General features: G+C 38.8%; 57 protein-coding genes, 1 other RNA gene, 2 pseudogenes, 3 riboswitches and 1 other annotated feature (1 of these 64 running past the window's edge). Of the genes and pseudogenes, 54 read left to right on the forward strand and 6 right to left on the reverse strand.

Features of this window, described 5'->3' with window-relative positions:
* Window positions 1-386 precede the first annotated feature (386 nt).
* Entirely contained in the window at window positions 387-632 is a 246-nt protein-coding gene (locus tag CIL03_RS13865; RefSeq protein ID WP_094886478.1) for a CBS domain-containing protein, read from the forward strand.
* 96 nt (window positions 633-728) lie between these two features.
* Here the strand turns inward: CIL03_RS13865 and CIL03_RS13870 are convergent, their stop codons facing one another.
* Together CIL03_RS13870 and CIL03_RS13875 are read right to left on the reverse strand one after the other, a co-directional pair.
* Window positions 729-1,832: a 5-methyltetrahydropteroyltriglutamate--homocysteine S-methyltransferase gene (locus tag CIL03_RS13870; RefSeq protein WP_094886479.1), complete on the reverse strand. Its 1,104-nt coding sequence runs from the start codon at window positions 1,830-1,832 to the stop codon at window positions 729-731.
* A gap of 47 nt (window positions 1,833-1,879) precedes the next feature.
* Window positions 1,880-2,638: a cyclase family protein gene (locus CIL03_RS13875; RefSeq protein ID WP_094886480.1), complete on the reverse strand. Its 759-nt coding sequence runs from the start codon at window positions 2,636-2,638 to the stop codon at window positions 1,880-1,882.
* 81 nt (window positions 2,639-2,719) lie between these two features.
* Window positions 2,720-2,823: riboswitch (SAM riboswitch) on the reverse strand.
* A 198-nt stretch (window positions 2,824-3,021) separates the two neighbouring features.
* Between CIL03_RS13875 and CIL03_RS13880 the strand changes: the two genes are divergently transcribed.
* The 6 genes from CIL03_RS13880 (at window position 3,022) to CIL03_RS13905 (ending at window position 7,804) form a co-directional block, all read left to right on the forward strand.
* A complete protein-coding gene (locus tag CIL03_RS13880) occupies window positions 3,022-3,303 on the forward strand; it encodes a PepSY domain-containing protein (protein WP_094886481.1) in 282 nt (93 codons plus the stop codon).
* Window positions 3,304-3,470: 167 nt separating this feature from the next.
* The gene (locus CIL03_RS13885) at window positions 3,471-4,082 is read left to right on the forward strand and encodes a 3'-5' exonuclease (protein WP_094886482.1); all 612 of its coding nucleotides are present in this window, start codon (window positions 3,471-3,473) and stop codon (window positions 4,080-4,082) included.
* Between the two features lie 14 nt (window positions 4,083-4,096).
* Entirely contained in the window at window positions 4,097-4,315 is a 219-nt protein-coding gene (locus CIL03_RS13890; RefSeq protein ID WP_094886483.1) for a YdbC family protein, read from the forward strand.
* 119 nt (window positions 4,316-4,434) lie between these two features.
* The gene (gene sppA, locus CIL03_RS13895; RefSeq protein WP_094886484.1) at window positions 4,435-5,430 is read left to right on the forward strand and encodes a signal peptide peptidase SppA; all 996 of its coding nucleotides are present in this window, start codon (window positions 4,435-4,437) and stop codon (window positions 5,428-5,430) included.
* A 13-nt stretch (window positions 5,431-5,443) separates the two neighbouring features.
* Window positions 5,444-5,914 (forward strand): RDD family protein, encoded by a 471-nt coding sequence (locus tag CIL03_RS13900; protein WP_240508086.1) that lies wholly within the window; start codon window positions 5,444-5,446, stop codon window positions 5,912-5,914.
* Between the two features lie 150 nt (window positions 5,915-6,064).
* On the forward strand, window positions 6,065-7,804 hold the full coding sequence (locus CIL03_RS13905) for a methyl-accepting chemotaxis protein (RefSeq protein ID WP_206207707.1): 1,740 nt from the start codon (window positions 6,065-6,067) through the stop codon (window positions 7,802-7,804).
* Between the two features lie 38 nt (window positions 7,805-7,842).
* Here CIL03_RS13905 and CIL03_RS19870 read toward each other — a convergent pair whose 3' ends face one another.
* The gene (locus CIL03_RS19870) at window positions 7,843-8,007 is read right to left on the reverse strand and encodes a hypothetical protein (RefSeq protein ID WP_165767965.1); all 165 of its coding nucleotides are present in this window, start codon (window positions 8,005-8,007) and stop codon (window positions 7,843-7,845) included.
* Between the two features lie 140 nt (window positions 8,008-8,147).
* On the opposite strand from CIL03_RS19870, the gene CIL03_RS13910 reads away from it, so the two are divergent.
* From CIL03_RS13910 to ade (CIL03_RS14065), 32 genes and pseudogenes are all read left to right on the forward strand, one after another.
* Window positions 8,148-9,752 carry an acyl-CoA synthetase gene (locus CIL03_RS13910; RefSeq protein WP_240508087.1) on the forward strand — a complete coding sequence of 535 codons (1,605 nt, stop codon included), beginning with the start codon at window positions 8,148-8,150 and terminating at the stop codon, window positions 9,750-9,752.
* 128 nt (window positions 9,753-9,880) lie between these two features.
* Window positions 9,881-10,021, forward strand: a complete 141-nt coding sequence (sspL, locus tag CIL03_RS13915) for a small, acid-soluble spore protein L (protein WP_094886487.1) — start codon at window positions 9,881-9,883, stop codon at window positions 10,019-10,021.
* A 69-nt stretch (window positions 10,022-10,090) separates the two neighbouring features.
* Window positions 10,091-10,281 (forward strand): annotated as a pseudogene (locus CIL03_RS13920) (sporulation protein).
* A 53-nt stretch (window positions 10,282-10,334) separates the two neighbouring features.
* Window positions 10,335-10,521: non-coding RNA, 6S RNA (ssrS, locus tag CIL03_RS13925), on the forward strand.
* 168 nt (window positions 10,522-10,689) lie between these two features.
* Window positions 10,690-11,058 carry a VOC family protein gene (locus tag CIL03_RS13930; RefSeq protein ID WP_094886488.1) on the forward strand — a complete coding sequence of 123 codons (369 nt, stop codon included), beginning with the start codon at window positions 10,690-10,692 and terminating at the stop codon, window positions 11,056-11,058.
* Between the two features lie 89 nt (window positions 11,059-11,147).
* Window positions 11,148-11,249: riboswitch (purine riboswitch) on the forward strand.
* 154 nt (window positions 11,250-11,403) lie between these two features.
* Window positions 11,404-11,991 carry a xanthine phosphoribosyltransferase gene (locus CIL03_RS13935; RefSeq protein WP_094886489.1) on the forward strand — a complete coding sequence of 196 codons (588 nt, stop codon included), beginning with the start codon at window positions 11,404-11,406 and terminating at the stop codon, window positions 11,989-11,991.
* A complete protein-coding gene (locus CIL03_RS13940; RefSeq protein ID WP_094886490.1) occupies window positions 11,988-13,274 on the forward strand; it encodes a nucleobase:cation symporter-2 family protein in 1,287 nt (428 codons plus the stop codon). Before CIL03_RS13935 ends, CIL03_RS13940 begins: the two co-directional genes overlap by 4 nt.
* Window positions 13,275-13,540: 266 nt before the next feature.
* A complete protein-coding gene (locus CIL03_RS13945; RefSeq protein ID WP_094886491.1) occupies window positions 13,541-13,927 on the forward strand; it encodes a Na-translocating system protein MpsC family protein in 387 nt (128 codons plus the stop codon).
* 520 nt (window positions 13,928-14,447) lie between these two features.
* Entirely contained in the window at window positions 14,448-15,971 is a 1,524-nt protein-coding gene (locus CIL03_RS13950; protein WP_094886492.1) for a solute carrier family 23 protein, read from the forward strand.
* 476 nt (window positions 15,972-16,447) lie between these two features.
* Entirely contained in the window at window positions 16,448-17,929 is a 1,482-nt protein-coding gene (allB, locus tag CIL03_RS13955) for an allantoinase AllB (protein ID WP_094886493.1), read from the forward strand.
* Window positions 17,930-17,946: 17 nt separating this feature from the next.
* A complete protein-coding gene (locus CIL03_RS13960; RefSeq protein ID WP_094886494.1) occupies window positions 17,947-18,540 on the forward strand; it encodes a cysteine hydrolase family protein in 594 nt (197 codons plus the stop codon).
* 12 nt (window positions 18,541-18,552) lie between these two features.
* A complete protein-coding gene (locus CIL03_RS13965) occupies window positions 18,553-19,122 on the forward strand; it encodes a UbiX family flavin prenyltransferase (RefSeq protein WP_240508088.1) in 570 nt (189 codons plus the stop codon).
* Complete coding sequence (locus CIL03_RS13970; protein ID WP_094886495.1) at window positions 19,119-20,459, forward strand: UbiD family decarboxylase; 1,341 nt, start codon at window positions 19,119-19,121, stop codon at window positions 20,457-20,459. The genes CIL03_RS13965 and CIL03_RS13970 overlap by 4 nt, the downstream gene beginning before the upstream one ends.
* A 30-nt stretch (window positions 20,460-20,489) precedes the next feature.
* Window positions 20,490-20,753: a BMC domain-containing protein gene (locus tag CIL03_RS13975; protein ID WP_094886496.1), complete on the forward strand. Its 264-nt coding sequence runs from the start codon at window positions 20,490-20,492 to the stop codon at window positions 20,751-20,753.
* 15 nt (window positions 20,754-20,768) lie between these two features.
* Complete coding sequence (locus CIL03_RS13980) at window positions 20,769-21,722, forward strand: hypothetical protein (protein WP_094886497.1); 954 nt, start codon at window positions 20,769-20,771, stop codon at window positions 21,720-21,722.
* A gap of 22 nt (window positions 21,723-21,744) precedes the next feature.
* Window positions 21,745-22,197, forward strand: coding sequence for a BMC domain-containing protein (locus CIL03_RS20275; RefSeq protein ID WP_094886498.1), 453 nt, complete (start codon window positions 21,745-21,747; stop codon window positions 22,195-22,197).
* A gap of 30 nt (window positions 22,198-22,227) precedes the next feature.
* The gene (locus CIL03_RS13990; protein WP_094886499.1) at window positions 22,228-22,506 is read left to right on the forward strand and encodes a BMC domain-containing protein; all 279 of its coding nucleotides are present in this window, start codon (window positions 22,228-22,230) and stop codon (window positions 22,504-22,506) included.
* Window positions 22,507-22,508: 2 nt separating this feature from the next.
* Complete coding sequence (locus CIL03_RS13995) at window positions 22,509-23,264, forward strand: hypothetical protein (protein WP_094886500.1); 756 nt, start codon at window positions 22,509-22,511, stop codon at window positions 23,262-23,264.
* Window positions 23,265-23,268: 4 nt separating this feature from the next.
* Window positions 23,269-23,550, forward strand: coding sequence for a EutN/CcmL family microcompartment protein (locus tag CIL03_RS14000; RefSeq protein ID WP_094886501.1), 282 nt, complete (start codon window positions 23,269-23,271; stop codon window positions 23,548-23,550).
* Window positions 23,551-23,560: 10 nt separating this feature from the next.
* Entirely contained in the window at window positions 23,561-25,372 is a 1,812-nt protein-coding gene (ade, locus tag CIL03_RS14005) for an adenine deaminase (protein WP_094886502.1), read from the forward strand.
* 11 nt (window positions 25,373-25,383) lie between these two features.
* Window positions 25,384-26,067, forward strand: coding sequence for a cyclase family protein (locus CIL03_RS14010; protein ID WP_094886503.1), 684 nt, complete (start codon window positions 25,384-25,386; stop codon window positions 26,065-26,067).
* A 26-nt stretch (window positions 26,068-26,093) separates the two neighbouring features.
* Window positions 26,094-26,711: a DUF1989 domain-containing protein gene (locus tag CIL03_RS14015; RefSeq protein WP_094886504.1), complete on the forward strand. Its 618-nt coding sequence runs from the start codon at window positions 26,094-26,096 to the stop codon at window positions 26,709-26,711.
* A complete protein-coding gene (locus tag CIL03_RS14020) occupies window positions 26,712-27,836 on the forward strand; it encodes a M20 family metallopeptidase (protein WP_094886505.1) in 1,125 nt (374 codons plus the stop codon). It abuts the gene before it with no gap.
* An 83-nt stretch (window positions 27,837-27,919) separates the two neighbouring features.
* Window positions 27,920-29,260, forward strand: coding sequence for a 5'-deoxyadenosine deaminase (locus tag CIL03_RS14025; RefSeq protein ID WP_094886506.1), 1,341 nt, complete (start codon window positions 27,920-27,922; stop codon window positions 29,258-29,260).
* 115 nt (window positions 29,261-29,375) lie between these two features.
* Window positions 29,376-29,473: riboswitch (purine riboswitch) on the forward strand.
* 132 nt (window positions 29,474-29,605) lie between these two features.
* A complete protein-coding gene (locus tag CIL03_RS14030) occupies window positions 29,606-30,091 on the forward strand; it encodes a (2Fe-2S)-binding protein (RefSeq protein ID WP_094886507.1) in 486 nt (161 codons plus the stop codon).
* Entirely contained in the window at window positions 30,088-30,687 is a 600-nt protein-coding gene (locus tag CIL03_RS14035; protein WP_094886508.1) for a nucleotidyltransferase family protein, read from the forward strand. Before CIL03_RS14030 ends, CIL03_RS14035 begins: the two co-directional genes overlap by 4 nt.
* On the forward strand, window positions 30,687-31,565 hold the full coding sequence (locus CIL03_RS14040; protein WP_094886509.1) for an FAD binding domain-containing protein: 879 nt from the start codon (window positions 30,687-30,689) through the stop codon (window positions 31,563-31,565). The genes CIL03_RS14035 and CIL03_RS14040 overlap by 1 nt, the downstream gene beginning before the upstream one ends.
* The gene (locus CIL03_RS14045) at window positions 31,562-33,898 is read left to right on the forward strand and encodes a xanthine dehydrogenase family protein molybdopterin-binding subunit (RefSeq protein WP_094886510.1); all 2,337 of its coding nucleotides are present in this window, start codon (window positions 31,562-31,564) and stop codon (window positions 33,896-33,898) included. The genes CIL03_RS14040 and CIL03_RS14045 overlap by 4 nt, the downstream gene beginning before the upstream one ends.
* Before the next feature lie 9 nt (window positions 33,899-33,907).
* Complete coding sequence (locus CIL03_RS14050) at window positions 33,908-34,738, forward strand: XdhC family protein (RefSeq protein WP_094886511.1); 831 nt, start codon at window positions 33,908-33,910, stop codon at window positions 34,736-34,738.
* Complete coding sequence (locus tag CIL03_RS14055) at window positions 34,735-35,091, forward strand: XdhC family protein (protein WP_094886512.1); 357 nt, start codon at window positions 34,735-34,737, stop codon at window positions 35,089-35,091. The genes CIL03_RS14050 and CIL03_RS14055 overlap by 4 nt, the downstream gene beginning before the upstream one ends.
* 464 nt (window positions 35,092-35,555) lie before the next feature.
* The gene (locus CIL03_RS14060) at window positions 35,556-36,929 is read left to right on the forward strand and encodes an NCS2 family permease (RefSeq protein WP_094886513.1); all 1,374 of its coding nucleotides are present in this window, start codon (window positions 35,556-35,558) and stop codon (window positions 36,927-36,929) included.
* A 46-nt stretch (window positions 36,930-36,975) separates the two neighbouring features.
* Window positions 36,976-38,730, forward strand: coding sequence for an adenine deaminase (gene ade, locus CIL03_RS14065; RefSeq protein ID WP_094886514.1), 1,755 nt, complete (start codon window positions 36,976-36,978; stop codon window positions 38,728-38,730).
* A gap of 104 nt (window positions 38,731-38,834) precedes the next feature.
* On the opposite strand, the gene CIL03_RS14070 is transcribed toward ade (CIL03_RS14065), so the two are convergent.
* Window positions 38,835-39,398 (reverse strand): nucleotidyltransferase family protein, encoded by a 564-nt coding sequence (locus CIL03_RS14070; RefSeq protein WP_094886515.1) that lies wholly within the window; start codon window positions 39,396-39,398, stop codon window positions 38,835-38,837.
* A 107-nt stretch (window positions 39,399-39,505) separates the two neighbouring features.
* On the opposite strand from CIL03_RS14070, the pseudogene CIL03_RS14075 reads away from it, so the two are divergent.
* Window positions 39,506-40,936, forward strand: a pseudogene (locus CIL03_RS14075) (DHA2 family efflux MFS transporter permease subunit).
* A 39-nt stretch (window positions 40,937-40,975) separates the two neighbouring features.
* Here the strand turns inward: CIL03_RS14075 and CIL03_RS14080 are convergent.
* Window positions 40,976-41,932 carry a DMT family transporter gene (locus CIL03_RS14080; protein ID WP_094886516.1) on the reverse strand — a complete coding sequence of 319 codons (957 nt, stop codon included), beginning with the start codon at window positions 41,930-41,932 and terminating at the stop codon, window positions 40,976-40,978.
* 271 nt (window positions 41,933-42,203) lie between these two features.
* On the opposite strand from CIL03_RS14080, the gene CIL03_RS14085 reads away from it, so the two are divergent.
* The 3 genes from CIL03_RS14085 (at window position 42,204) to CIL03_RS14095 (ending at window position 43,831) form a co-directional block, all read left to right on the forward strand.
* Window positions 42,204-42,614: a hypothetical protein gene (locus CIL03_RS14085; RefSeq protein ID WP_094886517.1), complete on the forward strand. Its 411-nt coding sequence runs from the start codon at window positions 42,204-42,206 to the stop codon at window positions 42,612-42,614.
* Between the two features lie 122 nt (window positions 42,615-42,736).
* The gene (locus CIL03_RS14090) at window positions 42,737-43,297 is read left to right on the forward strand and encodes a sugar O-acetyltransferase (protein ID WP_094886518.1); all 561 of its coding nucleotides are present in this window, start codon (window positions 42,737-42,739) and stop codon (window positions 43,295-43,297) included.
* A 30-nt stretch (window positions 43,298-43,327) separates the two neighbouring features.
* On the forward strand, window positions 43,328-43,831 hold the full coding sequence (locus CIL03_RS14095) for a DNA-deoxyinosine glycosylase (protein WP_094886519.1): 504 nt from the start codon (window positions 43,328-43,330) through the stop codon (window positions 43,829-43,831).
* Between the two features lie 655 nt (window positions 43,832-44,486).
* On the opposite strand, the gene CIL03_RS14100 is transcribed toward CIL03_RS14095, so the two are convergent.
* Window positions 44,487-45,587, reverse strand: coding sequence for an SDR family oxidoreductase (locus CIL03_RS14100; protein WP_094886520.1), 1,101 nt, complete (start codon window positions 45,585-45,587; stop codon window positions 44,487-44,489).
* A gap of 235 nt (window positions 45,588-45,822) precedes the next feature.
* Window positions 45,823-46,099, forward strand: a binding site (T-box leader).
* 104 nt (window positions 46,100-46,203) lie between these two features.
* Here CIL03_RS14100 and CIL03_RS14105 point away from each other — a divergent pair.
* From CIL03_RS14105 to CIL03_RS14155, 11 genes are all read left to right on the forward strand, one after another.
* A complete protein-coding gene (locus CIL03_RS14105; RefSeq protein WP_094886521.1) occupies window positions 46,204-47,055 on the forward strand; it encodes an SAM hydrolase/SAM-dependent halogenase family protein in 852 nt (283 codons plus the stop codon).
* Between the two features lie 633 nt (window positions 47,056-47,688).
* Window positions 47,689-48,243: an ECF-type riboflavin transporter substrate-binding protein gene (locus tag CIL03_RS14110; protein WP_094886522.1), complete on the forward strand. Its 555-nt coding sequence runs from the start codon at window positions 47,689-47,691 to the stop codon at window positions 48,241-48,243.
* Window positions 48,244-48,267: 24 nt separating this feature from the next.
* Window positions 48,268-49,980: an ABC transporter ATP-binding protein gene (locus tag CIL03_RS14115; RefSeq protein WP_094886523.1), complete on the forward strand. Its 1,713-nt coding sequence runs from the start codon at window positions 48,268-48,270 to the stop codon at window positions 49,978-49,980.
* Window positions 49,971-50,801, forward strand: a complete 831-nt coding sequence (locus CIL03_RS14120; protein ID WP_094886524.1) for an energy-coupling factor transporter transmembrane component T family protein — start codon at window positions 49,971-49,973, stop codon at window positions 50,799-50,801. Before CIL03_RS14115 ends, CIL03_RS14120 begins: the two co-directional genes overlap by 10 nt.
* A gap of 79 nt (window positions 50,802-50,880) precedes the next feature.
* Entirely contained in the window at window positions 50,881-51,957 is a 1,077-nt protein-coding gene (locus CIL03_RS14125) for a sensor histidine kinase (protein ID WP_094886525.1), read from the forward strand.
* A gap of 11 nt (window positions 51,958-51,968) precedes the next feature.
* Window positions 51,969-52,604, forward strand: coding sequence for a response regulator transcription factor (locus CIL03_RS14130; protein WP_094886526.1), 636 nt, complete (start codon window positions 51,969-51,971; stop codon window positions 52,602-52,604).
* 141 nt (window positions 52,605-52,745) lie between these two features.
* Entirely contained in the window at window positions 52,746-53,552 is an 807-nt protein-coding gene (locus tag CIL03_RS14135) for a cytochrome c oxidase assembly protein (RefSeq protein ID WP_165767966.1), read from the forward strand.
* Window positions 53,553-53,705: 153 nt separating this feature from the next.
* On the forward strand, window positions 53,706-54,638 hold the full coding sequence (locus CIL03_RS14140; protein WP_094886528.1) for an ABC transporter ATP-binding protein: 933 nt from the start codon (window positions 53,706-53,708) through the stop codon (window positions 54,636-54,638).
* A gap of 15 nt (window positions 54,639-54,653) precedes the next feature.
* On the forward strand, window positions 54,654-55,916 hold the full coding sequence (locus tag CIL03_RS14145) for an ABC transporter permease (protein WP_094886529.1): 1,263 nt from the start codon (window positions 54,654-54,656) through the stop codon (window positions 55,914-55,916).
* Window positions 55,913-57,028, forward strand: a complete 1,116-nt coding sequence (locus CIL03_RS14150) for an ABC transporter permease (protein WP_094886530.1) — start codon at window positions 55,913-55,915, stop codon at window positions 57,026-57,028. Before CIL03_RS14145 ends, CIL03_RS14150 begins: the two co-directional genes overlap by 4 nt.
* A gap of 226 nt (window positions 57,029-57,254) precedes the next feature.
* Window positions 57,255-57,671 carry the 5' end (the start) of a heavy metal translocating P-type ATPase gene (locus CIL03_RS14155; RefSeq protein ID WP_094886531.1) on the forward strand. 1,482 nt of this gene lie beyond the right edge of the window, so the window shows 417 of its 1,899 coding nt (coding positions 1-417); it begins with the start codon at window positions 57,255-57,257; its stop codon lies beyond the right edge, outside the window.

Consider the following 57,671-nt stretch of genomic DNA (forward strand, 5'->3'; position numbering starts at 1 on the left):
AGTATTCAGAATATGCGTTTGCCACAATTCAGTAGATAATTTGAGTTCTAAGATAAAAGTAGGATTCTTTTCTTTCGCCAAGAAACACCATTCCTTCCGTAGAAACATGTATAAATTCACTATAGCACAAGGAACATGCGTTCGTCAATTGCGAAAAATTCCGTTCATCCCACCCTTGAAAGTGTGGGCTTTCTAGAACCAAATTCTGTAATTGCTGAACCTCATGATTCAGTTGTTGCAAGGATTATTAAAATTGAAAACGAACTTTTACAGCCAAAAAGAGTTATTCCGGAATTCGCCCGCAGTGTTTATCAAAGTTTCCAATCTATCATGGAACTGAATTCAAGGGTCTGATCACACAGAAGGGGATCACCAATTGGATCGCAATGAACATTGAAAATAACTATTCAGTTCCTGTGGAAACCTCATTGAAAAATGTGCTGCCATTTGAGGAAGGAGATAATTATAAATTCATAGGCAGCTCCACTTCGGTATATGAGGCTGTTGACATTTTTAAAAGGCATATTGGCAAAGGGAGACGTCTGGAGGCATTGCTTATAACCAGAAACGGCAATCCTTCCGAAAAACTGTTAGGAATCATTACAGCCTGGGATATTTTAGAAATACCATAAGTGAAGCGAACAGCTGTGCACTGTTCGCTTAAATGGTAGTACTGCTTCATCACTAGCAGACTGCCTGCTGTAGGTCCAATGGCATTAAATCTTTTATTATTTCCAAATTTCCTTTGCCACATCAACAATATATTTCAGTTTCCCCCATTGCTGCTCCTCTGTCAGCTTATTGCCATGGTGTGTTGATGCAAACCCGCATTGTGGGCTGATGCATAGCTGTTCAATTGGTACATATTGTGAAGCTTCTTTAATACGTGCTTTAATAGATTCTCTATCTTCCAGTTCACCCTTTTTTGAAGTGAAAACTCCTAGAACAACTTGAGGTCCCCCCTCTGGAATATGTTTTAATGGTTCGAAGCTTCCAGAGCGGTCATCATCATATTCTAAGAAAAATCCATCTACTTTTTCCTTTGCGAGCAGTGTTGGCGCGATTTGAGCATAGCTTCCCTCAAATGCCCAGGTAGATTGATAGTTTCCACGGCATAGATGTGTTGTTACAACTAAATCTTCCGGTTTATTTTCCAAAACTTCATTAATGATACGTAAAGCTAATTCGATTAATTGCTGCCTTGAATATCCGCCATCAATCAATTGGAAACTATCCGAGGAAAGCCCCGCAATATATACATCATCCAGTTGTAAATAGCGTACACCAGCATCGTAAAATGCCTTCAATGCATCTTGATATGTTTTAATGATGTCGTTTGCGTATTCTTCGATATCGGAATAGATTTCATTATTTCGTATGCCTTTTTCAAATAATTGGTTCGGGCTTGGAATCGTTTGTTTTGGAATGGCACGGTCACCAACGATATCCTTAAATTCTATAAAATCTTTTACAAATGGATGATCCGGATTGAACGAAACTTTGCCGGTATTGCGAACGTTGTATTTTTCTGTTTCGATCCCATCAAAGATATATCCTTTTTCAGGGACATATCCTTCTAATCCATTTAAGTGTTCCAGGAAATCAGTGTGCCAAAACCTGCGTCTGAATTCACCATCTGTCACTGCTTCCAGTCCAATTTCAATTTGTTTATCAACAATTCGTTTAATTTCCTTTGTCTCAACTTCCCGTAATTGTTCCCCGGTGATTTTTCCTTCTTTGAATTCTTTTCTTGCCTTATGAACACTTTCCGGGCGCAACAGGCTCCCAACGTGATCCGCTCTGAATGGTGCTTTTGTTAATGTAGTTGTCATAATAAATACCCTCTTCCTGTTATATTTTTAAAAAATTTAAAGAACTCTTATGGCAAAATTGCAAATGATCTTACTGGAAATCCGGATGCCTTATCGGGTTTTGGAACAATGTTTAAGATTACCGCACCCTTAGCCGGTACTTTATCTAAATTGGCAAGGAGTTCAACCTGGTATGTATCCTGATCGAGTACATAATATTCTCCCAAAAGCTCGCCGTTATTTTGAAAATCAATAGCGGAATCCGTATCGAATGTTTCATGTCCGATTGCTTTGACTTTTCGTTCTTCAAATAAAAATTTTAAAGATTCCAGCCCCCATCCCGGAAGATGGTTATTTCCATCTGCATCTATGTTGTTGAAGGCATCACTGTCGGGCCATCTTTTACTCCAATCTGTACGAAGTGCTACGAAGGTTCCTTCTTCAACTTCTCCATGTTCTGCTTCAAACGTTAAAATATCATCTACCGACATTGTAAAGTCATTATTTTCTTCAGATTCCTTTGATTTGTCAATTACGACAAGTGGCAGGACCAGTTCTTTCAAACCTAATTCTGCAAGGTATCTTGTTTCACGGACAAAATGGATTGGAGCATTGATATGTGTTCCATATTGACCAGCAAATGAGAAGTTTTGCGCGAAAAAGCCATCGTCATGATCGAAAAGTGTTTTAAATTCGGCTGAATCAAATGCTGAAAAATGTGGCGAATCCGGTCCAAATGCATGTGTCAGGTCAACCCATTCCTTCTTTTTTAAGGTATTGATTGCTTCCAATAATTCAGTTGATACTTTCAATAAATCTTTTGACATACTGCCACTCCCTTTTCAAAATAAAAAACCCTCTTCTCAAAAATAAGAAGAGGGTTACGCATCAAAGGCCTGCTAAAGCTCTCCTTATCTTCGAGCATACATGCTCCTGGAATTGGCACAGTACTTATAAAAAGTCTGTTGCCGAGGTATCAAAGGGCCAGTCCCTCCACCTCTCTGGATAAGAAATTTGGATATTCAGTTATTTGTTAATTAATAACATACACCTGTTTTTAGTTATTGTCAACAAGAGTTTTGGAAATTTTTTGTTTTTATAGCAGCTAAATAGGTAATTACCTATTTTCTTTCAGTACAAGGCACCCAAAATAGGCTATGGAATAGGATAATAAGTGAGATTACAAAGCTAACGGGAGGAGTGGATTATAATGAATCAATGGTATCATCCGAACGGTTACAGGCAAAATCATTGGCAGCCACAGGGAGGGTTTAATCATTATCATAATGCATATCGCAGAATTACGATAGAAGAGGCAATGCATATTGCCCTGGAGCAAATCCCAGGTCAAGTAGTGAAAATTGAACTTGATACAGAAAATGGAATGCAGGTTTATGAAGTGGATATTGTAACAAATCAAGGCACAAGATTTGAAGTATCTGTCGACGTAAATACAGGAGGTATTGTAGAAATAGAGCAGGAAAGAAGATAAATAGATTTAGAAGGATACTAGTGAGCCTCCCTTTGGACTAAGGTGTTTCCGAAGGGGGTTCATTTTCATGTTTCTTTTTCAGTAATGGGGTGTTTATTCTTATAATATAGAATCTGAAATGTTATTATTATTAATAAAGAAACACTGGATTAAGGAGACCTTATATTATGAATTTTGTATCCATTGACTTCGAAACTGCCAATGAAAAACGATTCAGCCCGTGTGCAATTGGTGTGGTAGTTGCGAACGAAAATGAAATAATTGATGAGTATTATAGTTTAATAAATCCACTGATGAATTTTAATTCTTTCAACACATATATTCATGGCATAACAGCAAATGATGTCAGTGATGCTCCAACATTTTCAGAGCTCTGGCCAAAGCTTGACAGCTACCTGTCTAATAATCTAGTAATAGCTCACAATGCGAGTTTTGATATGAGTGTGATAAGACAGACATTGGATTATTTTAAGCTGCCATATCCGAAAATGGATTATCTTTGTACAGCAAATATTTCAAAACGTGTATGGCCAGACTTGGAAAACCATAAACTAAATACGCTTGCAGCCCATCACCAGATCATATTTGAGCATCACCACGCGCTGGAGGATGCGAGGGTTGCTGCTAAAATCTTCATGAAGGCACTAAAAGAAAAGCATGCAAATAATTTGGACATCCTTTTGGAGACATGCAATATGACAAAGGGCAGAATTTATGAACGAGGATATGTGCCACCAAAATCGAAACGGGCAAGGAAGAGCAAAAGAATCTATTTCTAGGAGGAGGGATGTAAATGGCTGAAATTAAATACGAAATTGTAAAAACAATCGGAGTGGTTTCCGAATCTCCAAAAGGCTGGATAAAGGAATTGAACCTAGTCAGCTGGAATGGACGGGACCCGAAGTATGATCTCAGGGACTGGGCTCCTGATAAAGAAAAGATGGGAAAAGGAATAACTCTTACTGAAGAAGAGGTACAGCAGCTGAAGGAAGTATTAAATAATATGGAGTAGATCACCTGAAGTGGTGGTCTATTCTTATTTTTTTCGCATTTATACTTTCCAATAAAATAGTGAACAATGACTGAAGTAGTGTATGATTTGAATTAACGTAAATGAAGGAGGACATACATATGAGTACAAAGAGATGGATTGCATTAATTGTTGCAGCAGTTTTATTTGTGGTTTCCATTGGATTTCAGGTGATTTCTAGTGCAGCAACAGCAAACTTTGATCAGTTGTTTAATTCTCAAGAAAAGAAGTTTGATGAAAAAGTGATTGAGGAAGGAGAGGGGACTGATAAGATTGCTGTAGTTCGCCTTGACGGTATTATCCAGTCTGCAGCTGCAAATCCAATCATTAATGCAAATGCATATAATCACAAACGATTTTTGGAAATGCTGGACGAAGCAGGACAGGACCGGGGTATTGATGCAATTGTGGTACGTGTGAATACACCGGGTGGCGGTGTTGTGGAAAGTGCAGAAATCCACGATAAAATTGTAGAAATACAAGAAGAACATGAGAAACCTGTATATATTTCAATGGGGAATACTGCAGCTTCTGGTGGATACTATATTGCAGCACCAGCAGATAAAATTATCGCACATCCAGCAACACTGACAGGCTCAATCGGTGTAATCATGGAAAGCTTTAATTTTGCAGAATTTGCTGACGAACATGGTATCGATTTTAATACAATTAAAAGTGGTGAATTTAAGGACATAATGTCATCATCACGTCCTATGACAGATGAAGAGCGTGAATTACTGCAGACGATGATTGATGATCTATATGGAGATTTTGTTCAGGTGATTGTTGATGGACGTGAAATGTCTGAAGAAAGAGTCAGAGAAATAGGAGATGGGCGGATTTATACGGGATCGCAGGCTAAAGAAATAGGGCTAGTTGATGAGCTCGGCTCGCTGGATGACACCATTGCAATGCTGAAAGAGGATTATGAATTGGATAATGCAGCGGTAATTGAATATGAAAACAGCTTTGGTATCAACCGGTTTTTAGGTGGGGCTGTACAAAGCCTATTTCGAACAGAGTCGGATTTAATTGGAATAAAGGATTTGTTAAGAGAATCAAATGCTCCACGGGCAATGTATTTATATTCGGAATAAGGAGGGGTCAAGAGTGAGTGAAGAAAAGGAAGTATATCAAACAACCACTAAAACAGTTACTCAAAGACTATATGCAGGCTTTTGGATGCGCTTCTGGGCGTACCTCGCTGATTTAGTCATTATTTTCAGCATTAATGGCCTCCTGCTTAGTCCATTTAAATTTATCAATGATGGCTCCTTAATCGATATTGGATACTGGACGCTGACGGGAATTCTTGGAGCAGTTTTCTTCTATCTGTATTTTTTACTGATGACCAAATACTTTAGCCAGACGCTTGGTAAAATGATTTTTGGTTTACGGGTCATTCGCGAAGATGATGAGCCGTTAAGATGGAGCGATCTCCTTTTTAGGGAAGTGGTAGGAAGATTCCTTCATCGTGTGTTTTTCTTTGCAGTATTTCTATATGCGGTTGCAGCATTTACCAATGAAAAGCAAGGAATACACGACATGATTGGAAACACAAGAGTTGTACTGGAAAGATAATGAATAAATTACAAGGGTCCTTCCCAGGGGAAGGACTTTTTGACATTTATGTGAAATTTAACACGGAGAAACCAAAAAGATTTTATAATGGAAAATTTAATCTTGTGTAAAAAACATTATTCTGGGACTATAGACTTAGGAGGTGTTTCCATGCTTTTTACAAAAGCAAAACCAAAAGATCATATCACTTCACTGGAGAATAGTGATATCTCTGTTGATAATTCATATAGCATCAAGGAATTACTTAAATTATGTCAGCTTACAAAAAAGGACTTAGCTGCCCTGGGAAAAATCGATGATATTATGGAAGAACATGCAGCTATTATTGCCGAAAGACATTACAATATGATTATGATGATTCCTAAAATAAAGGAATTATTTGAGAACAACACAAATTATGAGGGTTATGTAAGGCTGATAACTCTATATTATAAGCAGCTGACAAAACCTGAACTGGACGCCAGCTATATTGAATATCGAAGGGAAATTGGGAGAATACATAGCAGAATTCACCTGACAGATGAATGGTTCATCGGTTCTTATGTACGTGTGTATGAATATATGATTCCCCTAATTGTTGCACGTTTTCATTCAAAGCCAGGAGAATTAATGGATATACTAATTGCTCTTAATCGGATTATTACATTTGATTCATTGGTTGTTCTTGGATCGTATCAGGAGGCAAATGATTTTTATCTGGTTGAAAATATTAATAAGGTGATGGAAAGTGTAATTGGAGCAGATAAGGTAAGTAAATTACTGGGTGAAGTGGCATCGACTGTTACAGAAACTTCCAGTATTAGCTATGCAGCGAAAGAGCTTAGCGATTCTGTCCAACAGGTTGCTGAAAATGCAACATCTGTGTCCAGTAATACGGTTAAAATGATTGATGATTCGCAAAAAGGACATGACATCATTCAGGGCTCATTAAATGGATTCTTAAAAATGGCTGATGATTTTACAAATATGGAAGGAAAAATAGGCCATCTAACGACAGGTGTTCAGCAAATTACACAGGTTGTTGAGCTGATTCAAAATGTTGCTGATGAAACAAATCTTTTGGCACTAAATGCTTCGATTGAAGCGGCACGTGCCGGGGAAAGCGGCCGCGGGTTTTCAGTTGTGGCCAGTGAAGTGCGGGGATTAGCCGAACAAACGAAAAAATCGGTGAATCAAATCAGTACAATGATTGAGGAAATGCTAAAAGATTCCAAAGATGTTGGGAAAACTGTTGAAGCAATGTCATCAACTCTGACAGAACGTGTGGAACAAGCAAATAATTCAATTGATGTAATGAAACAAATTATGAATCAAATAAAAGATGTTGGAGACTCTACAGGAAATATTGCTGCAATAGCCGAAGAACAATCAGCAGCGACAGAGGACATTACCGACAGGATTCTTTTAATACATGACCATACTGAAAAAATCAAGAAGCAATCCAACACTACTGGGAAATCTATTTATGATGCAAGTGTCGAGGTTGATGAACTAAGAAAAGAAGTGATTGGCGTTATTCCCGATCTGACTTCCGGACAGCTGCTTCGCGTCGTTAAAACTGAGCATCGTCTTTATGGATGGTGGCTGTATAATAAGCTTCTCGGTTTCCATTCAGAGGATAGAGACTATGAAAATCATGCTGCAGCATGCAGGCTTGGAAAATGGATGGAGCAAATGAAAACGGACTTTAAAGAAGTAACCAAAACACCTTCATTTAAAGCACTAGAGAAAACGCATTCTGATTTTCACAATAAAATGGATGAAATTTATCAATTGGCAGAAGCTGGAGAAACGGCACAGGCAAATAAAGAAATTACGGATTTTGAAGTAGTTTCAAGTAAAATAATTGTACAAATTGATACATTGCAAAAGGAACTTCAGGATAATTAAAAACCAGCAGAGTTGAGCTGGTTTTTTTGTGGGCAATATTAATCTTCATATCGTTTTTCAACAAACAATAATATGAATGTCGCAATCGGCCCAAGGAATAATGAAAGCAGGAACCAATTAAGGCCAGTTCTGTTTTTACCCTGAGCCAAACCTGCGTTGATTAAAGCGAGGGTTCCCCAGCCAACGAAGTACTCATTATTCATCTTTCTCCCCCTCCAATATATCTCTATTTGTTATTAAATTATATCATATTCTTGCTTTAACCAATTATCTGAATTAAACTAAAACAAAGAATATTCAGCGCAAAAAAAGTCATCGAAATTTCATTTGAGGAGTGGGGAAAATGAACACCGAAACAAATGTACATGATGAACTAGGAAAGATGTTGGAACGTGCACGAAGAAATACGCTGGGAGATTTATTGGCCAGAACCAGGGACCGCATGCCGGACAAGTTCGCATTTGCATACAATGGGAAACGTTTGAACTATGCAGAACTGGATGATCTGGTAAACCAGACAGCTAATGCATTTCTTGAAGATAGAATGAAAAAAGGAAATATGATTACAGTAATGTCGAAAAACAGTCTGGATTTTGTCATCACTAATTTTGCCTTAGCCCGTATTGGTGCTGTAATGATTCCAATCAACTATATGCTGCAAATTGAAGATGTCCAGTACATTCTGGAACACGCAGAGGCTGCTGGGTTTATTGCTTCCGAAGAATATGCTCCAGTACTTGACCAAAGTGCAGGAAGATTGGAAATCAAACATAGATATTTGATGGATGTACCTGCTGATTATAATGGAAAACTATCTGATTGGAAGCCATTATCAGCTGCAGCTAAAGATCAGCCGGCAGATTTTGTTGATGCGGAAATTTATGATGACGATCTGGCACATGTTTTATATACAAGCGGGACAGAATCGCGTCCGAAAGGGGTAATGCTCTCACATAAAAGTATTATTAATGAATATGTGAGCTGTATTGTGGATGGAAAAATGGATTCAGAGGATGTAGCAATTCATGCGTTGCCACTTTATCATAGTGCCCAGCTGCATGTGTTTTTAGGACCAAGTGTTTATGTTGGTTCCAGTGGAATTATTCTTGGAGCGGCAAGTCCGGAACTGATTTTAAAGACGATTGAGGAAGAGGGAGCAACCCAGCTTTTTTGCCCGCCAACGGTATGGATCGCTCTCCTTCGTCATCCTGATTTTGATAAACGTGATTTATCTACGCTTGAAAAATGCTACTATGGTGCAGCAATTATGCCACGTGAAATTTTGAAAGAGCTTGCGGATCGACTGCCAAACGCTCGGTTCTGGAATTTCTATGGACAGACAGAGGTTGCTCCACTAGCTACAGCATTGCAGCCCGAAGACCAATTGAGAAAGCTTGGTTCAGCCGGTGTTGCAACATTAAATGTGCAAACCAAAATTGTGGATGAGAATGATGTTGAGGTGCCACGCGGAGAGATAGGAGAGATTATCCATCGCACCCCACATGCGATGAAGGGCTACCTGCATGACCCAGAAAAAACAGCGGAAGCTTTTAAGGGCGGCTGGTTCCATAGCGGTGACCTTGGCGTAATGGATGAAGAAGGTTATGTAACGATTATCGATCGTAAAAAAGATATGATCAATACAGGTGGAGTGAATGTTTCCAGCAGGGAAGTTGAAGAAACAATTTATCAATTAGAAGGTGTTTCCGAGGTTGCCGTTATTAGTATTCCCGACGCTTACTGGATTGAGGCAGTGACAGCAATAGTAGTTCCTAAAGAAGGCTTTACTCTGACCAACGAAGAAGTAATCGATTTTTGTAAAGATAAGCTATCGAAATTTAAAGTTCCAAAATATGTGGATATAACAGATGTACTTCCGAAAAATCCAAGTGGAAAAGTGCTGAAACGTTCGTTAAGGGATCAATATGAAGGACTGAGTGAAAAGTAATGATTTAAAGAACGCTGTGCAACTGCAGTGTTCTTTTTTCCACCAAGATTACCGCCACCTTTTATATAAATAAATCTGAAGCATAGAATAAAAGTAAAATGAAACACTAATGAATGGAGGTGTTTTAATTGGCTAAAAAGAATGATAATTGGAGTAAAAGAAGGATAAATTCGAGTGTGAATCCTCAAGGGCTAACCGAAGATACGGCCGATCAGCAGCCAAAGTCGCAGCTTGAACAACGATCAAAAAAGAAAAACACGAAGATTTAGAAGGTGAATAAGATCGACTATACATTAGATTATTTGCGTGAATCATTGTCAAATTATAAAGAAAGCGAAATGTGCAAGCAAATTGTTTCAAGCTTGAATCAAAAAGTTATACAGGTGAAGGTGAATTTGTAAAAGTTCTGAATGAAGAAGAGATACAGTATTTAAATGATGTACTGGAGCAGGAATTGAAATATGCTAAAAATGTCCAACATGATATCAGGGTGAAAGAACTAACGGAAGTATATGAGCTACTATTTTGAAGTTAGGATAAAATTCCCATTGAAATTTAGTTGAGGAAGGTATATGATATAAATACAAGCTACGATGTACGTATTCAAATAAGTTTTAACCTCTAACAGATGAATAGGGAGTTTTATATCGGGACAGTAATGTCGAGCCGTCAACATGCAGCGGAAGACAGGATGGTTTCTGCAAACACCCACTTGGAGAAGTGGTGGTTTAAAACTTTTTATACTCAATACGGCAATTGTGGCCTGTACTTATACAAATAATCGGGATCAGTTTCTTTTTGGAAACTGATCTTTTTACGTTTAATTAGAACAGAATCTGGCCCCTATAAGTAATTCTTTCATCTTCTGATAACAAATGTATATTATACTTATCTGTCATCTAAAGCTATGATTAAGATAAAAAGAGGAGGCGATTGAATGGATTTTTATTATGAAAAATTTGATCATGTTCAACTAGCAGCACCTGGTGGAACAGAGGACTTGGCTAGAAGTTTTTACAGCGAGCAGCTGGGTTTTAAAGAAGTCGAGAAACCAAGTTCACTTAGAAAAAATGGTGGTGTTTGGTTCGAGGCGGGAAATATCCAAATACATATTGGTATTGAAGAGCCGTTTGCTCCAGCAAAAAAAGCACATCCTGCAATCCTTGTGAAAAATATTGAAATTATGAAAACCTTCTTAACAGAAAAAAATATAGAATTTTCAATAGATGATCGCTTGCCTGGTGCAAATCGATTCTACGTTTCAGACCCATTTGGCAATCGGATTGAGTTTTTGGAATGGGAATAACTGAGTGGCGTATTCTCGAAATTGTTTGAATGGTTTTTTATTTTTCCAGGTGCTTGAAAATGTTGAATCACGTGCTATACTAGTAACATTCTTTAATTGAATACTATTTTCATATAATCGCGGGGATATGGCCTGCAAGTTTCTACCGGTTTACCGTAAATAAACCGACTATGAGAAGCAGCGGAATGATTGGAGTTTCCTATTAGTTAGGAATTCGATCATTTAATTCGGCATTTTTCAAAGTCCGGAGAATTTGCTCCCTCATAGCTGGGAGACATATTCTTCGGGCTTTTTTTCGTAGAACTAAATCTAACTTTACTAGCATCGCCATGGAAGGAGAAAACAATGGATTTATTAAAACAAAAGATCGTTAAAGAAGGAAAGGTACTTTCTGAATCTGTTCTTAAAGTGGATTCATTTTTAAATCATCAAATCGACCCTGAATTGATGGAAGAAATCGGCAGAGAATTTACAGAGCGTTTTAAAAACGCGGGGATTACGAAGATTTTAACACTGGAATCATCCGGGATTGCCCCATCTGTAATGGCAGGTCTGAGATTAGGTGTTCCGGTGATTTTTGCTAGAAAGCGTAAATCCCTGACCCTTATTGACCACTTATATTCAGCAAAGGTTTATTCATACACAAAAAAAGAAACGAATGAGATTTCTGTTTCAAAGGATTATATTTCAAATGACGATATTGTCCTTATCATTGACGACTTTCTTGCAAATGGACAGGCAGTTGATGGATTGATTGGCATTGTTAATCAATCGGGAGCATCGCTTGCAGGAGTGGGAATCGTTATTGAAAAAGGCTTTCAGGATGGGGGAAGTATTGTTCGAAAACGTGGTATTCGAGTGGAATCATTGGCAAATATAACTTCATTGGCAGATGGAAAAGTTACATTTAACGAGGAGGATTCATCTATATGAAAACAGCAGCATTAAGCATCCAGCATCTTCTTGCCATGTATTCTGGAGCCATTTTGGTTCCGCTGATTGTAGGCCAGGCTTTGGGGTTAACTTCAGAGCAGCTGACATATCTGGTAGCCATTGATATTTTAATGTGCGGAATTGCAACGATATTACAAGTCGTAAAAAATCGCTTTTTTGGAATTGGACTGCCCATCGTTCTTGGCTGTACATTTACAGCTGTAGGACCAATGATTGCCATTGGTGCACAATATGGAATCTCGGCAATTTATGGTTCTATCCTGGTTTCCGGTTTATTTGTTATTCTGATCAGCCGTTTCTTCGGTAAGCTCGTCCGCTTTTTCCCGCCGGTCGTAACTGGCTCTGTTGTAACAATTATTGGAATTACATTAATTCCTGTAGCTATTAACAATATGGGTGGTGGGCAGGGAGCAAGTGACTTTGGCTCCATATCTAATATTTCTTTAGCTTTTGGAACGCTTTTATTTATTGTTTTAATGTATCGTTTCTCTAAGGGCTTTACTCGATCCATTTCAATTCTGATCGGACTCGTTGCGGGAACAATAGTAGCTGCATTTATGGGGAAAGTTAATTTTGATGCAGTTATAGAAGCATCTGTATTTCATATGGTAGAACCATTTTACTTTGGTATGCCTACATTCGAATGGTCAGCCATTTTGACAATGATCTTAGTAGCGATGGTATCCTTAGTGGAGTCAACAGGTGTTTACTTTGCATTAAGTGATATTACTAAAAAGAAATTGAATGAAAAAGACCTTTCCAGTGGATACCGTGCAGAAGGCTTGGCAATTGTGATTGGCGGTATTTTCAATGCATTTCCTTATACGGCATTTTCACAAAACGTTGGTTTAATTCAGATGACAGGTGTAAAATCCAAAAAAGTTATTCTTATCATGGGCATCATGCTGGTTACTCTAGGCTTTATACCTAAAATTGCTGCTGTCACAACAATCATTCCAACCGCTGTGCTTGGCGGGGCAATGATAGCGATGTTTGGGATGGTGGTTTCACAAGGAATTAAAATGTTAAGCAATGTTCTTACAAATTCCCCAGAAAATTCAATGATTATTGCCTGCTCTGTTGGCATGGGCCTTGGGGTAACCGTAGTACCTGAACTATTCTCCCAATTTCCATCAAGTGTTCAAATATTAACAAGCAATGGAATTGTGGCAGGAAGTGTTACAGCAATAGCGCTGAATATCGTATTCAATATGATTCCATCAAAGAAATCAGTATCTGAATTAACAGAACAGGAAGTGTAGACGATCTTTAAAGATAAAAAATGTTTGTACAAAAAGGGGATGCGAAATAAGCATTTCCTTTTTTACACTGATAGGAAAGTATAACTTTTAAGGAAATCAGTATAAGTGCAACTAAGGCTTTCGCCATTAAAGCTTGGTGATAAGCCAAGTTTACTAAGGTTTTTCCAATAAAAATGCAGTGTATAATTATTATAAATTTTCAAAAAATAGCTTGACATATATAAATAGGTTGACTAATATATTGAGTAATAGGGGAGGGTAGAAAATTGAATGTAACGCTAACTGCAAATGAAAGTCGCTTATTAAAAAAGACCATTGCTCAAGCATATAATAGAATTAACCAGGAATTATATGCAACAGGGGTAGTTAGTCAACGGATCAATTTTTTATATGACAGGGTTATCATCTTCGCTCAACACAAAAGAGTTCCTGCTTTTACAGCTTTGAGTAAAAATTTTAAAGAACTGACAGCCTATGCGGATGCAGCTCTTATCTCCGAATTTAAAGCGAAATTGAAACAAGAAATTGAAGAGCTTACAGGTCACTCGGTAGTATCAGTTTTAAAAGATTATGATACAGTGACAGAACATGCATGCTGTGTAGTTATTTTTGATAAAGAAAACTCACCGATTGTTGACCCTGAAAATAGATAATAGAGGCATTATGTACATATATTGTTTTTAAAACTTGTATACCCCATCGAATTTCTTCCAGCTGACAAGTTATTCTTTCCCTGACAATCTAATTAACCTTTATAATTTTCTTAAGGCATTGGAGCATTAACGCAAGTCCGTTTTTGATCCAGGCTGTTTATGAGCGGTTACATAAAGTCTCTGTTATACGGGGGTTACTTGAACCGCAGATTTAGAATATTTCCTCGACGGATGAAATATTCTAAATCTGCGGTTTTTTTCTGAAGCAGCAAGGGTTTACTTTTTGACTAAAGTTTATTTTACTAGCTATCAAAGCAGAATATGAACTTGTCAAAATGCTATAGTTAGAAAAAAATGAAAGCGCTTTTATTAAAGTTGATAAAAGCATGGGAAGGAGGTTTCCACATAGTTTATTCTACAATTGAATGCAATTTTTTCTGATTTAGTAATGGAAATTTGTTAGGACATCCCAAGAATTGGATTGAAGTTGTTTCAAACAATTAATAGGGAGTGAAGGTAATTGAGTAAAACCGCAGTTCATTATCCATGGTATAAAAAAGAAGATACGGATGCATTTTTTGCTTTGTTTCAAAACAACCTGGCGAACTTTGTGATTATATCGGTTTCGATGTTAGGTATGGGATTTCCAGCAGAAATTGTATTTGGCCGTGTGGTTCCAGGTGCGGCAATTGCTGTATTGGCTGGTAATTTGTACTACGCCCATATGGCAAAAAGGCTGGCAATTAAAGAGCAGCGTACGGATGTAACGGCATTAGCCTATGGTATTAGCACACCGCCAATGTTCGTGTTTTTGTTTGGAGTTATGGCACCAGCACTGGCGCTTACAGAAAGTCATGAAATGGCATGGAAAATTGCTGTTGCCGCATGTTTTATAAGTGGAATAGTGGAAGCACTGATGGGATTCATTGGCAGATGGATACACAAAAACATACCCAGGGCTGCCATGCTCGGTGCATTAGCAGGTTTGGCACTCACTTTCATTGCTGGGGAAATGATGTTTAATACATTGCAAATTCCTGTCATTGGACTCGTAGTTCTTGCGATTATCATAGTCGGTATCATTGGTAAAATAGCTATGCCTTTCAAAATTCCAGCCACATTATTTGCAATTATTGTTGGAACGTTATTAGCATATATTTTGGGATATGCAAAACTGAGCGGAGTTACCGAAGGCCTTTCCCAATTAGGATTTTATCCATTCCTTCCTACACTGGCCACTATTGAAGGCCTGGGGCTGCTTTTTGGTACTGCGGCAACTATTTTTGCTGTTGTACTTCCCATCACGATTTATAATGCAATTGAAACAATGAATAATGTGGAGGCAGTTGGAGCGCTTGGGGATAAATATGATATTAAGGAAAGTATGATTGTTGATGGTATTGGTACAATGGTTGGTCCGATTTTTGGCGGAGCCTTCCCTACTACCGTGTACATGGCATCTACCGGTTCTAAATGGATGGGTGCTGGAAGAGGGTATAGTATATTAAACGGTATTGTTTATGTTTTGGCTGCAATGTTCGGACTTGTTGCCGTCATCTCGTCTATTATTCCCCTTTCGGCAATTGCACCGATTATGGTATTCATTGGAATCTCCATGATTGCAACCGCTTATCAGACATCCCATAGTAAATATTTCCCTGCCATTGCAATCGCTATGATTCCATACTTCTCAAATTATATCATGACTCGGTTTAATAGCGGTGCAGAGGAGGTAGTGGCTGGTATTTCTTCAGCTATTGTGCCATTAGGGCAGGGAGCACTTATTTCTGCGATCATTTTAGGAGCGATAGTGGTGTGTATTATTGATGTTGATTTCAAGCGGGCATCGCTATTCTCTTTCTCTGGTATGCTGCTTTCGTTTTTTGGCATCATTCACGCACCAGCAATAGCTTTTAATGCATCTCAGGAGTATGCAATCGGTTATTTAATAATTGGGATATACTTCCTGATAATGTCAAGGACAGTGTCCCAGGAAAAACAGCTTAATAAACAAGATGAACTAACAGACAGAAAAGCAAACTAAGATTAAAATATAAATGGAGGAAGGGTGTCTGAGTTTTGATGGCAGCCTTCCTGATTTATAGAATCAGAACATGCGTTATCAGCTTTTTTAATATTTTTAATTAATATAAATTTTCGGAATATATATTGACTTTTATAAGAAATTTTATTAATATAGTTAGTAGATTATAGTGAAAAAACAATAACTTCTTTAACGCTCCGGAACTGTAACGCAGGCCGTTTATGTTCTTGGCTGTTTTTGAAGCGGTTACATAAAGCTCTGTTAAACGGAGGTTATTTGAACCGCAGACTTAAAATATTTCCTGTTCTATATAGGAATTATTTTAAGTCTGCGGTTTTTTTATACAGTTATTTGTCGATAAGGGGGGAGTGAAAAAGACAAATAATAAAACATGAACATGAATATAGATAGAATACAAGCTATATCAAAATGAAGTATTAAAGCAATTATTTGATATTAAAAAAGGAGAGAATTTAATGGATTTAATCTTAAAAAACGCAGTAATTCCTCAGGGAGATAGAAAAGTCGAAACAAATATATTAATAGATAATGGAGAGATAGTTGGTTTTACAAATGCTGTTAATGGTCTGGCCGCTGATGAAATCATTGATATTAAAGGAAATCTCGTAGTACCAGGTTGTATCGATCCCCACACTCACTTCATGGATCCAGGTTTTACACATCGCGAAACATTTACAACCGGTACCAGATCAGCAGCTGCCGGTGGAATTACAACACATATTGATATGCCATGCTGCAGCAAACCATCTGTCAGAGATAAAGAAAGTTTTCATAAAAAAATTGAGCCGTTAAGAGATCAGGCTTATATTGATTATTGTTTCTGGGGAGGCATGACAGGTGAAGATGTGCGTGAAGGATTGCTGGATAATATTTATCCGCAAATAGAAGAAGGAGTAGTAGCCTTTAAGGTGTATATGACACCATCTGTACCAACATTCCCTAAAGTAACAGATGCGGAAATGCTGGAGATATTCAGTAAGATTGCTCCAACAGGTATGCCAATTGGAGTACATGCAGAAAACTATGAGATTTGTACGTTCTATACAGAAAAAATGAAAAAAGAGGGACGTATGGATGGTCCTGCATGGGCAGAAGCGAGGATGCCTCTTGCGGAAAAAGTAGCTATTCAGCTGATTATAAGTTTTGCGGAAGCCACAGGTGCGAGAGTTCATGTGGTTCATATGACTACCAAAGAAGGGGTTGAACTTGTCAGGGAAGCAAAAAAACGGGGGGTCAAAGTTACGGCAGAAACATGCCCGCACTATCTTGTACTTAATGCCCAGGATTCAATGACAGAGCGCGGAACCTTTGCAAAAATCGCTCCACCGCTTCGTGAAAAAGAAGATAATATTGTCCATTGGCAAGGTTTGGCGGATGGAACGATTGACTTTGTCGGGACAGATCATGCGCCATATGAAATTGAAACAGAAAAAGACGCACCCGATTCTGATATTTGGAATAGTTTTCCTGGAATTCCTGGAGTCGAAACAATGGTTCCAATTCTTGTCAGTGAAGGATTAAATAAAGGACGTTTGTCACTTTCCCGGTTTGTTGAGGTAACAAGCAGGAATGCGGCTATTCATTATGGGATTTATCCGAAAAAAGGTTCTATGGAGCTTGGAAGTGATGCTGATTTCACTGTTATAGATCTTGATCGTGAATATACGATTGACGAACAAAAAACAGAATCCATGGCAAAATACAATCCGCTGCATGGCATGGAATTAAAAGGAAAGCCAATCCAGACGATTGTCCGCGGAAAGGTTGTCTACGATGAAGATAATGGAGGAATTGTTGGCAAATCAGGCTACGGTGAATACGTAAAGCGGCAAAGTATCCAAAGACTTGATCGTACACTCAAATATGAAGTTTATGAAGAGAATGCGAAAGAGGCTGAATCTCAGCCGAGAAGAGAGAAAGCTTTAATTAATAATTAAGAGAGGATGAAAAGTACATGGCAGTATTAAAAGGAAAAAAACATGCACTTGTTATTATCGACATGCTTAATGACTTTATCGGTGAAAAGGCTGCTCTCAGATGTGAGAACGGGGAAACAATTGTCCCGAAAATTAGAGAAGCAATTGATTTTTGCCATGAGAATGACATACAGGTTATACATGTTCAGGAGGCACATCGAAAAAATGATGCAGACTTTAGGGTAAGACCGGTACATGCGATTAAAGGCACATGGGGCTCACAATTTATTCCAGAACTTGAACCAGAAGAAGATAAAGGGGATTATGTTGTTCAGAAACGCCGTCATAGTGCTTTTAGCTTTACCGATTTTGATCTTTTCTTAAGAGAGGAACAGATTGATACGGTTGTTCTTACAGGAGTATGGACAAATGTATGTGTAAGAAGTACAGCATCAGATGCGTTATACCACGGCTATAATGTCATTGCTTTATCAGATGCGACAGCTTCTAAGGATGATGATATGCACCGCTCCGGACTCAGGGACATGGATTTGTTCGGCGAGATTATGACAACAGATGAATATAAAGAAGGCGCGAAGAAAAAATTCTCCCAAAACCGGCAAACGGTTTAAGGCAGTTTTAAAATGGGCCGTAAGATGAGGATCATCGTCGGCATTACTGGAGCAAGCGGATCAATATATGGATATACACTGATCCGCGCGCTTCACCAAATGGGAATTGAAACCCATTTAATTGCTACCGAAATGGGAGTAAAGGTTATGCAATTTGAATGCGGCGTGAAAATCAAGGATTTAAAGGAATTTGCGATTGTCCATAATAATCAAAACCTGTTTGCTTCTGTTGCCAGTGGTTCTTTTAAGACTGATGGAATGGTAATTGTACCATGCTCCATGAATTCACTAGGTGCGATCGCAAATGGAGTGGGTGATAACCTTCTAAGCCGTGCTGCCAGTGTTGTTATGAAAGAAAGGCGAAATTTTGTCATTGTACCAAGAGAAGCACCATTTAACTTAATTCATTTAAAAAATATGACAACATTAGCTGAATCAGGTGTTTCGATTTTGCCTGCAAGTCCCGGCTTTTATCATCAGCCGACGGAAATATGGGAACTTGTCAACTTTATGGTTGCTCGTATACTTGATGAACTTGGAATTGAACATGAACTAATGGAAAGATGGGGTGAGAAACAATGAACCCTCTTTCGATGAGAGAATTAATAGCTGATTGGGAAATGCGCGAGCTTCTTTACCGGATAAAAAAAGAAGTGAATGCTGAGTATGAACTAGGCGCAGTCGTAAAGTCAATGAAAGGTGAACAACCATTTTTATTCGAAAATGTAAAAGGTTATACAGTCCCCATGGCTGCTGGTCTTGGAGGAAGCCGAAAGTTGATGGCAGAAAGTATTGGTGCGGCTGAATCTGAATTAATACCGAAAATGATTGATTCGATTATCAACCCGATCCCGACAAATATGGTGCCAACTGCACCTGTACATGAAAATGTTGTAATGGGACCATTTGATCTTGATGACTTCTTTCCTATTCCAACGTTTCATGCAGAAGATTGTGGCCCTTACTACGTCTCAGGGATTTTGGTTGTTAAGGATTTGGAAGGAAAGAAAAGATATACGTCTATTCGGAGAATGAAGTTCATTGGCGGAAATAGGACGAATATTGTTATTACTTCACCTGAGCTTGCAAGACAGTATGCCTACCTTGAACAAAAAGGAGAGCCGATGGAAGTTGCCGTCATGTTTGGAGTTGTTCCAGCTGTTGTGCTTGCCTCGCAATTCAGCACACATTTATATCATGCAGATAAATTAAATGTGGCTGGCGCGCTTCTTGGACAAGCCCTTGATGTCGTTCAGTGCAAGACCGTTGATATTGAGGTGCTGGCAGAAGCAGAAATTGTTTTGGAAGGGAAAATACTTCCGAATGTCAGAGATTCCGAGGGTCTTTTTGGAGAGCTTGGAGGTTACTACGGAGGAAATATGCCACAGCCAATTGTTGAAATGTCAGCAATTACCTACCGGGACAATCCAATTTCACAAACTATTTTTCCATCAAGTTCTGAAGAAAAACTGCCGATGGGCCTTGTCCGTGAAATGACATTGTTCAGTACAGTAAGACAGGTGGTTGAAAATGTAAAGGCAGTTCACATTACAATGGCTGCAGCAGCACGATTCCATGCAGTAATTCAAATCGAAAAAAAATCCGAGGGTGATGCTAAACAGGCGGCGATGGCTGCATTTGCCAGTGATAAAGATTTAAAGCATGTAGTGGTAGTTGATGATGATGTTGATATTTTCGATTCAGAAGATGTTGAATGGGCAATTGCTACAAGATGCCAGGCTGATCAGGATATATTTATCGTCCCGGGTGCAATGGGTTCTCCTTTGGAATCATCTCACAATTTAAGAGGTGTATCGGCCAAAATGGGGATAGATGCCACCTATCCATTGTCTGAAAAAGAATTATTTAAGAGAACTTCTGTCCCGATTCAGAATATCAATTTAAAGGATTATCTGTAGACAAATAGAACAAGATGGGAGAGAGACAGAATGAGTGCAATAGGTTTAATTGAAACAAGGGGGCTCACAGCAGCTGTAGAAGCGTTGGATTCCATGGCAAAGGCGGCAAACATCCACTTAGTTGATTTGAAAAAGGTTGGCTCCGGGTTAATAACTGTAATCATTGAAGGTGATGTTGCTGATGTAAGTGCTGCAATAGAGGTCGGGCGGCTTGCCCCTGAGCGTACCGGTGGTGAACTTATTTCATTTAATGTCATACCAAGACCTCATTCAGAGTTGAAAAAAATACTTTAAAAGGAGGTGTGATTATTGGCGGATGTCATGAAACAAGTTGTTCAGGAAATTTTACAGGGAAATAAAACAGTTATATCCAAAAAGGTTGAAAATAGTACCAAAAATCCGGAAACAGATTCAAATCTCAAACACATTAAACGTCCAAACTATCAACGCTTAAAAAAAGATGAGAGACTTTCCTATACTGGGAAAAGTTACCAAACCTCTCCGAATAGTTTGAGAACAGATGACAAAAAAAGCAATGCATCAAAGCTTCCAAAGCAGTTCAATGAAGAGTCAATTTCATCATTGCATTCGATATCGCTTGTACAGGGAAATGTTCCGAAAAAAAATCATACACATTCTCAAGAGAGACATCATCAGGCAATAAAATCAAGAATTATAGGAAATACCAAAAATGGCGGCTGTGTTTGGTTTTTCCCCAAACTGCCAAAAGAGCTTATGGGGAGTTTCCATCGTCCACTCAATAGTGCATCTGTCGGTGTTGTGAAAATGCCGGAATGTTTGCCAAGTTATCTTTTGATCATCAATGAGGTGATTCGCAATAACCAGGGAGTTAAATTCCATTTATCCTGGAGTAAAGAAGCGGGAACACCTTTTACCGCGGAATTATATGATGATAATGTCGACAGATTGGGTAAAATCATGAATGACATTTACCAGAAATTAAATCGGCGTTCCTTCAAACAATACGAGACGTATACAGCTGTTTCTCCGAGTCCATGGCTATCAAGTCAAATGAATATCAGCTCTTCCATTGATGGCATTGCATTTCTGGAGGGTATATCTTATTACACAAATATTGTATTAATGGATTTGCTGCTGAAGAATTTTGAAACAAGTGATTTCAGTTATGAAATAAACAGCAATTATTTATTATTAAAAGGAAATTATCATATCATTTCCAAGCTCATTACCGAGTTGAAAAAGGAAGCGGCACGGTTGGTAAGTTCTGACACGATGATTTAGTTGAAAGAGGAGGGTGAATGGAGTGATAGCGCTAGGGCTTATAGAGACAGTAGGTTATACAACTGCGGTTTCAGCGGCTGATGCAGCAGTTAAAGCAGCCAATGTGGAAATTATCGGACTGGAAAAAGTAATCGGAGTGAATGGTTATGTTGGTGTAACGATACAGCTGACTGGGGATGTTGCTGCTGTTACTTCTGCAGTGGAAGCGGGGAAAAAACAAGCCGAAAAGATAGGTGAAATAATTTCAACAGAGGTAATTGCACGAGCACATTCTGACGTCAATGAGAAGCTTTTAAGTAAGTTTTCGTTACCGGAAGAGTCAAAACCAATTAAGAAAAAGGCAGTAAGAAAAGCTAAAAAGGAAAAGCCTGCTGAAATAAAGAAGGAATCCAGCGAAGCAGATTCAAATGTAACCAAAACGACTTCGTCTTCAAAAAAACAAAGCAAGAATAATTCAGATGACAAAAAAGCTTAAACATAATTTTAACAATAGGAGGGTTTATAAATGGGTGAAGCTTTAGGATTAGTAGAAACAAAAGGACTTGTTGGGGCGATAGAAGCAGCTGATGCAATGGTTAAGGCAGCAAATGTAGAGATATGCGGATATGAAAAAGTAGGTTTTGGACTTGTAACAGTTATGGTCCGTGGTGATGTTGGTGCAGTTAAAGCAGCCACTGATGCAGGTGCCGATGCAGCAAGCCGGGTGGGAGAGCTTATAAGTGTTCATGTCATTCCTAGACCGCATAGTGAAATTGAACGTGCATTATTGTCTAAGGGTGAGTAAACGTGCACACTAACCGGCAAAGTACAGTAGTACATTCAACTTTGCGGGAATTATTTTACAGAAACAGCAAAGGAATTGCAAAGGCACATAGAAAAACAGTGCTTGTTCTTCTTTTTTATCATATGAATGGGATGGACAAAGGTTTGAAAGTGTTAAAGGATTTGCATGAGAATAATGTAAGGGTACGTATATGTGCTGATGATCAAATCCTTGATCATTATTATGTAACCGAACTTGCTGAACAAGTTGGAATTGATGATTGGATTACCATTAAAGATGCTGAGCTTCAAAAAGAGCATATTGATCATTTTTATATTCCAATTTTGCCTTTTTCGACTGTGTCAGATCTATTGAATTTTAATGATGCACGTCCGGCTATCAGCATATTGCTGTGGGCGCTGATGAGGGGAAAGAAAGTCAGTGCATACCCTGCTGGTGCGGATCCTTATCATTCAATCTGGCAGAAATCCGAATTGAATCATGGAACTGCAATTTTAAAACATGAAATGAAAAAACGATTGCAGCAAATTCGAGGGTTTGGAATTCAATTAGTAGAAAACGAGAATAAAATTCTAGATCATTTCCTGGCTTCTATTCAAAATGAGTCGAATCATGTTATAACTGCAGATATTATTAAAAATCAGGCCAAAGCTGGAAAAAAATATATTGAATTGAACCAGAAATCAATTATTACTCCGCTGGCACGAGATACCGCTCGCGAATTTCAAATCGAGATTGGTGAGAACAAAGGGAGATGATTGTATGGAAATGGGAGTCGTGGTTGGGAGAGTTACAGCAACGAGAAAAGATGAAAATCTGGTAGGTACTAAGCTGCTGATCACACAATCTATCGGCATGGATGGTACTCCTCTGAACTCTTTGCCAATCATTACAGTTGATACAGTCGGAGCAGGTATTGGTGAAAGAGTGATCTTTGTCAGAGGGAGTATGGCTTCACGGGCAGTCAGAAATAAAGAATCCCCTGTAGATGCTGCAATTGTGGGTATAATTGACAATTTAGAATGCGAGAAATTTAAGGAGTGACAATGGAGTTATGCAGGCTGAAAACATCAAAAAAGCGATTCAGTGGAGAAAACTTATTGACGTGTTGCTGGATTCCAATCAATTTGCCGACCTTGTACTAAAGGAGGGCTATATAATCAACACGGTAACAAGGGAAATTTATGAAGCTGATGTAGCAATTAAAGGTGAATATATTTTAATGGTTGGTGATGCCAGTGAATTGATTGGCGACCGAACAAAAGTGGTTAATGTGAAGAATAAGTTTATTTCACCAGGATTCATTGATTCACATATGCATTTTGAGAGTGCAATGTTGACATGTACAGAATTTTCCCGTTTGTCAATTCCAACAGGGACAACGACATTAATTGGTGACCCGCATGAAATCGGAAATGTTCTCGGTGTTCATGGCATGCAGGAAATGATTAAAGAGGCAAAAACATTGCCAAACCAGATTTATTTTACAGTTCCATGTGCTGTCCCTGATGCCCCAGGGTTAGAGACAGCTGGATTTGAAGTCAATTCGAAACATATGGCAGAACTGCTGAACGATCCATATGTTCAGGGAATTGGTGAGATTCAAAGTTTCAGTAATATTCATCCAGTCTATGAAAATGCTCCTGAATTGATTGATGATCTAGTAGCAGCGGTTTCTTATGCTGACAGCATTGGAAAAACAGTAGAAGGCAATGCCCCAGGTCTATTTGCCAAGGAATTGGCTGCGCATATTATAAGTGGAGGAACACATGTCTCCTGCCATGAAACAACAACTAAAGAGGAGATGATTGAGAAACTTCGCTATGGAATTAGTGTATTCATGCGCGAGGGCTCTTCCCAAAGAAATATGGCTGAGTGTATTCGAGCAGTAACGGAAGAAGGAATGGATTCAAGACGGGCAATTCTTGTATCTGATGATATGGTCCCCGAGGATCTGCTGAAAGATGGCCATATGAACGATATTGTCAAACGCACAATTGCTCAAGGGGTAGACCCGGTAGAAGCAATCCAGATGGCAACGATTAATCCTGCCACACATTTTGGGTTTAAAGATGTTGGAATATTGGCACCTGGAAAGCGGGCAAATATTGCTGTGATTGATGATTTGAATGATATGACAATCGATCAAGTGTATCTCAGCGGAAGTTTGGCTGCAGAGAAAGGTGAACTCACTATTAATCTAGGTTCATATACGTATCCGGAAACTGTCAAAAAATCAGTTAAGAAATCTCCAGTTAAAGCGGAAGATCTTCATATAAATGCAAGCGGCAGTCGTGCTCGAGTACGCTCCATTGTTGCAATTCCGGATCAAAACCTGACTGGTGCCAAGGAATTCAATATGAATGTAGCAGGAGGAGTCGTTCAGCCGTGCCTCAAACAGGATGTTTTGCCACTCCTGGTAGTTGAAAGACATGGAAGAACAGGAAATATTGGAAAAGCCTTCCTGAATGGATTTAAAATGCAAAGTGGTGCTATTGCTGAAAGTGTTGCACATGACACACATAATATTATTGTTACAGGAACGAATTATGAAGATATGGTAACTGCTGTTAATAGGGTAATTTCCATGGATGGCGGTATTGCAATGATCAAGGACGGTAAAGTAGTCGGTGATCTGCCGCTAAGGGTAGGTGGGTTAATTACAGATGAGCTTAGTGGCAGAGAGGTAAGTGAAAAGATTGCTGAATTGACAAGACTGGCAAAGGATGAACTGGGATGTGCAATTCATGTTCCATTTATGCACCTCTCCTTCTGGTCACTTGTTACAAGTCCTGAATGGAAAATCACGGATATGGGGTTAATCGATGTTGACAAATTCGAAATCCTTTCCCCTGTTGTAGAATAAGGAGGTTTATTATGGCTGTCAGATTAGTTGATCTTACACAGGAAATATATCAGGGAATGCCAGTTTTTCCGTTGCATCAGCCAACATTAATTTTTCCAAATCTTACCCACGAAGAAAGCAGGGAGAAAGTTGGTTTCGAATTTGCTACAAATAACCTGTTAATTAATGAGCATGGACCGACACATACTGATGCAACTTATGAATTCGACCCAAATGGCAAATATATTGATGAAATGCCACTGGAGTATTTCTATGGCCCGGCGGTTTGTCTTGATCTTTCACATATTTCTCCAGATGACTACATAACACCAGGTGAATTAGAAAAAGCATTGCGAAGGTCGCAGCAGGTGCTGGAAAAGGGTGATATTGTCTTGCTTTATACCGGCCATTATAATCGGAAATATGGAACCGATGAGTGGCTGACCCGCTATACGGGGCTTGATTACGATGGAGCAAAATGGCTTGCTGAGAAAGGTGTTGTCAATATCGGTATAGATGCACCCGCAATTGATAACCCGAAGGATCCCAAATTCTCTGGTCATCTTGTCTGCAGGGAATATGGCATGTCAAATACAGAAAATCTGGCAAATTTAAATGAAATTGCTGGCAAACGATTTCTTTATTTTGGGCTGCCTTTAAAAATAAGAAAAGGAACAGGCTCTCCTATAAGGGCTGTCGCTGTATTTATTGATTAAGTAACTAAGGGAGGAGTGTGTGAAACATGGTTTCTTCACAGCAAAAAATCAGGGACGAAATATTAATACCACCATATGAGGGCCGAAGTGCTTTGTTAAAACCTGGAGAAGAATTGATTATTATTGATGTTGATGGTAAGCAGGTGGGTGATTTTGTATGTTTCAACAGGAATGATCCAAAAGAATTTGTATCACCTGTCCACATGAGAGCATCCCTCAGCAGTATTCGGCTAAAAATTGGTGATGGGCTGTATAGCAATAAGCGCCGTCCACTGATGAGTTTTGTTGGAGATACAGTTGGGAAACATGATTTCTTTTTTCCGGCATGTGACTACTATCGTTACAAAGTAGATTATGATATGGAAGAACATCCAAACTGTCACGACAATCTGAAAAGTGCTTTGAAAGATTACGGACTTGGCAATGAACCAGTTCCAGATCCGATTAACTTATTTATGAATAATGTATTGAATGAAGTGGGAGATTACGAGATTAATGAGCCATTATCCAAGCCGGGTGATTACGTTCGGCTGAAAGCGTTGGAAGAAGTGGTAATTGCGTGCTCAACTTGTTCCCAAGATATGGCACCTGTTAATGGATGGAAAGTGTCTTCACTGAAAATGCAGATTATGGAGGCAAACTAAATGGATGCTGTCCGCTTTCTGCAGGAAATGATAAGAGTTGATAGTTCTAATCCACCCGGAAATGAACATAAGGCTGCCAAACTATTAGCTGAAAGAAGTGAAAGTGCAGGTATTCCTTATGATATCTCCCAATTTGAATCAAATAGAAGTAATTTCAAGATTCATCTAAAAGGCGAGGGTAAAGGAAGGCTTCTATTTTGTGGGCATATGGATACAGTCCTTCCCGGCGAACAGCCATGGAATCATTCTCCATTTTCTGGAGAAATTGAGGAAGGCAGGATGTATGGTCGTGGAACATCCGATATGAAAAGCGGCCTTTGTGCCATGTTTCTTGCAGTTGAATCATTATTCAAAGAAGGAAAAAAGCTGCCGAAAGATATTATTTTTCTGGCAACTGCGGGAGAAGAAGTGGATAGCTGTGGTGCCCGTCAGTATTTAAAGGAAGAGAGTTTAGATGATGTTGAGGCATTAGTAATTGGAGAGCCGACAAACGAAAAAGTTGTGGTTGGTCATAAAGGTGCTTTATGGCTTGAAATTATTACAACTGGAAAGACAGCACATGGGGCTATGCCAGCCAATGGAATTAATGCAGTAGAGTGGATGCGTAATGTCATGGATATGGCAGAATCACTCAAATCCAAATGGAAAATTTCCAGCATTCCACTTGGGGAAAGCAGTTTAGCTATTACAAAGTTAAATGGTGGAGTACAAACAAATGTAATCCCAGACCGCTGCAGCATGCATATTGACATTCGTTCGATACCACCACAAGAACACGAAGACTTAATTTCTGAAATAAAACAAAATCTCCAGGAATTATTTTCAACTGAAGAATCTCCTGATTTTCATATAAATAAATTATTGGATCGGCCATCAATTTTAACAGAAAAGACCAGCCCTGTAATTGCTTCGGCATTACGTATCAAAGAGCAGAATTCAGTTCATGGAGTCTCCTATTATACAGATGGTGCTGTATTAAATCCCGATAGCAGGATTCCTACGCTGATTTATGGTCCCGGAGATGAGAAACTTGCACATCAGCCGAATGAGTTTGTAGATGTTAATGCTTACCTGCGTTCCATCGATTTTTACAAAGAATTAGCACTTGATATGATGAAAGAATAATAGATTTTACAGAAATTGTCCGAAATTAGAATTGCTTTTGCAAATCCGAAAATAATGCAATATATAATAAATGGGGGAATTGCATGAGGAGTATATTAATAAAGAATGCGCAGATAATTACGATGAATTTCCAAGAAGAAATTGTTTATGGAGACTTATATATAGAAGATGACAGAATTAAACAGGTAGGTGGAGATTTAGGTTACAGGGCCGATCAGGTTATTGATGCAAAAAATAAAACGATTATCCCTGGTTTTATCCAGACACATATACATCTTTGCCAAACATTATTTCGCGGACAAGCTGATGATCTTGAATTAATGGACTGGCTGCAGAAAAAAATCTGGCCGCTTGAGGCATCTCATGATGAAGAATCGAGCTATTACTCAGCAATGCTGGGTCTTGGGGAATTAATTCAAAGCGGAACAACTACCATTGTTGATATGGAAACCGTTAACCATGCTGATTCTGCTTTTCAGGCGATGGCTGAAAGTGGAATTCGCTCCCTTTCCGGAAAAGTAATGATGGATATGGGTGATGATGTTCCAGACTTGCTTATAGAAGATACAAATAAATCAATTCAGCAAAGTGTAGACCTCCTTGAAAAATGGCATCAGTATGACAATGGCCGAATACAGTATGCTTTTTGCCCAAGGTTTGTCGTTTCATGCACGGAAGAACTGTTAACTTCTGTACGTGATTTATCAAACCATTACAATGTAAAAGTACATACCCATGCTTCGGAGAATCAAGGTGAAATAAAGATTGTTGAGATGCAAAGGGGAATGAGAAATGTTGTTTATCTCGATAAAATTGGCCTTGCAAATGAAAACCTGATATTGGCACATTGTGTTTGGCTGGATGATGAGGAGAAGGGTATCATCAAAGACCGTGGTATAAAAATGAGTCATTGTCCTGGCTCAAATTTGAAGTTAGCCTCCGGTATTGCAGATATACCTGATATGCTGGCTATAGATGCAAATATCAGTTTGGGAGCGGATGGAGCACCATGCAACAACAATCTTGATATGTTTAATGAAATGAGACTGGCCTCACTGATCCAAAAGCCGAAACATGGACCAACAGCTATGGATGCAAGAACTGTGTTTCGTATGGCAACGATAGGAGGAGCAAAGGCTGTTGGGATGGAGGACGACATCGGAAGCATTGAACCAGGAAAAAAAGCAGATATAGCTATATTGGACTTATTCAAATTTCATACGTATCCATCACACGATGTTGACCCGATTTCGAGAATTGTCTATTCTGCAACAAGAGCCGATGTTGACACAACAATAATTAACGGCAAGGTTGTTATGGAAAAAGGCAATGTCAAAACAATAGACAAAGACATCGTCCTGCATGAAGCAGATAAATCGATTAACAGGCTATTAAAACGTATTCCTTCAATAATGAAAGTTTAATTTTTCGGGGATATTATTTTAATATTTTAGAATATTTAATATTGACAAAAAACTACACTTGAAATATAATCTAAAGAAATTAATCAGCATTCACTGCAAAGCTTATGTACTTCTATATATGTAAATCTGCCATTTTCGTATAACCCCAGAAATCGGTATGGGGGTCTCTACAGGGAACCGTAAACCTTAGCTACGAAAAGGCGCTTTCCTTATGGGGAAAGCTCCTTTTTGCAGCTATTTTTTTATTCAAAATATCTCCTTTGATACTGCTCATGATTCTTTTCTGAAAACCTAAATTCAATTATAAATTGTATCTACATAACTAAAAGGATGGAGGTCGGTCATTTGAAAACATTTCATTTTAAAGTAAATGGCGAGGAGGTTTCAGTTACATGCCCGCCAACGAAGACTTTGCTGGATGTTCTTCGCGATCAATTAGACTTAACTGGCAGTAAAGAATGCTGCGGAAAAGGTGAATGTGGATCTTGTACAATACTATTGGGTGGTGATTCTGTGTGCTCTTGCCTGGTCCTTGCTGGTCAGACGGAAAATGTAAGCATAACCACAGTGGAAGGCATTGGGCTGACAACAAAAATGGATGTTGTTCAACAGGCTTTTTCTGATGAAGGTGCAACTCAGTGCGGCTATTGCACACCGGGGTTCATCGTAACTGCCAGATCATTTTTAAACAGCATTGATTATATTCCGACAGATGATGAAGTCAAAACGGCGCTTGGTGGCAACCTTTGCCGGTGTACAGGCTATACGAAAATTATTAAAGCAGTACAAACAGCTGCCCAAATACAACAAGCTGAGAAGGCGCCCAGTTGATTTATAATGGTATTTCGGTAATAGTGCTGGCAGCAGGCTTCTCCAGCCGAATGGGCCGATTAAAAGCATTGCTTCCATGGCAAGGAATTCCGCTGATTCAGTATCAAATTGAACAAATGCAAAAAGCAGAAATAAATGAAATTATTGTTGTACTTGGATATCAGGCCAAACGAATTTACGAAGTTATTGAACATTACAATGTTAAAACAGTATTCAATGAGCATTACGAGCAAGGGAAAAGCTCATCTATCCGTAAAGGAGCAGCCAGCGTTAATGATGATGCGGAAGCCATTTTTGTTAGTGCAGTAGATCAGCCAGTATCAAGCAGTACACTTAAGGATATGACAAACTGCTTAAAATTAACAGAAACAAGAGGGGTTATCCCGGTCTATAAGGGTAAACGCGGACACCCGGTTTTATTTCATGGAAGCTTAAAAAAGGATTTGTCAGATGTAAAAGAAAAAACAATGGGGCTGCGGAATATTCTTGGGAAAAACGATGGACAAATTACTTACTTGACCGTAGATGATCCTTCAATCTTATTAAATTTCAACAAACCTGATGATTATAATAATAGGATGCAAGGGGGTTTATAATGAGAGTTTCAGAAATTGATTTGGTTTCACCGTCATCTGTCGACAAGTGTTTATATATGCTTCGTGATCATGATAAAACATTCCGATTACTCGCAGGAGGGACGGATGCTATTGTTCAAATGAAAGATGGAAAAAGGATTCCTGATATCTGGATTAATATTAAAAACCTGACCGAGCTGCGTTATATCCGAGAAGAAAAAGAAGGGATTCATATTGGACCATTAACAACACATACAGATATTGTAAAATCAGAACTGCTTCAGAAAAAAGCAGACGTATTAGTAGGAGCTTCTATGGAGGTTGGGGCAATTCAATTGCAAAATATGGGTACAGTTGGAGGAAATATCGGTACAGCCTCGCCGGCGGGAGATACAATCCCTGCTCTATTTGTATTGGATGCACAAATTGAACTTAGCTCATTTAATGAAAAAAGAACTATCCCAATCAATGAATTTTTTACTGGTCCAGGAAAAACGGTTCAAAAACAAAATGAAATGATAACAAATATTATCATTCAGCCCCAATCGGAAAATGAAATAGGGATCTTTGAAAAGCTGGGCCCGAGAAAAGCCCAGTCCATTTCAATTGTCAATGTGGCAATCACTCTGAGAATGGGCAGTAATCCTCGTGAATGTCTTGAGGGAAAAATAGCATTTGGCTCTGTTGGTCCTACCATTATCCGATCAAAAAAATGTGAAAAAATGCTTGCACTTGGACCATTGGACGATACGGCAATTCAAGATATTGCAGGTGCTGCCTGGAAAGAGGTTATGCCAATTTCTGACGTCAGAGCAAGTGCCAAGTATAGACGAAGCATGGCAAGTGCTTTATTAGAACGTGGTTTATACCGTTTAATGAATAGGTGGGATGCCAGATGAGTAAAGAGGTAAAGGACGTCCAGAAACTAGAGAATCAGCAGCAGCTTAAATGGGTTGGTAAATCAGTTAAAAGAATTGATGGCCCCGCAAAAGTGACTGGTGAGCAGAAATACAAGACAGACTTCAACTATCCGAACATGGTCTGGGGGAAGGTGCTAAGGGCAAGGTATCCATTTGCTAAAATCAAAGGAATTGATACATCAAAAGCTGAAGCACATCCAGACGCTGTTTGTGTTTTAACCCATAAAGACATTCCAGGATTCAATGGATTCGGAATTGTTACACCTGATCAGCCTGTCTTATGTGAAGATGTTGTCAGATGTACGGGTGATGCAGTTGCACTTGTTGCAGCAGAATCACTGGAAGCAGCTGAAGAAGCAATTAATCTGATTGAGGTAGATTACGAGCCTCTTGAACCTGTTACGGATGCGGAAGCAGCCATGATCCAGGGAGCGCCCCAGCTGCACCCGGACGGAAATATTCACAGTCATGTGACAATCGTAAATGGCGATATTGATAAAGGATTTGAAGAGGCAGATTTTATTTTTGAAAACACATTTTACTCCCCCCGTCAGATGCATGCATTTATTGAAACGGAAGGCGGGTGGGGCAAGCTGGAAGAGGACGGCTCCCTCACAATTCAATGCCCTGCCCAGTATGGTCATAGGGATAAATTGCAAATTGCCAGAGCGCTTGCGTTAAACCCTGAGCGCATTCATGTTTACTCAAGCCCAAATGGCGGCGGCTTTGGTGGTAAAGATGAAATTACTGTACAAATCTACCTTGCTCTCTTAGCTCAGAATACTGACGGCAGACCAGTTAAAATCCACTTAAGTCGTGAGGAGTCTGTTATTGCTGGTATAAAACGGCATCCTTTCAAAGTAACCGTAAAAACGGGTGCGAAAAAAGATGGTACGCTTATTGCCAATAAAGTACGTGCAGTTGCAGATACGGGAGCGTATGCATCGCTGGGTGGTGCTGTTACTGCACTGGCAATTGAACATGCATCAGGCCCGTATAAGATTCCCAATGTTGATATGGAAGGGTTTTGTGTCTATACAAATAATGGAATTGCTGGTGCATTTCGAGGTTTTGGTGTAAACCAGGTATGTGTTGGCATCGAAACACATATTGATATGCTTGCAGAGAAAACGGGCCTTGATCCTATTGAAATAAGAAAGAAAAATGCCTATCTTCAGGGAGATAGATCAAGTTTGGGTCATGTTGTCAGTTCAAGCGTTGGAACAATTGAAACACTGATGGAAGCTGAAGAATGCGACTTATGGGTGAATAGAGAGCTTTATAAATCTCAAGTGAGTGAACCATGGAAGAAACGAGGAGTTGCTGCGGCTACTTCATTTCATGGTGTTGGCATGGGAATTGGGACACCTGATTACGGTGCAGCGACGATAGAACTGCTGAAGGATGGAAGGTTTAAAGTTGGTGTGGCTATTGAAGAAATAGGTACAGGAAATGGTACAGTTTACGCACAGGTTGCAGCTGAATGCCTAAGATGCGAAGTTGATAATATCGCAGTTATCCAAGGGGATACAAAGGAAACGCTTGACAGTGGAACAATTTCAGCATCAAGATCAACCTACACCGGCGGGCGGGCAATCGCAACTGCCGCTCCAAATATGATCACCCTGTTAACAGAGGCTGCAGCAGAAATTTTAAATGTATCGAAATCTGAGATTGAACTTGCAGATAATAAACTTATTGTCGCAGGTGATGAAAGTCAGTCTGTTAACTATAAGCAAATTTATGAAAAACTATATGAACAGCATCGATCAATGCGAGTAGAGGGACATTTTTATTTGCCCAGGGAGAAAAAGGAGCTTAAAAACTCCGGTGGTGCTCCTCACCATTTGTATGGGTATATGACTCATGTAGTAATGGTGGAGGTAGATACATTAACTGGTGAAACCGATGTTCTTCATGTTGTTGCAATCCCGGATGTCGGGAAAGTCCTAAACCCACAGGGACTTGAAGGGCAAAGTGAAGGCGGTGCCGTGATGGGAATAGGCTATACCCTTTATGAAGATATTCTTATAGAAGAGGGCTATCATAAAACAAAGAATTTTACCGACTATATTATACCAACAATTAGAGAAACCCCTATTATTGAAACAATACCAGTGGAGTCCAATGAAAAATCTGGACCCTTTGGAGCAAAAGGGATTGCTGAGGTTGTCATGATTCCAATCATCCCGGCAATCATGGCCGCAATTCATGATGCCACAGGTGCAAGAATCAATCATCTCCCGGCAACACCGGAACGTATTTATAAGGCAATTCAAGAAACTAAAAAACAAACTCTTGTATCGAGGTGATGCGAATTGATGAGTCACCGCTTGTATGAACAGCTTTCAGAATCTGTAAGCAAACATCAGGATGCTGCACTTATTACAATTACTGATCATCCAGATGTATCTGTTGTCGGCTCAAAGTTCCTTCTGCAAAAGAACGGAACGCTTTACGATGAAAGTGAATTTCCCCTGGAGCTGCATTCTGAAATAATAAAATACTGTTTGCCATTATTAAGGCAAAATAAAACAAAAACAGTTCAAATTCAGCTTAATGGAAAATTGATTGAATGTTATGTGGAGGTATTTCCAGTTCCATCACATCTTATTGTGGCTGGGGCTGGACATGTTTCAGAACCTGTTGCAGAGATTGGTAAAATGCTCGGTTTTTACGTAACTGTAATTGACGACCGTCTGAAATTCGCTAATGATGAACGATTTCCCTTTGCGGATGAAGTTGTCTGTTCTTCCTATATTGACTTTTTCCGAAATGTGCCCATCACACCAAAAACATATATATTATTATTAACAAGGGGACATAAATTTGATGTTGTCAGTCTGCAGGAATTATTAAGACGGGAAGAAAGCATGGATGTTGAGGAGCGTACCAAGTATATTGGAATGATAGGCAGCAGGAGAAGAATAGCAGGGGTTTTCGAACAACTGAAAAATAAATTTGCAGATCATAATTTTGTAAATATACATTCACCTGTGGGATTGGACATTGGTGCACAAACACCCACTGAAATCGCGATCAGTATTCTAGCTGAAATTTTAAAAATAAAAAATTCCTCAAGCGGAAATTCTCTAAAGGAGAAGATTTCAAGTTATTCAAAACTAAAATTCCGGGAGAGATCCAAAAAATGAACAACATTGATTTCTATAAAAGAGTAATGTCTGTTCGCGAGCAGAGGAGCAAGGCTGCCGTTGCAACAATTATCCGGACGAAAGGATCAACACCAAGAAATACTGGTGCGAAAATGATTGTTTTTCCAAATGGTGAGATTTATGGAACAATTGGTGGCGGATGTGGCGAAGGAGAGGTAATTGAAAAGTCCTTTTCTGTTATAAAGTCGGGTGTTCCGTCCCAGCATCAGGTTGATTTAACGGAAGGTTTAATGTATGAAGATGGTGGTATCTGTGGTGGAATTATGGATGTGTTTATTGAACCAGTTCATAACGTAAATGATAACGAAAGTTTGCATTCCATTTCCATATAATTAGACAGAATAAATGGCTAAGACTGCGAATAGAATAGGTACAAGAATCTAACAATGGTAGTGCTTTGGATTCAGGTCTATATGCTTTATATTTTGAAAATTTAGACTTGACAAGCATTAATAAAGCATTTACATTTAAGGTGATAAATAAATTCTGTAAAACGAACGGAACAAAAGTGTTTATACGCTTTTGTTCCTATCATAATGAATCGGTATCATAACTTTCTGTTTAACGGAAAAGAATTGATCCGCAGTAATTACTCTGTATTTTAGGGTTTGCTGTGGCTTATTCTGCTTGAATAGGAGTTTTCCTTAAATTTATGTAAAGCGCTTACATCAGTTGTAGAACTCTTAACAAATTCAAATAAAGGAGGAGATAGCAAGGCGAAAGTACCGTGGTATTGCAGCTTTAAATGTTAGACGTAATTCTGCAAATTAATTAGCTTAAAAAGGAGGAAAATCAAATGTCAAAACAGCCTGATGAAGTATTCCAGAATAAAAGCACCATACCGCCAAATCCAAATTCTGTATTGGAAAAAGTATTTAAATTATCGGAACGTGGAACAAATGTGAAAACGGAACTTATTGCTGGTTTAACATCGTTTTTGGCAATGAGTTATATAATCATTGTTAACCCAATGATTTTAGCTGATGCCGGCATACCGCATGAAGCCGCTTTCGCTGCAACAATTTATGCAAGTGTATTTTGTACACTTTTGTTTGCGTTATGGGTGAATTATCCTGTTGCTATTGCACCAGGTATGGGTCTGAATGCATTCTTTACGTATACTGTAGTTATAGGTGAGGGATTAACCTGGCAAACTGCTCTTGGTGCTGTGTTTATTTCCGGTCTGGTCTTCTTTATTCTGACTGTAACCGGAGTTCGGAGGAAAATTGTAGAGGGTGTGCCAACTCCGTTAAAATCAGCAATTGGTGTAGGTATTGGATTATTCATAGCGTTTATTGGATTTCAAAATGCTGGTTTAATTGTTTCAAATGAATCGACGGTTGTTGGATTAGGAGATATTACGAAGGCTGGTCCAATGATCGCAGTAATTGGGATTATAATCGCTGGTTTTTTCATGGCAAAACAAATAAAAGGCGGTCTCCTGATTACAATTGCCATTACAACGATTATCGCGATGATTGCTGGTGTAGCATCGGTTCCTGGAGGGGTTAACGATATTATTTCCTTCAACCTTCCAAGCATCTCTGCAACATTCCTGCAGATGGATCTTATGGGGGCGATTGGTTACGGGGTTATTGCCGTAATTTTCTCCTTTACAATTGTTGAATTGTTTGATAATTTAGCTACATTAATAGGGTTAACAAAAAAAGCAGGGCTTACAGATAAAGATGGTAATATACAGGATCTCGACAAAGCTCTTCAGGCCGATTCTGCCGGTACGATGGCAAGTGCAGCATTAGGAAGTACAGCTCTTAATGCGTATGTTGAAAATGCTACCGGTATTTCTGAAGGGGGCAGAACTGGTTTAACAGCATTGACTGTTGGAATACTATTTTTATTTTCACTATTGTTTGCACCTCTTGTCGGTTTTATACCGAGTGTAGCAACTGCTCCAATTCTGGTTATTGTTGGTGCACTAATGCTGACAGAAATTGCAAATATCAAGTTTGATGATTATACAAATGTCATTCCCGTGTTCCTGACAATTGTTATGATGCCATTAACCTACAGTATTGCTACTGGTTTGGCTTTTGGTTTCATCAGTTATACAGCATTGAAAATGATGACTGGAAGATTCAAAGAGATTCACTGGATCGTTTATTTTATCAGTGTTGCCTTTATCATTCACTTTTTAACAGGCGGTCACTAAAAAACATTCTAAACATTATCCATGTCATTGGAAAGGACGGTGTTTGATGGATAGAGAGCTATTGAAAAAGAGAATTGAAGTTGCAGCTAAAAAGTTTCCTGCTGATACAGTTATAAAAAACGGAAAAATAATCGATGTTTTCAATCAGGAAATAATAGAGGCAGACATTGCGATTGCAGACGGTGTCTTTGCAGGTATTGGAAATTATGAAGGAGAAAATATAATTGATGCTAAAGGTAAATTTGTTTCTCCAGGCTTTATTGACGGTCATGTTCATATAGAATCAGCGATGGTTACACCAGCAGAGTTTGCTAATGTTGTGCTGCCGCATGGCGTAACATCCGTTGTTGCAGATCCGCATGAAATCGCTAATGTTAATGGAATTGATGGGATTAAATTTATGATAGATGCTTCAGAGAATATTCCGCTTAACGTGTTTTTTGGTCTCCCATCCTGTGTTCCTGCAACTTCATTTGAAAATGCCGGAGCATCACTTGCTGCTGAGGATTTATTTCCATTATATGGCAATAAACACGTGATCAGTCTTGGCGAAGTTATGGATTTCCCCTCCGTTTTTAATGGGGAAGATAAAATGGTGGACAAATTGATAGATGCCAAAAAGTTAAATAAGGTAATTGATGGACATGCAGCAGGTGTCGATCAAAATGGAATCAATGTTTACATGGCAGCAGGCATTCACAGTGATCATGAATGTACGACAGCCGAACAGGCTAAAGACAGATTACAGCGCGGAATGTATGTGATGCTTCGTGAAGGATCTGCATCCCGTGATTTAAAGTCACTCTTGCATGCAATTAATGAAAGGAATGCACGTCGCTGTTTATTCGTGACAGATGATAAACACCTGGATGATCTAATTGAGGAAGGTAGCATCGACCATAATGTTCGAGTGACAATTCAGCATGGTCTCGCCCCGATTACCGCAATCCAAATGGCAACATTAAATGCAGCCGAGTGTTTTGGGATGAAAAATAAAGGGGCGATCGCTCCAGGATATGACGCAGACTTTCTGTTCCTGGATAGTCTTGAAAGTATTAAAATTAATGAAGTTTTTGTAAAAGGAAGTACTGTTGCAAGGAACGGACAAACAGTTATGAAATATAAAAATGATGTTCAGCCTTCTGATAGTCTGGTAAATAGTGTACAGATGAAAGAAGTAACAGTAGATGATCTTATAATTGAACTTTCGAAAGACCAGAAAGCAAATATTATCTCAATTATTCCGAATAGTATTGTCACCAAACACAAGGTTCAGAAAGTCGATGTTGTGAATGGACGCTTTCAACCATCAGCTGAAGAAGACTTTCTAAAGATGGCTGTTATTGAGCGGCACAATAATAAGGGAAATGTCGGCCTTGGCATACTGCATGGTTTAGGTTTAAAGTCAGGTGCAATAGCATCAACCTTTGCACATGATTCACATAATATTGTTGCAGCTGGAACAAATGATAACGATCTGCTCCTAGCCATAAATTGCATTAAGCAAATTAATGGCGGACTTGTTGTTGTAGATAATGGCAGTTTACTGGCTTCATTGCCTTTAGCTATTTCAGGGTTAATCTCAAACGAAGGCTTCCATACCGTTTATACAAATTTGCAAAAACTAAATGATGCACTTGGTTTTATTGGATTTTCAGGAAACTTTAATCCTTTTATTACATTGTCATTTATGGCATTGCCGGTAATTCCGGAAATCAAGCTCACAGACATCGGATTATTTGATGTGCAGGCCTTTAAACATATACCGATTAAAGCAGGTACACCTTTGCCAAATCATTAATCTGTTAAGCTGGAAATACATTAAATAGAGTTCTGAATGAAGGGAAGGTAATTATCATACCTTTCCTTTTTTGCGAGATTTACTGAAATAAGTTTCTTAAGTTATTAGCTGCAATAATTTACCATACTCCACTTTGATTGCCAGTTCTTCTGAGTAGCACGTTCTTCATATATTTTAATTGTTTCATTAGATTCTTTACAAAACGGTGTTGGCTTAACCGTCATGCTCAAAACATCTTCAACACCATGTGGTGCAGTTAAAATCAGCTTTCCATTGTCATCTAGACGTACGCCGAGGGCAGTTACAGTTTCAGGAAATTTAGCTATTGCATCTTCTGTATCCACGTAGGGTTCCAGGTTGTTTCTTAGATGCATCCGTGCTTCGTTTTTTACAGACCAGGGTACCCCCGGCTTCAAATCCTCCAATACTTTTTCCAGCCGCTTCTCTTCAGCTGCTTCTATATTTTGCTCATCAAAATAAATGACATCAATGTCTGAAAGCGCTGTTCTTTCAAAGCCATGCAGCGTATCCCATATTTTTGAACGGATGAATCCGGCACAAATCCACCAGTCTGGTAAATTTAGCTTATGTGCAGTTTTTAATATATTCATCATCCATTGGTCTTGTCTGATTAAATGAACAATATCTTTTTCATTTTCTAATTTCACAATTGTCACCCCATTTATTTTAGTATAAATGAAATTCTTACAACCAAGTATGATAAAATGAGATTCACTTACTAGATTCTGAAGCAAATGCTGGGAGCTGACGGTGAATGAAGAATAAAGAAGTAGAAAATATCGGACATATAAATAAGCTTCCAATTGTTGCAGTTCTTATTACTGGTGCATTTTTGGCTATTTTAAACCAGACTTTGCTGGCGACAGCAATTCCACATATCATGGATGATTTAAATTTATCGGAAAATACGGCACAATGGCTGACAACCATTTTTATGCTGGTAAATGGGATTATGATTCCCATCACTGCTTTTTTGATTGAAACATTTACTACACGTCGTCTATTTCTAACAGCAATGAGCACATTTGCAATTGGAACATTAATTTGTGCGGTTGCACCGAATTTCGCACTGTTGATGGCCGGTCGAATTATACAAGCTGCTGGTGCGGGGATAATGATGCCATTAATGATGACAATTTTCCTTTTGATTTTCCCTATTGAAAAAAGGGGAACGGCAATGGGCACGGTGGGGCTGGTCATTGGATTTGCTCCTGCACTTGGACCTGTTATTTCTGGCTGGCTGGTGGAATAATACCCCTGGAGATCGCTATTTTATATTGTTTTGCCATTAGCGGTAATCAATGTTGTCATCTCTTATTTTGTAATGAAAAATATTACAAAACGTACTTTTCCGAAAGTTGATATGTTATCGATCATTCTCTCAACACTAGGCTTCGGTGGGTTGTTATATGGATTTAGCAGTGCCGGAAATTACGGCTGGTCAAGTCCAGTTGTGATTACTGTGCTTCTTACAGGGGCTATAGCACTTACGGTATTCATTCTACGCCAATTTAAACTGGTTCAGCCAATTTTGGAATTCAGGATATTCAGCAATAAAATATATACAATCACTACAATAATTGGGATGATTGCTTTTATCGGCTTGATTGGTGCGGAAACGATGCTGCCGATTTACATGCAAAATATGGCTGGTTTTACTGCACTGGAATCTGGCCTCATGATTTTGCCTGGCGCTCTAATAATGGGGTTCATGTCCCCCATTAATGGAAGAATTTTTGATAGATTCGGTGCCAAGTATCTGGTCATTACAGGGATGACACTTTTAACAGTAACTTCATTTTTATATACGAATTTAACGCCGGAAACAACGTTACCCTATCTTACAATCGTCTTTGCCATACGGATGTTTGGGATTTCCATGATCATGATGCCTGCAACTACTGCGGGATTGAATCAGCTGCCGGACAGGTTAATACCGCATGGATCCGCAATGACAAATACAATGCGCCAGGTAGCTGCTTCCATTGGAACAGCAATCTTAATAACGATCATGACAGCAGCTGCCTTAAATACTGGAGAAAATGCAGCACCAGCTGAAATGATTCATGGTGTCAATATTGCTTTCTATACAGCAGCAGGATTATCATTAGTGGGTCTTATTCTATCTTTTTATATTAGAGGTACTACTCCAGCTGAGGACCGAGCAAGAATGGAATCGGAATAAAAGAAGGTGCTCCCACGTAATTAAGAGCACCTTTTCCTATTAATTTAATTCTGAAGCTTTATTATAGATTAGTTGCTTTTTCTTATTACCTAGAGCGGAAACGACACTATGCAGGATCATCCCTAAAATAACAAGTCCAATACCAATGAGGGAAACAATACTTGGCAATGGGACACTTAATATTAAAATCTCTCCAAATAAAGCAAAAATTACTTCTCCCGACTGGGTTGCTTCCACACCTGCAAGCTTTTGTGTATCTTTTTGAACAAGTTCTGTTGCATAGAAAAATAATATTGTTGCAATGATGCCCGAAGATACAGCTACTATAAATGTCTGCAAAATCTGATTGGAGCTAGGGGCTCCATGTGCAGCCAATCCATAGATTGAGAGAATTACCCAAAAAGGCATAGAACAAATAGTCATTCCAAGTATCCTCTGAATTGTGTTCAATTCGCCATTTACCATGATCATCATTTTCCGATTCCCCAACGGAAAGGCAAAGGCAGAAATTACTAATGGAACCATGCATAATACAACATTCATGGCCGAAACCGACGAGGCATGTTCAAACTGAATGATAAATACACCAGCCAAAATAATTAATGAGATAAAAATACTTTGGATAGGTATCCGTTGCTTACTTTTCCCGTTTAAAAACGGTACAAGCAGGGAACCAGCGATAATGGTAATCTGGAATGTACCGGCTACAAGCCATCCTGGACCGTAAATTGTTGCAAATGTAAGTGGTGCATAAAATAATCCGAAGCCCACTGTACTCCAGATTAGCCAGTATAGTGGGTTTCTTTTTATATGAAAGAATACTGGCTTAATATTTTTTTGAAAGCCTAGAATAATTAATAAAATTGGCAGCATAAATAAAAAACGGAGGGAGGCACTCCAAGCCCAGCTCCCGCCTTCTAATTCCATAAACCGATTTAAAACAAATGTTACTGAAAAAAATAAAGCAGCTAATAATCCGATAAGAATAGCTTTCATAAAGGCACCTCATTGTTCTAGTAGCTGATTATGATACATAAATACAATATATCGGATTTTGATGCGTGAAACAACAAAATAATTAATATTTAATCAATTTAAAAAATAGAATAACGAACTGCGGCAATTTATATAATTAATATAAAGCCAATGAGCGGAAAATGAAGGAAAGAGCCCGGATTAGGTGAAGATCTATCAATGTTTTGCAGGATTATAGATTCTTATGTCGAAATTATATAAAAGAAAATTATCGAGCAAGGGAGTAGCGGGAATGGAAGTAATATCTGATTCATTTTTAATAATTTATCTTATTATAATGGGACTGACATTAATATCCAGTACGATCTGTTATATTCTCGGGATACAGCAGACGCTGTCTGTTATTGCACTGATCTTGTCACTTGGAATTCCGCTGGTAAATCTTATTTTCAGTGCTCAAAGAACTGGAGAATTAAACGGATACGAATACTTGATTTCACAATTTAGGGAAAAAGATCTGTGGGCAATTTTCATTATTTTAGCGTATGTATATCTGGCTGTCTGGTGGATTTTATTTATAAACAGGCAGTTGATGCAGCGACAATTTTATAAATGGGTTAAAGAGATGTATTTAAAGCTTCATCACCGGATTGCTGAATATTGGAGGAACAAAACATCACAGAAGGAGAATAATGAAGAATAGGTTTGCCGAGTTTTGGTAAAACGAGCCTCTAACGATGGAAACTTTGCGTGTAGTTTGTAAGATGTTAAGATAGTATAAGATCTTATAAACACAATACATGCAAGAATAGAGGTTAATGTTAAATGGCATCGGAAAGACAAAAAATGCTTAGTGGCCAGCTGTATAACCCTGCGGATCCCGAATTGGAAGATGCAAGGTTTCATGCCAGAAAGTCAGCAAGATTGTTCAATCAGACAACAGAAACAGAAGGGGATAAGCGTACTGAAATATTGCAGGGTTTCTTTGGCTCAACCGGGGAAACTATCCATATTGAGCCGTCCTTTCATTGTGATTATGGAAGCAATATTCATGTTGGAGAGAACTTTTATGCCAACTTTAATTGCGTTATTTTAGATGTATGTGACGTCAGAATTGGCAATAATTGTCTCCTTGCACCAGGTGTACATATATATACTGCGACACATCCACTGAATCCCAAAGAGCGGAATTCAGGTCTGGAATATGGTAAGCCGGTGACGATTGGTGACAATGTGTGGATTGGCGGCGGTTCGATAATAAACCCCGGAGTAACAATCGGGAATAATGCAGTAATCGCATCAGGCGCAGTTGTTACCAAAGAAGTTCCTGATAACGTAGTCGTTGGCGGAAATCCCGCCAGAATTATTAAAAAGGTCGATGTGTGAGAGGGACAGTTCGATTATTGAGGTGGAAATATGAAGGAAAAACTTATCTCCTTTCCCCCAGTGCTGCCTGAGAATCCCAAAGTTCTAATCCTCGGGTCCATGCCGGGAGGGATTTCCCTGGAGAAAAGGCAGTATTATGGCAACCCCAGAAACCATTTTTGGGGAATTCTTTTTGAGATTTTTCAGGAAAAACCGGTGGAACATTATGAGGAGAAAATTCATTTTATCAAGCGTCATCATCTTGCATTATGGGATACAATCGGCGCCTGTTACCGTGAGGGAAGTCTGGATGCAAATATTGTAGGGGCAGAGCCTAATGATATAGAGGGATTACTGAGAAAATATCCTACCATTCAATTAATTGCATGCAATGGAACAAAATCCTATCAAACATTTATGAAAACAATAGAGAAAAAGAGGTTAGGGAATTTGGATGTCATAAAAATGCCATCTACAAGCCCGATTCCTGGACGTTATACAAAAAGTTTTGCAGGTAAAGTGGATGCATGGAAGCGTATATTGGATTATCTATGAAGTATTTTTGATTACAGAAAGGCTGCAGCGGGTATAGATTATTGAAAATTGATGATTTGATTTCAAGTTTATGATACTATAGAAGTGAGTCAAAAGTCTGTTTATGCTAATTAAGAGTATATTTAATTACTTTTGACCTAGCAATAAAAAATTTTATTAGATTAATAAGAAGATGAATAATTTAAAAATATTTCTAATATGATTACATTGGCTGTTTTTTTATTGAGCATATGTGCTACTAATGGCTTTCACCATTAAAAATGGTGAAAGTCCAGTTTTAATAAAATGAGCCGCAAGCTGCAACTTGCGGCTCCGACAGCTATCCGCAAGGCGCGGCGACTCTGTCTCACAGATCAAAAAAAGTAATTATCCTGTATACGTCATCGGCAGGGTGGTTACTTTTTTTCTCGGCTGTTAACAATTAACAATACCAGTGTCGCAAACAGAAACATCAACTCAAGAGTTGTGTCAATTGGTATCACATGTTTCAGCCCCTTTCATTAGGGGTTTTTAGCCGCCAAGTAAAAGAAGCACTTTTACAGCTTTAACCGAAGCTCACCCTACATAGCATGTCTCTTTCATTATACTATGACTGTAAAAAATAGGAAATGGTACAATATTCATATATTTCTGTATGTTAAGTGAAATCCCGTTTCTAGACGAATTGGATATGTTTACTCATATCATGTTTATATTTTCTGTAAAAGAGTATCATCGAATCAATCGACTCTTTGAAATCGGGGCATTCCAATTCTGAACCGGCAAGATCCTTTATCGTTTGAGAAGTGTCATAGGATGAATGGATCGTAAAGTAGTCCATCGCTTCTTTTTCAACACGAAGCCATTTGCGAACGGCAGCAGATTCTAATCCACTCTTTGCCAAAGAAAGAGGAATTGTTCCTCTAGGTGTCTTTGCAAGGTAGTTTTGTGACAGCATTGTATGCAGTTCGCGCATTGTGTATGGATTTGGATCTGTCAGATGGTATGTTTTTCCAACACCAGCATCAGCAAAGGCTAGATGGCTGGTTGCCTTCAGCACGTAATCCGACGGTACAAAATTCCCCTCTGCGCTGCCTTCACTAAAGTAAGGAATAACTGGAAGATAACGCAGATGATCCAGCAAATTAAGCATAAAATAAATCCCATCGAATTTCATTGTTTCGCCTGTTTTGGAATGCCCTCTGACAATACCGGGACGAATAATAGTCACTGGTATCCCGGCTTTTAACTCTTCTACCAGCAGCTCAGCCTCAAATTTTGTATGTTCATAATGATTTCTGAAGTTTTGTCCTTCATTCAGCTCATGCTCGAAAATCTGTCCTTCACGAGTGCCGGGTACATAGGCAGTGCTGAAATAGATATAGCGCTCCAGTTTATTCAGCGTTTTGACCCAATCATTTACGATTTTTGTTCCATTTACATTAACACGAAAAGCTATATCCTTGGGAACTGCCAGGTCATAGATCGCTGCAAGGTGAAAAACATGTGTAACAGAGTTTCTTAGTGTGCTGTTCATTTCAGTATCAATTTTCATCGAAGGAGCGGTGATATCCCCAGGAATAATATTAAATAAATCGGGATGTAATTCGTTACTTTCGGTAAAGTATGTTATTTCTTTCGCAGCTTTTTCTTTAAGACTTGGAAGAACAAGCAGATGAATCTTTTCAATGTCCTGGTGATGATCTTTGATGAGTTGACTCACCAGACTGCTGGCTAGAAAACCAGGATAGCCTGTAAGAAAGTAAGTATGTTTCATGCAATCAGCTCCAATTTTTAGTATAAGGTTGAGAGGGTGGATGTGATTGGTGGATTTTTTGGAGTGAGGATTTCCGTCCAAGAATAAGTAAATCCGTTCTCCTATCAGCCGACCTCACATCTATTTCTAAATACAGTATATCACTCAAAATATCCTAAATTAATATTTTTCAAAAAAGTCCTTGCAATATTAATTTTTATTCCGTATAATAAGTTTAATTTAATCACACTAGTTTTTAAAAACGTTGAAGAGGAAAAGTAAGATTCAGTTATTTTTTTAAAAGAGAGCTTCGGCAGCTGAAAAGAAGCAAAAAATAAGAATCTGAACAATGGCCTTGGAGTTTCGTGCCGAACGTATCCGATGATATTAGTAAGTTCCGACGAGATTTGGTACTCGTTACAAATACCACAGTATAAAAAGCTTCTTTGAAGGCTTTGTACTTGATGAGACTGCATGTGTGAGCATGCAGTGAAGTAAGGTGGTACCACGTTGATTATAACCACGTCCTTATCGTTTATTCGATAATGGCGTGGTTTTTTAATTGAAAAAAAGTTGTGCAGCTGCCAAAAATGCAGGAATCAACAACGAAAACTAAACATATAACGGAGGGTTTTACATGAGTAAAAATTTAGTAATTCAAACAGATTTCGGTCTAAGTGATGGTGCAGTGAGCGCAATGTATGGAGTGGCAATTTCCGTTGATCCAGATATACGGATTTTTGATCTGACACATGATATCCCGCAATTCAATATTTGGGAAGCATCCTACAGGCTATACCAGACAATCAGCTACTGGCCGGAAGATACTGTATTTGTATCTGTTGTTGACCCTGGAGTTGGTACAGAACGTTTGAGTGTTGTAGCAAAAACGAACGACAATCAATATATTGTTACACCTGATAATGGAACTTTGACCCATATTAAAGATAAAGTTGGGATTTCAGAGGTGCGCATTATTGATGAAAATGTCAATCGTCTGCCAAACTCTGGTGAATCCTACACATTCCATGGAAGAGATGTTTATGCGTTTACGGGGGCGCGGCTTGCTTCAGGCGTTATTACTTTTGAAGAGGTTGGCCCTTTGGTGGAAACGGATAAAATCGTTGAACTCAATAAACCAAGAGCAACTGTGAGTGATGGTGTCATTCAAGGGAATATCGATATTCTTGATGTCCGATTTGGAAATCTATGGACAAATATCAACAGGGAATTGGCAAATGAAGCTGGCATCCAATATGGTGATTCCCTGGAGGTAACAATTGAAAATAATCGCCGGCATATTTACAAAAATATCCTGAGATTTGGAAGGTCTTTTGCAGACAGCCGTTTAGGTGAACCTCTATTATTTGTAAATTCATTAGATAAACTAGGTGTTGCTATTAATCAGGGCTCCTTCGCAAAAGCCTATCATATTGAAACAGGAGCAAACTGGATCATAAGTATTCGTAAAACAAGCGGAATTAATTAATAAAATAACACTGATTTCTAAGAAATTGTGATTATTAAATGTAATAATTTAATTAGCAGTAGATAGAAACTGCGAACTAAAATCAGTTTGACTTCCAAAAATTGTTCTGATGCTACCGTTCGGGATCGCTGCGGGCGGATGCTTTCCGCGGGCACGGCCTCAGCCTCCTCGAGAAAACCACTCTGCGGGGTCTTCGGACACGTGCTATTCCCGCAGGAGTCACCGCCCTCCGCTCACCCGAACTGGTGAGACGGTTCGATGTTTTGTATATAGCTCACTAGTTCACTTCATCGGTAGTAATCGGAATATCAGCGTAGGAAATACACTGAGACTCCTTGAAAATACAGACCAATTTTCTGCGTGCGATGCATTGCTGCCGTAGCTTTCCTTGTCCTGCGGGAAAGCGAAGACGATGAGACCCCACAGGGAGCGTTCTTTGCGACCGAGGTGGCTCATCGCGAGCCCGCGGAAAGCGAAGTGTATTTCCGGAGCGAGTTTTAGCACTCAACAAGCTTTTGCACGACGCAAGTGAACTTTCACTACGTCGCATTCTATAGAAACGGTGACTTAAGATTGGTGAAGTATATAAAAACAAAAGGAATAAAATAAAAACAAGCGTAAGGGGAATGCGAGATGGGAAAAAATAGTTTATCAATTAAAACAATTGTAGCTATAGGAATTGGAGCAGCGGTATTTGTGATCTTGGCAAGATTTGTTGCAATACCAACTGGAATACCAAATACAACGATTCAAACTGCTTATGCGTTTCTGGCATTAATGGCAATCGTCTTTGGGCCAATAGCCGGTGGACTAATAGGATTTATCGGACATGCATTAACAGATGCTGTTTCCTATGGTTCGGTTTGGTGGAGCTGGGTGTTTGTTTCGTTATTCATTGGATTATTCATTGGTTTATTTGCAAAGAAAATAAACATCGAAAACGGAGTGTTTGGTGCTAAACAAATAATTACATTTAATATCGTTCAGGTTGTCGTACAGGCTATAGGGTGGGGCCTGCTTGCACCATTGCTGGATGTTTTGATCTACGCGGAACCTGCAAATAAGGTTTTTGTTCAAGGGCTGGTAGCAGGACTGTCGAACATTATAACCGTCGGAATTATTGGTACAATATTATTGACTGCATATGCAAAAACACGGAGCCAGAGTGACAGTTTATCTAAAGAATAGTCATCAACTGTGAGGAGCTTACTTATGAAACAGGCTGTAATAAGATTTGAAAACTTCACATTTAAATATCACAGTCAGACTGAGCCAACACTGAAAGATATCAATTTATCAATCTATGAAGGTGAAAAAGTTTTAATTGTTGGCCCATCCGGATCTGGCAAAAGCACATTAGCCCATTGTATCAATGGGCTAGTTCCATTCTCTTACAAAGGAGATATAGAAGGGAGTCTCACGATAAGAGGAAAAGAATCAAAAAAAATGGATATTTTCTCTATTTCAAAAATTGTAGGAACGGTTTTGCAGGACCCTGATGGCCAGTTCATTGGCCTGACTGTTGGGGAAGATATTGCATTTGCATTGGAAAATGACGTAGTGCCACAGGACAGCATGCTGGATCAGGTAGCAGATGTCTCAAAGCTTGTAGATATGACAGGCCATATTAATGCATCCATCCACACTTTATCCGGCGGGCAGAAACAGCGTGTATCTTTAGCTGGGGTAATGGTGGATAATGTGGATGTTCTGCTTTTTGATGAACCTCTGGCAAATCTTGACCCGGCAACTGGCCAGCATGCAATTTCATTGATTGACAATATACAGATAGAAACCAATACAACGGTAATTATCATAGAACATCGACTGGAGGATGTATTGCACAGAGATGTAGACCGGATCATCGTTGTAGATGATGGACGCATTGTGAGTGATACCATACCAGATGAATTATTAGGCACCACAGTTCTTGAAGAATCCAGTATTCGAGAGCCGCTATATGTAAAAGCTCTAAAGTATGCAGGATGTAATGTAAACAGCGAAATGCAACCAGCTCATCTGGATACACTGAAACTGGATGATTGTAAAGATAAACTGCTTCAATGGTATAAGTCAGCACCGTCAATGAATGAAAAAGCAAAAGCTGCACCAATTCTAGAATTGATGGATGTCTCTTTTGGTTATCAGTGGGGAAAGCAGACAATCCAAAATGTCTCTTTTTCTATCGAAAAGGGTGAAATGGTAAGTATTGTCGGGAAAAACGGTGCTGGAAAATCTACCCTGTCTAAATTAATTTGCGGGTTTGAAAAAGTTCAGTCTGGAAGCATATTATTCCATGGGCAGGATATAACAAAGGACACAATATTTGAACGGTCCGAGCGGATTGGAATGGTTATGCAAAATCCGAATCAAATGATATCCAAGCATATGATTTTTGATGAGGTAGCAACAGGACTTCAAATGCGGGGCGTTTCGGAAAATGAGGTAAGGGAGCGAGTAGAAGCGGTTTTGCGAGTTTGTGGTCTTTATCCATTCCGGAATTGGCCAATATCAGCCTTAAGCTTTGGTCAGAAGAAACGGGTAACGATTGCTTCCATTTTAGTGCTTGATCCGGAAATTATTATTCTGGATGAACCTACGGCTGGCCAGGACTTTCGTCACTACACAGAAATTATGGAATTTTTAATGGAGTTGAATCAAAAAGGTGTCACGATTATCATGATCACCCATGACATGCATCTGATGCTTGAATATACACCACGAGCGATTGCAATTGCAGATGGAACAGTTATCTCAGATGATTCTGCTGTGGAAGTGCTGGCAAATGAAACGGTAATCCACCAGGCAAATTTAAAGAAAACTTCCCTTTTTGATTTGGCAATAAAAGCCGGTATTCCGGACCCAAAAGAATTTGTAAGCCGATTTATCACCTTCGATAAGGAGGTAAGGAAAACATGGCAGTAGAATTGCTTTCATATATTGAACGTAAATCACCAGTTCATGAATTATCCGGTGCAGCAAAACTGATTATATTCATCATGTGGTCAACCGCAGCAATGCTTACATATGATACTCGTATACTCCTATTTCTTTTTGTTATAAGTATTGCTATCTTTATTCTGTCCAAAATAAACATTCGTGAGATAGGCTTTGTATTGGCATTTATTTTAGCATTTTTATTACTGAATAATGTTGCAATCTATATATTCTCCCCGCAGGAAGGGGTTAAAATATATGGCACTAGCCACGTGCTGCTAGATATTGCCGGCAGATACAATGTGACACTGGAGCAGTTATTCTACCAATTTAATATCACACTTAAATATTTTGTGGTAATTCCGGCAGCTCTACTGTTTATTGTAACAACGCATCCCAGTGAATTCGCGGCTTCATTGAATAAAATTGGTGTGAATTATAAAATTGCTTATTCCGTTTCACTAGCATTACGTTACATTCCTGATATTCAGCGTGATTTTCGTACAATTGCACAGTCCCAGCAGGCAAGAGGAATTGATATGTCCAATAAGGAAAAACTGCTTAAAAGGATTAAAAATGCAACATCCATTATCCTCCCGCTGATCTTATCGAGTCTGGACCGGATTGAAGTTATTAGCAATACGATGGAGCTTCGTGGCTTTGGGAAAAATAAAAAGCGGTCATGGTATGGCGCGAAACCATTTAAGAGAATAGACTATATATCAATTGTTATTGGGATTTTGATTTTAATAGCATCCTTAATAATTACATTTCATGATGGAAGTCGGTTTTACAATCCATTTATATAAATGTTTTTCAGTCTGTTTGCAAATAACTATTTTCCGTTATAATGAAATTAGACTTTAGCCCTTAAAGGGGAGAAATAACGTGAAATTATTTTGGGTTCGTTTTTTCATCTTCAGTTTATTATGGGTGCTGGTCCTGATACTGGATAGTACCCATTTACCATACAGCGTACTGGCATACACCATTTCACTTGGAATCTTTTTTCTTCTGTCCATTGGAAAAGGGCCGCTTCTCTTATATGCAGGTTTATCTTTCATGATTTTTCTGCAGGCTTATTTTCTGGTGGACGGCTTAGCGTTCACATCTATATTATTGCTTTACACGATAACGGATGCAGCATTTCGTTTGAAAAGTCATTTTCATTGGTATATGACTGGAAACTTTTTAATTTTAGTCATACTTGAATTAATAAATGATGGTTTCCTGGTGGTGAATCTTTTCTTATATGTTTTGTTTTATATTGTAATTACAGCACTTCAGCAAAAGACAGCTGATCTTTTCGAGCAGAGAGGAATCTATGATGAACTGTTGGGAGAGTACCGGATATTAAAACGACTGCATGTTGAAGCCGAACGTGATGCAAGACTGGAAGAAAGAACGAAAATAGCACGAGATATTCATGATTCTGTCGGACACCGCTTAACTGCACTGATTATGAAACTGGAGATGCTTTCGATACAACAAGGGAATTCTGAATATGATGAGTTAAAGAAAATGGCAAAAGAAAGTCTTGATGAAACACGTCAGGCAGTGAAAGCATTGCAGACTGAAGAGTATGAAGGTATTTCAACCGTTGTTCACTTAATCCGAAAACTGGAAGCAGAAAGCCATATCCTTGTACAATTCACCATGAAGCAGGGTGTTTTATCAGTAAAGCTTTCAAACCGAAACAGTGTTGCCCTGTATCGGGTCATCCAAGAGGCTCTAACCAATGCGATGCGTCATGCCGGATCAAGAGAAGTACATATTACGTTAGGGAAGTCAGCAATTGGAGATGTTTCCTTTGAAATCAAAAATGCTGTATTTGAGCCAAAACCGTTTAACTATGGATTTGGGCTCTCAAATATGAAAAGTCGTGTAGAGGATTTACAAGGCAGTCTGCATGTCTATCAAACGGAAAAGCACTTTGTCGTATCAGGGACAATTCCAGGTGAGTAAGGGGTGGCTTTATGTGGAAGGTAATGATAGTGGAAGATCAAGCAATTGTGAGGCAGGGACTTAAAGTAATACTGGAACAGGATGAAAATATAACGGTCACGAAGGTAGTGTCCAATGGGCTGGAGGCCATCCAAGTGCTGGAAAAGCATCTGGTTGATTTCATAATGATGGATGTCAGAATGCCCGTCATGAATGGGATAGAGGCTACAAGAAAAATAAAACAGAAATGGCCTTATGTTAAAATCCTTATCCTGACAACATTTAATGATGATGCTTACGCAATGGAAGCTTTAAAGGAAGGTGCTAACGGATTTTTGCTTAAAACATCCGAACCGGAAAAGCTAATCGAAGCGGTATACAGCTGTATGAAAGGTGGGCTGACTATCCATGATGAAGTAGCGGCAAAAGTAATGCCGCGGCTTTTGAAGCGATCGGGTACGCCTGCCATGGATGTAACGCTTTCCCCAAGAGAAATGGAAATTACAAAGCTTATTGGAGAAGGCAGGACAAACAAGGAAATTTCAAAACAGCTTCACCTTTCCATTGGAACGATTAAAAACCATCTTACACAAATCCTGCAGAAAACCGGATTTCGTGATCGGACACAATTAGCTATATTTGCAGTGAAGCATGATATAACTGATTAATGATTTTACATAATTTTGCTCCACAGTTGGCAAATACTGCAGCTGATTTTTGTCATTATATTGTGACATATTACATCTCTGTTTATCGGGAATTTCCTTTATACTTATTGTAGAAATGCAATGATAAAGGTGTGGCTTAAAATGCTTGATATTTTACTGGAGGAGTTTCATTTTTCCACAATGTGGAATGGCGGAATTCTATTATTCATCTTATTTGGTGTAATCATCTATTTATTTATTCTGCCAGAGGATAAAAATCATAAATGGTGGAGGACAATCCTCTTTTTCACTGGTTTAATTATTCTATTTATCTCCATTGGAAGTCCATTGAATGTTATAGGCAGAATCCAATTCAGTACACATATTATTCAAATCGTGCTTCTGCTGTTGTTTGCACCGCCACTGCTGATCATCGGATTCAAAAAGAAAACAATGGAGAAAATTTTATCCATTCCTGTTTTGGCTAAAATCATGCGCGTAATTACCAATCCTATCGCTGCTATTATTTTATTTTATTTATTATTTTATGGTTATCATATTCCTGTAATTTTTAACAATGCGAGAATCGATCTTTATCTGAATTACTTTTATCTCCTCGCATTATTTATCGCTGCATTCCTGCTTTGGATACCGATAATTTCATCCAACCGGTTGCATCAAAAGCAAAAGCGGTACTATATAATTGCAAACATTGTATTGCTAATCCCGTATAGCTTGTTATTACTGCTGGCAAAAGATGTCCTTTATATGATTTATACAGATGTGGATATGTTTATCTCAGCACTTGCAGTTTGTCTGCCTGACTTTCAGGATATACCTAAGGAATTTTTCCAGGCTATCATGCCTTTTAATCCAGCTGAAGAACAGCCTAAAGGCGGATGGATCTTACTGGTGAGTCAACTTGTGATTTTTGGTTTCTCTTTATTTATGACGGAAAAAAATAAATAATGATGAAGTATACTCTCTGCAATTGCAGGGAGTTTTTTTAATGCTAAGTAAACTAATGACTTAAGTCACCCTAAATGAATAAAAATCAGTGACTCCAGACAGTATGCTATCAGTTAAGTTGAGAGTAAACTAAAGGTACAGGAGGCGATGCGTGTGCTTGAATTAGTAGATTTATCAAAGAAATTCAAACAAATTTATGCCGTGAAAAATTTAAATATGTTTATCGAGAAAGGTGAAATTATTGGTTTGCTTGGTCCCAATGGAGCAGGTAAATCAACAGCGATATCAATGCTGACCTCTTTAGTAGAGCCAACGGATGGCGATGTTCGTTTTCATAATAAAAGTATCTTGAAAAAGCCTGCACCCCTAAGGGCAGTTATTGGAATGGTTCCACAGGAAATTGCGCTATATGATGACTTAACAGCACAAGAAAACCTGCAATTTTTCGGGAGAATTTACCGGCTGAAAGGTGCTGTGCTTAAGAAGAAAATAGATGAAATTTTGGAATTGATCGGTTTAACCGATAGAAGAAAAGATGTTGTTAAAACTTTTTCGGGCGGGATGAAACGGCGTCTTAATATAGGTGTGGCACTCCTGCATGATCCAGAAGTAATCGTCATGGATGAGCCGACTGTTGGCATTGACCCCCAATCGAGAAGCTATATACTCGAGACAGTAAAACGCTTGAATGCAGAAAGGCAAATGACTGTATTATATACAAGTCACTATATGGAAGAAGTAGAATTCCTTTGTGACCGCATCTATATCATGGATAAAGGTGATCTGATTGCTTCCGGAACAAAGGAGGAAATAAAACGGATTCTCTCCGCAGAAAAAACGATTTCCATTAAAGCTGACAGATTTAATGATACCTTCATTGATTTATTAGAGCAGAATCCAACTATAAATCGTGTAGTGGCAGAGGAAAAAGAAGTAACCATCATAACTGCAAAAGAGACTAATTTATTTTCTGATTTAATCAAAATGGCAGAGGATACAGGAATTGAGCTAAACTCTGTCGATGTAAAAACTCCGACACTTGAGGATGTCTTCCTGCATCTTACCGGAAGAGCTTTGAGAGATTAAGAGGGGGACAATCAATTGATAGGACAAATCATAAAAAAACAATTGCTCCTGTTATGGCGCAACCCCATGCAGCTGGTGCTGCTGGCAGGTCTCCCTATAATTCTGATTGCAATTTTGGGTACAGCGCTCAGTGGAATGATGGAGGGCGGCAGTCCGAATATAAATATGAAAATCGGCTTTATCAACCATGGGGATGAGGAAAAACAAATAGATCAATTTATTGCTGATATGGAAGAAGAACTGCCTTCTGAAACAGTGGAATCGATACGGCCAGCAGTAGAGCAGTGGAAACCGGCAGCTATGCTGAAAGATGTTTTTGACAATGAAGAGCTCAAAGAGATGACTCAGTTTAATGAAGCTCAACCGGCTGAACGGGATAAAATCCTGGCAGACGATTCGTATACAGCCGTTATTGAAATCCCTGAGAACTTCACATATGAAACATTAGAGAACAGGATTCTTGATAAAACAAATGAACCTGCACTGAATGTTTCGCTGAATAATGGGCATCAAATTGGTTCAAGTATTGTCAACGATATTCTTCATCAATTTCAGGAACAGCTTACATTAGGAGAGTTTCTTGCAAATGAAGGTATTGACCAGACGGTACTGCAATTGGATGAGGGTTTAGTTCCAGGAGATAAAACTTCAATCAGTCAAAAAAATCCTGTTAGTGCAAAGGATTACTATGCTGTTGGGATGGCTGTGATGAACGTACTGTTTATTGCCTCAACAATCGGTTCTATCGCTTTTCTTGAAAGACAAATTCATGTATTTGATCGCGTGATTTTGGCAAATGTTTCACGATGGATTTATTTTATTGGCACATTTATTTCAGCAAGCATAATCAGTGCTTTGCATTTGCTGATTGTGTATGGTTTTGCCTGGGCAGTCTATGGTGTTTCCTGGCCAAACCTTGCTGCGTTTTTCACCGTAACACTGGCATTTGCGATTGCAGTTGGAGGTATTGCCGTACTGCTTACAGCAATTAGCTATCGCTTTAACTCTGAAGTGATTATAAACTTTTTCTCAGGAATTATTGTAACACTGATGGCAGTACTTGGTGGAAGCTTTTTTCCAATTGGAGATTCTTCGCCATTCATCAGAATGCTTGGGAATCTGACACCAAATGGAGCGGGAATGTCCTCGTATTTGAAAATAATCAGGGGTGACGGAATAGTTGAAATCAGCAGTCATCTCTTATTTTTGGCGGTATTTGCACTCGTTGCCATCATCATTGCAGCATTAAGCTTTCCTAAAAGGGGGGCATCCATATGATAGGAATTTTACTGGCGAAATTCAGGATGTTTATTAGAAATCCATTTGTATTTGTGCTATTCACGGGAATGTCTATTGGTTTTGCACTTATGGTAGGCGGAACCGGAGGAGCATCCACCATTCATGTTCCCGTATATGCGGAAGATGATTCAGTAAAGGATTCTTTCATTGGCGAGAAACTAAAAACAAATGAAGCCTATTCCTTTAACTGGATTTCTGAAGAAGAAATGAAGGAGCAGATTTCCAATGGAAAAGCAGAAGCTGGAGCAATACTTTCAGAGAATGATTTTCAAATAATTGTTGGTGTCGATTCAGCGAATGCTTCAATGATTGAAGAAACCATCCGTGGAGCATATGTGGAGAAGTTAAGACAGGAACAAATTCTGGAAGCATCGAATGCTGAATCAGAAAGCGAAAAAGAAAAAGTGCTGGAAGAACTGGAGGCTGCAAAAAACTCACCAGCTTTTACCATTAAAACAAGCAGCCTCGGAGGATCAGATACGGTAGTATATGATAATACATTTCATTCCCTGTTTGGATTTACATTATTCTTTGTCATTTACACAATTGCATATAATTTATTGCCTGTATTAATAGAGAAAAAAGATGGGATTTGGGATAGGATGATCCTGTCGCCTGTGAAAAAGTGGGAAATGTATGTGGCTAATTTAATTTACAGCTTTTTTGAAGGGTATTTGCAGGTCCTGATAATCTTTCTTGTTTTCCGTTACTGGGTCGGGGTTGATTTTAATGGCAGATTCGCGGAGACCTTGTTGCTGCTGATGCCTTATGTTTTTGCGATCGTTGCATTATCCATTTTCCTTACAGCAGTGACGAAAACTGTGCAGCAATTTAATGCAGTGATTCCGATTGTTGCTGTCAGCATGGCGATGATTGGCGGGGCATATTGGCCGATCGAAATCGTTGAATCAAAAATCCTGCTGGCATTATCCAAAATTAATCCTGTTACCTATGGAATGGAAGTGCTGAATGGTACTGCTGTTTATGGCTATCCTCTGGAGGAATTGCTGTATCCAATCAGTATATTGCTTCTAATGGGGGTAGTGCTGACAGGTATTGGTATTCATTTAATGGAAAGAAGACATGTTTAAAGTTATAATCAAATTAAAAGTAGTGAACACAGAAAATAGCTCCGTTCAAAATGAACGGAGCTATTTTTTGTGTTTAATGTCCATAGAACTATTTCTTTTTTAAAAAATGTAAATTCCCCTGAAATCTTGACGCCGGTCAAATCTATTTAGTCGAGAATCAATTATGATAAAACCATAAAGAAATTATAATTCTAAATAAGTACCTATAAAAAGGAGAAGATGAAGCATGTTTATTCAATGGGTAAATAAGTATAAAAAACAAATTACATTTTTATCAGGAGCTTTATTAATTTTAGCATTGATTGTTAATATTGCAGGTTATTATGATATCCGTCAAACTATTTTGATTATCACAACCGTAATCGCCGGTGTGCCAATTTTCATCAAGGCATTTCAGGCCCTTCGCATGAAAGCTTTCAGTATTGAATTGCTTGTAACAATCGCTGTAATCGGTGCACTGTTTATTGGTGAATATGTAGAATCCGCTGTTGTTACCTTTCTGTTCTTATTCGGGGACTACTTGGAAGTACGCACATTGCAAAAAACACGTTCTTCCTTAAAGGAACTGGTTGATATGGCACCACAGGAAGCAACTGTTGCCCGTGATGGCAACACGCTGACGATTCCAGTGGAAGAAGTGGTG

Source organism: Virgibacillus indicus, from assembly GCF_002266285.1.
Taxonomy (GTDB): Bacteria; Bacillota; Bacilli; order Bacillales; family Amphibacillaceae; genus Virgibacillus_K; species Virgibacillus_K indicus.

What these genes read in the sequence shown, in the direction of transcription:
- CIL03_RS13880 (WP_094886481.1), top strand. Translation starts at nt 3,022, where the DNA reads ATGAATCAATGGTATCATCCGAACGGTTACAGGCAAAATCATTGGCAG.
- CIL03_RS14060 (WP_094886513.1), top strand. Translation starts at nt 35,556, where the DNA reads ATGTCAAAACAGCCTGATGAAGTATTCCAGAATAAAAGCACCATACCG.
- CIL03_RS19870 (WP_165767965.1), bottom strand. Translation starts at nt 8,007, where the DNA reads ATGAATAATGAGTACTTCGTTGGCTGGGGAACCCTCGCTTTAATCAAC.
- CIL03_RS14010 (WP_094886503.1), top strand. Translation starts at nt 25,384, where the DNA reads ATGGCTGTCAGATTAGTTGATCTTACACAGGAAATATATCAGGGAATG.
- CIL03_RS13865 (WP_094886478.1), top strand. Translation starts at nt 387, where the DNA reads ATGAACATTGAAAATAACTATTCAGTTCCTGTGGAAACCTCATTGAAA.
- CIL03_RS13940 (WP_094886490.1), top strand. Translation starts at nt 11,988, where the DNA reads ATGAAAACAGCAGCATTAAGCATCCAGCATCTTCTTGCCATGTATTCT.
- ade (WP_094886502.1), top strand. Translation starts at nt 23,561, where the DNA reads ATGCAGGCTGAAAACATCAAAAAAGCGATTCAGTGGAGAAAACTTATT.
- CIL03_RS13875 (WP_094886480.1), bottom strand. Translation starts at nt 2,638, where the DNA reads ATGTCAAAAGATTTATTGAAAGTATCAACTGAATTATTGGAAGCAATC.
- CIL03_RS14130 (WP_094886526.1), top strand. Translation starts at nt 51,969, where the DNA reads ATGTGGAAGGTAATGATAGTGGAAGATCAAGCAATTGTGAGGCAGGGA.
- CIL03_RS13905 (WP_206207707.1), top strand. Translation starts at nt 6,065, where the DNA reads ATGCTTTTTACAAAAGCAAAACCAAAAGATCATATCACTTCACTGGAG.
- CIL03_RS14135 (WP_165767966.1), top strand. Translation starts at nt 52,746, where the DNA reads ATGCTTGATATTTTACTGGAGGAGTTTCATTTTTCCACAATGTGGAAT.
- CIL03_RS13935 (WP_094886489.1), top strand. Translation starts at nt 11,404, where the DNA reads ATGGATTTATTAAAACAAAAGATCGTTAAAGAAGGAAAGGTACTTTCT.
- sppA (WP_094886484.1), top strand. Translation starts at nt 4,435, where the DNA reads ATGAGTACAAAGAGATGGATTGCATTAATTGTTGCAGCAGTTTTATTT.
- CIL03_RS14085 (WP_094886517.1), top strand. Translation starts at nt 42,204, where the DNA reads ATGGAAGTAATATCTGATTCATTTTTAATAATTTATCTTATTATAATG.
- CIL03_RS13870 (WP_094886479.1), bottom strand. Translation starts at nt 1,832, where the DNA reads ATGACAACTACATTAACAAAAGCACCATTCAGAGCGGATCACGTTGGG.
- CIL03_RS14000 (WP_094886501.1), top strand. Translation starts at nt 23,269, where the DNA reads ATGGAAATGGGAGTCGTGGTTGGGAGAGTTACAGCAACGAGAAAAGAT.
- CIL03_RS14100 (WP_094886520.1), bottom strand. Translation starts at nt 45,587, where the DNA reads ATGAAACATACTTACTTTCTTACAGGCTATCCTGGTTTTCTAGCCAGC.
- CIL03_RS14025 (WP_094886506.1), top strand. Translation starts at nt 27,920, where the DNA reads ATGAGGAGTATATTAATAAAGAATGCGCAGATAATTACGATGAATTTC.
- CIL03_RS13960 (WP_094886494.1), top strand. Translation starts at nt 17,947, where the DNA reads ATGGCAGTATTAAAAGGAAAAAAACATGCACTTGTTATTATCGACATG.
- CIL03_RS13890 (WP_094886483.1), top strand. Translation starts at nt 4,097, where the DNA reads ATGGCTGAAATTAAATACGAAATTGTAAAAACAATCGGAGTGGTTTCC.
- allB (WP_094886493.1), top strand. Translation starts at nt 16,448, where the DNA reads ATGGATTTAATCTTAAAAAACGCAGTAATTCCTCAGGGAGATAGAAAA.
- CIL03_RS14110 (WP_094886522.1), top strand. Translation starts at nt 47,689, where the DNA reads ATGGGAAAAAATAGTTTATCAATTAAAACAATTGTAGCTATAGGAATT.
- CIL03_RS14040 (WP_094886509.1), top strand. Translation starts at nt 30,687, where the DNA reads ATGAGAGTTTCAGAAATTGATTTGGTTTCACCGTCATCTGTCGACAAG.
- CIL03_RS14105 (WP_094886521.1), top strand. Translation starts at nt 46,204, where the DNA reads ATGAGTAAAAATTTAGTAATTCAAACAGATTTCGGTCTAAGTGATGGT.
- CIL03_RS14090 (WP_094886518.1), top strand. Translation starts at nt 42,737, where the DNA reads ATGGCATCGGAAAGACAAAAAATGCTTAGTGGCCAGCTGTATAACCCT.
- CIL03_RS13970 (WP_094886495.1), top strand. Translation starts at nt 19,119, where the DNA reads ATGAACCCTCTTTCGATGAGAGAATTAATAGCTGATTGGGAAATGCGC.
- CIL03_RS13975 (WP_094886496.1), top strand. Translation starts at nt 20,490, where the DNA reads ATGAGTGCAATAGGTTTAATTGAAACAAGGGGGCTCACAGCAGCTGTA.
- CIL03_RS13965 (WP_240508088.1), top strand. Translation starts at nt 18,553, where the DNA reads ATGGGCCGTAAGATGAGGATCATCGTCGGCATTACTGGAGCAAGCGGA.
- CIL03_RS13990 (WP_094886499.1), top strand. Translation starts at nt 22,228, where the DNA reads ATGGGTGAAGCTTTAGGATTAGTAGAAACAAAAGGACTTGTTGGGGCG.
- CIL03_RS14120 (WP_094886524.1), top strand. Translation starts at nt 49,971, where the DNA reads ATGGCAGTAGAATTGCTTTCATATATTGAACGTAAATCACCAGTTCAT.
- CIL03_RS13885 (WP_094886482.1), top strand. Translation starts at nt 3,471, where the DNA reads ATGAATTTTGTATCCATTGACTTCGAAACTGCCAATGAAAAACGATTC.
- CIL03_RS14055 (WP_094886512.1), top strand. Translation starts at nt 34,735, where the DNA reads ATGAACAACATTGATTTCTATAAAAGAGTAATGTCTGTTCGCGAGCAG.
- CIL03_RS14050 (WP_094886511.1), top strand. Translation starts at nt 33,908, where the DNA reads ATGAGTCACCGCTTGTATGAACAGCTTTCAGAATCTGTAAGCAAACAT.
- CIL03_RS13930 (WP_094886488.1), top strand. Translation starts at nt 10,690, where the DNA reads ATGGATTTTTATTATGAAAAATTTGATCATGTTCAACTAGCAGCACCT.
- CIL03_RS13910 (WP_240508087.1), top strand. Translation starts at nt 8,148, where the DNA reads ATGAACACCGAAACAAATGTACATGATGAACTAGGAAAGATGTTGGAA.
- CIL03_RS14095 (WP_094886519.1), top strand. Translation starts at nt 43,328, where the DNA reads ATGAAGGAAAAACTTATCTCCTTTCCCCCAGTGCTGCCTGAGAATCCC.
- CIL03_RS14015 (WP_094886504.1), top strand. Translation starts at nt 26,094, where the DNA reads ATGGTTTCTTCACAGCAAAAAATCAGGGACGAAATATTAATACCACCA.
- CIL03_RS14020 (WP_094886505.1), top strand. Translation starts at nt 26,712, where the DNA reads ATGGATGCTGTCCGCTTTCTGCAGGAAATGATAAGAGTTGATAGTTCT.
- CIL03_RS14045 (WP_094886510.1), top strand. Translation starts at nt 31,562, where the DNA reads ATGAGTAAAGAGGTAAAGGACGTCCAGAAACTAGAGAATCAGCAGCAG.
- ade (WP_094886514.1), top strand. Translation starts at nt 36,976, where the DNA reads ATGGATAGAGAGCTATTGAAAAAGAGAATTGAAGTTGCAGCTAAAAAG.
- CIL03_RS14115 (WP_094886523.1), top strand. Translation starts at nt 48,268, where the DNA reads ATGAAACAGGCTGTAATAAGATTTGAAAACTTCACATTTAAATATCAC.
- CIL03_RS14150 (WP_094886530.1), top strand. Translation starts at nt 55,913, where the DNA reads ATGATAGGAATTTTACTGGCGAAATTCAGGATGTTTATTAGAAATCCA.
- CIL03_RS14080 (WP_094886516.1), bottom strand. Translation starts at nt 41,932, where the DNA reads ATGAAAGCTATTCTTATCGGATTATTAGCTGCTTTATTTTTTTCAGTA.